Below are 57,671 nucleotides of genomic sequence, written 5' to 3' on the forward strand. Positions count from 1 at the left end.
AGCTCGATGGCGGCATCGTGGTCACCCTGCACGGTGACGGCGGCTTTGCCCGCATCGACTGGGCTGTCACCGCTGCCGTCCCCCTCCTTCTTGCCGCTGACGTTCCCCTCGGTCTTGCCGCTGCCATCCACCTCGGTCTTGCCGCTGCCGTCCCCCTCCTTCTTGCCGCTGATGTCGATCTTCAGGTCGTCGAAGGTGACGTCCACGTTGCCCTTGGAGGTGTCGATGGTGACGGTGTTCTTATCCGACTCGCCGGTGATGACGGTGTTGGTGTCGTCCTTGTCGATGGTCTCGCCCTGTGAGACCTTGTTCTTTCCTTCGGCGTCGCCCGCTTTCACGGTGATGTCGCCGTTGGCGATGTCCCACCGGGCCGCATAGGCCGGGATGCCGGAACTCACCACGATGCCCGCGATGACGGCGGCGGCCACGCCCCGCCGGAGTGCGCTCTTCAGTCTCATAGTCCGTCCTCCTTTGGTCTGTTCGTCTTTTGAAGAATCAGCCTCATCTGATACAAGCTTACCAAAAAAATCCGGAGAATGTAAACAAAAACTGCGCGAATCGTGGTGTTTTCGGCGTGAGTGGCGCAAAAAAGCCCTCCCGAGCGGGGAGGGCCATAGCCTGTCTTATTCAGAGTAGTGCGCCAAAAACTGCTTGGTGCGCTCCTCCTGGGGGTGGTCGATGAGCTGGCGGGCCGGGCCTTCCTCCACCACGACGCCGCCGTCCATGAATAGGATGCGGTCGGCCACGTCGCGGGCGAAGTGCATCTCATGGGTGACGATGATCATGGTGGTCTTTCGGTCAGCGAGGTCCCGCAGGACGCGGAGGACTTCGCCTGTCAGCTCCGGGTCAAGGGCGCTGGTGGGCTCATCGAAGCAGAGGATGTCCGGGTGGAGCGCCAGTGCGCGGGCGATGGCCACCCGCTGCTGCTGACCGCCGGAGAGCTGGTGGGGGTAGTGGCCTGCCCGCTCCGACAGGCCCATCTGGGCCAGCAGGTCACGGGCCTGTGCTTCCAGCTGGGCGTGGATGGCCTTTTTGTTGGCCTTGTAGTCGGGCTGCTCCTTTGCCAGAAGCTCCCCCGCCAGCATCACGTTTTCCAGCGCGGTGTACTGGGGGAAGAGGTTGAAGTTCTGGAACACGAGGCCGAAGTGGAGGCGCTTTTTCCGCACCTCGCTCTCCCGCTGGGTGGCAGGGTCGGCGGCGTCCCACATGGTCTCGCCGTTCACCCTGATGACGCCGGTGTCGGGACGCTCAAGGAAATTCAGGCAGCGCAGCAGCGTCGTCTTGCCCGAGCCGGACGAGCCGATGATCGCCAGCGCCTCGCCCTGTTCCAGTGTGAGCGAGATGTCCTTGAGAACTTTCGTCTCGCCGAAATTCTTCCCGATGCCGGAGGCTTCGAGTAATGCCATAATTCAGTATCCTCCTTAACAGCGGAAATAGTCCATCTTTTTCTCGGCCCAGTCCAGCAGCAGGGTAAGTGCGCCGACAAAGACGAGGAAGAAAATCGCGGTGGAGAACAGCGGCCAGATAAGGCCCTTGGCGCTGTACTCCTTCGCCATCATGATGATCTCCTTGTTGGCGATGACGTTCGCCAGCGAGGTATCCTTTACCAGCGTGATGACCTCGTTGCCCATCGGGGGCAGGATGCGCTTGACGACCTGCAGGAGCGTGACCTTGAAAAAGATCTGGCTCTTGGTCATGCCCAGCACCTGACCGGCCTCGGTCTGGCCTTTCGGCACAGCCTCGATGCCGCCGCGGTAGATCTCAGAGAAGTAGCAGGCGTAGTTGATGGCGAAAGCCACCACCGCCGCCACCAGACGGCCCGAAGAGCCGGAGGGCCAGGGGTTGGTCATACCCAGCAGGCCGGGGCCGAGGTAGATGACGATGATCTGGAGCATCAGCGGCGTGCCGCGGATGACCCACACGAAGGTCTTGACGACGCCCCGCAGCGGTGCGCACCGGCTCATGGAGCCAAAGGCCACCACAAGGCCCAGCGGCAGCGAAAACAGCAAGGTCAGAAAGAACAGCTCACAGTTGAGCGCGAATGCGCCGGTCAGACGCTCCAAAATCACAGTCACAGAATCACTACACCTATCCGTTTATAATGTAAGTTACTCAGCCAGAGTCAGGCCGTACTTGTCGGCCAGAGTCTGCATGGTGCCGTCAGCCTTCAGCTCGTCGAAAGCGTTGTCCACAGCCTCGGCCATGTCGCTGCCCTTGCGGAAGGCCACGCCGTACTCCTCGACGTTCAGCTCATCCACCATCTTGAGGTTTGCGTAGTCGGTACCCTCGCCGATCATGGCAGAAGCCAGAGTCAGGTCGAGGATGGCGGCGTCAGCAGTGCCAGCGGCAACTTCCATCAGGCAGTCGGTCTGAACAGCCTTGGAGATGAAATCAGCCTGAGACAGGTCGGCGTTCTCGGTGATGGTGGTCTCACCGGCAGAGCCGGCCTCGGCCACCACGGTCTTGCCGATGAGGTCGGCGGTGGAGGTATAATCGGTGCCGTCCTTCACCACGACGACCTGGGCGTTCTTGACGTAGGGCTTGGTGCAGGCCATGTTCTCCTCGCGGTCATCGGTCAGGGTCAGGCCGTTCCAGATGCAGTCGATGCTCTTTGCAGCCAGCTCGGTTTCCTTGGTGTCCCAGTTGATCTCCACGAACTCCGGCTCGACACCCAGCTTCTCACAGACAGCGGTGGCCAGCTCGGTATCGAAACCGGTGAAGTTGCCGTCGGCGTCGGTGTAGTTCATCGGCTCATACACGGTGTAGCCGATGACCATCTTGCCGTTGGACTGGATGTAAGCCAGGTCGCTGTCAGCGGCCACGGAGCTTGCCGGGGCGGCAGAGGCGGCGGCAGAAGAAGCAGCCGTAGAAGTGGATGCAGAACCGCCGCAGGCGGCAAGGCTCAGTGCCATCGCACCGGCCAGAAAAGCAGATATCAGACGTTTCATGTTGTAATTTCCTCCCTCAGATTCAGCAGATGCGGCGCTTCGTTTTACCGCTTTACCATGCTAAATTGTTAAACTGTGACTATAGAATAGCGCGTTTTGCCCCGTTTTGCAAGAGGAAAACCGATTTTTTCGCGTTTTGCCCGCAGACCGCCCCTTTCCGATCGGGTTTTCGGTGTATTTGTACAAAGGACAAAAAGAAAACCGCCACCTCACGGTGACGGTCAGACTTTCCGTTCAATTTATAATGACGCATTCTCAAACGCATCCCCTGCGGCCTTTTGCAGGGCGTCGATGGAGATGGTGCAGAGGGCCGCGAGGTCGGCGTCCGAGCCGTCGGCAGGGATGTCCGCCACCTCTTTCTCAGTCTTGCCCTTGAGGTAGCTGCAATAGCCCTCGCTGTGCTCGTACCACTCTTTGCCGAGGCTGGATGCGTTCCGCATCCCGTAGCTGTCGCCCAGCTCAAGCTTGGAGCGGACGGTGTCCGGGGCGGTGACGCCGCCGTCTGCCGCGATGGTCAGCGCAGGCTCTGCCATGTCGCCGATGGCGCTGGTCACACGGCCATCGGCATCCAAAGTCAGGGCCACGACGGTAAGGTCAACTTCTGCGTTCACATCCTTGTCGTCGGTGGCGGTGATGTCCGAAGAGGCATTCTCCGCCTCCACGCCGAGGCTCACCCGGTCGCCCTTCGCCGCGCCGAGGGCGGACGCATTCGTGCAGGCTTTCGCCACGGCGTCGCGGTACTGATCCACCCGGATAGTGCAGCCGGACAGCAGGTCGGCGTCCACAGCCTTGCCGTCCTTATCCGTTTCCAGCATGGATGCCTGCTCGGGCGTCATGCCGGTGAGGTAGTCGGCGAAGTCATCGGCCTGCTCGGCCCAGCCCTTTTTCAGCGAAGATGCCGCTGCCAGCGGGTAGTCGTCCCCTTTCTGGCGCTTGGTGCGGTAGTCGGTAGGCATGGTGACGACGCCTTTGCCGTCGGCGGTAACTTCCACTTCCAGCTCATCCAGCATCACGTCGGCCAGCTTGCCGTCTCCGTCCAGCAGGACGGCGGCAGCGATGGTATGGATGGTGCCGGTACGGGCCTCATCGGAGGCCTCGGTCAGGATGCCGAGGCCGGTCTTCCAGCCGCCGGTCTGGGTGGTGCTGGCGCTGCCGGACGAGCCGGACATGGCGTTCGAACTGCTCATGCTGCCGGAATTGCTGCTGCCTTTGCGGCAGCCGGACAGCAGCAGTGCCGCCGCCACGGCACAGCTCAGAAGAGCTTTTTGTCTCTGTGTCATAAGCGTTACGCTCCCTTTCATCTCTTTGGGAGTAGTATAGCCCGACAGGAGTCTATTTATTTATGTATCTTTTTGTTGGAAACTGTGTTATACTTGTCCTGCGGCCTACCCCGCCCAGTTTTATGGGAAGGGAGGTGTTGTCCAATGGCGTATATTTCCACATTTATCCTGTCCGTCGGAGCAAATGTAGCTTCTCACTATATCTGCAAGTGGCTTGACGGATGGCTGACGGGCCGTAAGCACTAAAAAGGACCCCCTTTCGGAGATTGCCGCTCCGGGAGGGGGTCTTTTCCTTTTGGGTGTGCCAATGACATATTGGCTTCCACATTTACCATCTTTATTATATGCGATTCCCCGCAAAAGTCAAGCACCGCACAGAAAATTTACAACTGTGCTCTGAGACCGACGTGTTATCTGGCGAAGTGAGAAATTATAAACGAAACATCGTCGAGAATGTCACTCCGCCACCGTGGCGAAATGAGCACAGCTGGCGAAGTGACCAGTTCGCCAAGTCAAAGCACTTCGCCAAGTTGGCGAAGTGATAAAATATAACGTAGATATATCATTAAGTTGTCACTTCGCCACTTATTCCACCACAGTATCGCTCACATCAGCGGACTCAGCAGGCGGAGCACACTGTCCAGCAGCGTCCCGGCCAGCGAGGTGCGGCAGTCGGCCAGCTGCACTTCCCGGCACTCTGGCAGGGTGCGAAGCACATCGTCCCGCAGAGCAATGACCTGACTGTTATAGAGCAGCAGCGCCCCGCACTCAAAGTGGAGGAAGAGGCTGCGGTAATCCATGTTGATGCTGCCCACCACGGCGGCGCGGTCATCGCTGACGTAGCACTTGGCGTGGAGGAAGCCGGGCGTGAACTCGTAGATGCGCACCCCCGCCCGGAGCAGCGGCACATAATAGGAGCGGGTCAGCCGGAAGATGAGCTTCTTGTCCGGGATGCCCGGCAGCACCAGCCGGACGTCCACGCCCCGCTTTGCCGCCGCCTTGAGGGCTTCCAGCATGGTCTCGCCCACCGCGAAGTAGGGCGTATAGATATAGACATACCGCTGGGCCTGATTGATGATATTCAGGTAGACCGTCTCGGCCAGAGCCTCTTCGTCCAGCGGGCTGTCCCCGTAGGGCTGTATCACTCCGTCCGACTGGGCAGACAGGGACTCAGCCTGAGGCATAAAGGGCGCATAATCCTCCTCGCTGGGGCGGAAGGCGTTCCAGTGGTCGAGGAACATCACCGTGAAGTTCCAGACCGCCGCGCCCTCGGTGCGGAGGGCTGCGTCCTTCCAGTAGCCGAACCTCTCTTCTTCATTGATATACTCGTCGGCCAGATTGATGCCGCCCGTATAGGCTGTATTTCCGTCCACGACCACGATCTTCCGGTGGTCGCGGTGATTCATGACCAGCGACACCAGCGGCACCACCGGGTTGAACGGGATGCAGCGGATATGCGCCCGCTCCATCTGCACCACGAAATCGGACGGCAGGCCCAGCAGACTGCCGAAATCGTCGTAGATGAGCCGGACGTCCACCCCCTGCGCCGCCTTGCGGACAAGGATGTCCTCTACCCCCTTCCACATCTTGCCGGTGCGGACGATGAAGAACTCGAGGAAGATGAACCGCTCTGCCTTTTCGAGGTCGGCCAGCAGGTCAGGGTACATGGCCTCACCGCAGGGGTAATATTTTGCGGTGGAGTTTTTCCATGCGGGGTATGGCCCGTACTCCGAAACATACCGGCTCAGTCCCCTGCTGGCGGGGTCGAGGGCGTCGGTCTGGCCCGGCTGCTGGGCGAGGTCGGCGGTGTGCTGGCGCTCCACCGCCTGCATCCGCTGGCGCATCCGCTTGGCAGGGGCCTTGTTGCCGAATGCCAGATAGAGCGCACCGCCCAGCAGTGGCATCATGCCGATGAGGACGAGCCAGATGATCTTATAGTCGCTGTTCTCGTCCTTCCGCACGAGGTAGAGGGTGATGAAGAGGCTGAGGACGTTCAGCCCCGCATTCACCCACACCTTTCCGGCGGTGAGGGAGAAGAAGGCCCAGAGCAGCCAGCCGATCTGCAGCAAAACAAGGGCCACTGTAACCGTGGCCCTGTTGATGACACGATTGAAGAACCGTACGACCGGCAGCCGAAAGAACATCTGCGCCTCCCCCGCTGCCTTTCGGCAGCATTTTTATGGGAATAGTATAGCGCAGAGATGCGGAGATTTCAAGCTCAGGCGTCCGCGTCCTCGAAGCCCACCATGAGGCCGCCCAGCTCGGCGTAGTAGCTGCACAGGCCGCCGCACTCGGTCACCCGCACCTGTGCGCCCTCGAAGACAGCTTTCACCATGTGCATCAGGCGCTCGGCGGCGGCGGGGTTGCCGCAGTGGGCAATGATGACCTTGCCGTTCGTGTAGCCGTGGCTTTTGAGCTCCAGCACGATGCGCTCGAGAGCGCCGTGCTCGCCGCGGGTCTTGCAGAGGACATCCAGTTCGCCCACATCGCTGGCCTTGCCGATGACCCGGATGTTGAGCATCCGCGCCACAGCAGCCACAGCGGGCTTCACCCGGCCATTCCGGGCCAGATTCGCCAGCGATTCCAGCGAGAACAGCAGATGGGTGTGGTGACGGTAGCGCAGCATCTCTTCGCACACCTCGTCAAACTCCCTGCCCTCTTCGATGAGCGCACGGATATGCTCTGCCAGCAGCACCAGTTCCGGGCCGGCAGACAGGCTGTCCAGCACAAAGACCTGAGCACCCGGGTGCTCTGCCTGATACTCTTCTGCGGCCAGCTGGGCGGCGTTGCAGCTGCCCGACAGGGTGCCGGTGATGGTGATGGCATAAATTTCATCTGCGCCCTCATAAGCTTCCAGCCAGTCGCCGATGTTGGGGCAGGAGGTGCTGGTCTTGCCCTTATAGGTGCGCAGGGTAGTCGCCATTTCCACGGCGTTCAGCGTGCCGTCGTCGAGGTATTCCCTCTCGTCGGTCACGATCTTCAGAGGCACAGCAGCAAAATCCACGCCGTCCAGCTTGTACAGGCTGGCGGAAGAGTCCACAACGATTCGTTTCATCTCATCTATCTCCATTCCGGCGGGTGTCCGCCGCATTTTTTACGTTCGGTGAGTCCACTATATCAGTTTTTCAAAAACCTGTCAAGTGATTTGTAAAATTCTTAATATTGTTTTCATAAACGGTTGACCCCGACTCAAAAATGCGCTATACTACCACCATGAATCAGGAAATGAAACGCCGTGTCACGGCCTGCGCCGCCGGGTTTTCCCTGCCGCGCTACCGGGAGCTGCCCTCCGTGGGGCTGTATCTCGACCAGACCGTGCAGCTCGTCAACAGCTGCTTCCGGGGCTTCCCCGGGGTGGAGCTCACCCCCTCCATGGTGAGCAACTACGTCAAGAAAGGAGTCATCTCCCACCCCGTCAAAAAGAAGTATTCCCGCGAACAGCTGGCTTCTCTCATCTATATCGTATTGTCTAAAAATGTCCTCTCGCTGGAAAACATCGACACCCTCTTTCAGATGCAGAGGGCTCACTGCACCGCCGCCGAAGCCTACGACTACTTCTGCGACGAGGTAGAGAACTGCCTGCCCTACATCTTCGGTGCCGGCAGCACCATCCGCGACCTCGACCCGGATGCCGACGACGAAAAGCGTCTGCTGCGCGGTACCATCGTCGCTGCCGTAAACAAGATGTACCTCGACTGCTGCTTTGTCGCCATGCGGCAGGAGGAAGCGCTCTGGCCGGGGATACTCGGCGACCTCGAATAAAAAGAAAAACGTCTGTACCTCCAAACGAAGTACAGACGTTTTTATTATGCTCTGATTTTAGGTATCCTGCAGCTCACCACGGCTTGCGGCCTTGAGGTAAGCGAAGATGAAGCCGTCGAGGTCGCCGTCCATGACAGCGTCCACGTTGCCGGTCTCGTAGTTGGTGCGGTGGTCCTTGACCATCGTGTAGGGCATAAAGACGTAGGAGCGGATCTGGTGGCCCCATGCGATCTCGTTCTGGACGCCCTTGATGTCGTCGATCTTATCCATGTGCTGCTGCTTGGCGATCTGGTACAGCTTTGCCTTCAGCATTTCCATCGCGTAGTCGCGGTTCTGGAACTGGCTGCGCTGGGTCTGGCAGCTGACCACGATGCCGGTGGGCTTATGGATGAGTCGGACAGCGGAAGAAGTCTTGTTGATGTGCTGGCCGCCGGCACCGGAGGAGCGGTAGACCTGCATCTCGATGTCCTCGGGGCGGATGTCCACCTGGATGGTGTTGTCCAGCTCGGGCATGACTTCCAGCGAAGCAAAGCTGGTCTGACGGCGGGCGTTGGCGTCAAAGGGAGAGACGCGCACCAGACGGTGGACGCCGTTCTCGCTCTTGAGCAGGCCGTAGGCGTTGGCACCCTTGACCATCATGGAAGCGCTCTTCATGCCGGCCTCGTCGCCGTCCTGATAATCCAGGACCTCGACGGTCATGCCGTGAGCCTGCGCCCACTTGTTGTACATACGGTAGAGCATCTCGGCCCAGTCCTGTGCCTCGGTGCCGCCGGTGCCTGCGTGGAAGGTCAGGATGGCGTTGCTGTGGTCGTACTCACCGTTCAGCATGGTCATCAGCTGCAGCTCGTCCACAGCCTTGCCCACGGCGTTGACGGCCTCTTCGGCCTCCGGCACCATCTCGGGGTCGTACTCCTCGTCCAGCATGACCAGCATGGTCTCTGCGTCATCGTACAGGCCCTGCAGCTTCTCGAAGCGGGTCAGCTTGCCCTTCAGGTCGCCCACCTCGTCGAAGACCTTCTTGCTCAGCTCAGCGTCGTCGTAGAAGCCGGGGCGGGACATGGTGTGCTCCAGCTCCTGCACGCGCTTGCGGGAAGCGTCGATGGCCAGCGCCTCCTCCAAGTCCTTTACAGCGGTGTGGTATTCAGCCAGCTGTACTTTCAGTTCATCAGTGGTGATCATCGTTTTATTCCTCTCGTCTCAAAGAACAGGAGCAGCCTCTTCATCATCAGCCACGCACACGGGCAGGCCCGTCTTAGTACAACCTCTCAGTCTCGCTGACGCTCGACAGCTCCCCTAGTAGGGGAGCCTCTGGCGAAACCGTTCACTTTGCGGAGACTGCCAAAGCCTCCCCTACCAGGGGAGGTGGCACGCCGTAGGCGTGACGGAGAGGTTGTACGAAGGAAAGCCTGCCCGAGGACTCGGCCAATGATGGAGAGATTTACTCCTAAAAGATACAGTTTATACACAGATACTTCATTAGTATACCCAGAATCCATGATAAAGTAAAGAGGAAAAAATACCATTGTGCTGGAAATTTGAAGATTTTCGCCTTTTCTTTTCCGCATTTTAAGTGTATAATACTGATAAACTACCCTATTCATTGGAGGATGTTATGCCAAAATACTATGGCTGTCCGTGTGAGGGCTGCGGCAAGCCCCTCACACTTCAGGATGATATCGTGGTCTGCCCCGACTGCGGCGCGCCTTATCACCGCGTCTGCTACGAGAAGCTGGGCCAGTGCATCCACCGCCCCGCCCACGCCGCCGGCTACGAGTGGAAGTTCCCCTACGAGGAGAGCCAGCTCCGCACCTGTCCGTCCTGCGGCGAGCGCACCCTGCGGGACGAGGAAACGTGCCGCTGCTGCGGTGCTGTGCTGCCCCCCGAGGGGCAGGAGCCTCCTTCTTCCCGCGGCAGCGGTGAAGAGACTTTCGACTACTCCCAGATGTACCGTCAGTTCGGCACTTCCGCTGACCCGGAGAAGGAGTTTTTTGAGGACGCCTTCGGCAAAGAGGCCAAGATGGACGGCATCGACCGTCAGGACTGGCTGGACTATATCGGCCCTGCCGCTCCCGCTTACCTCGCCGCTTACAGCCGGATGCAGCTCCAGAAGAGCAAAATATCCATGAGCTTTTCGGCTCTGCTGTTCGGTCCCTTCTACTTCTTCTACCGCAAGGCGTGGAAGCCGGCCTTCGGCTTTCTGGCCGCTGAACTTCTGCTGGCAGCGCCCACCTTTATCGAGATGCTGCAGCTCTCCGGCAGCGCCCTCGCCCCGGCCATGAGCGCTTCAGCTCTGACGGTATTTGCCCGCGTCTGCTCTGTCCTCAGCTTCGTGCTGATGCTGGTGCGCGGTATGTACGGCAAGTGGCTCTACCGCAAGAGCGCCGCCGACCACATCCGCCGCATCCAGTCTGAGTTCCCCGATGCCCAGCAGCGTCAGGCCGTGCTCCGCGCCCAGGGCGGCGTCAGCTTCGGCGCGGTCTTTCTCTGTGTCCTGCTCCTGAGTGTCTGCGGCAGTGCGTTCACCCTGCTGCTCGGCCCGGATCTGCAGGCCATCCTCAACGCTTTCTATGGCTGATACACCCAGCCGTGAATCTATCGCAAGTCAAGAAATTAGTGCAACATCCAAACAGCATAGTTGCGATATGCAATTCAACGCTGTTGCATTAAAAAGTCGAATTGCTATAAATGTGAAGGAGTTTGAACCATGAAAAAAGTCACCAAGGCAGTCATCCCCGCCGCTGGTCTTGGCACCCGCGTGCTGCCCGCCACCAAGGCGATGCCCAAAGGAATGCTCCCCCTCGTGGACAAACCCGCCATCCAGTATCTGGTGGAGGAGGCTGTCCGTTCCGGCATCACCGACATCCTTATCATCGTGAGCCGCAATCAGGACATCATCCAGGACCACTTTGACCGCAGCCCCGAGCTGGAAGCAAAACTTGCTGCTCCCGGCAAGGAGAAGATGCTGGAAGAGTGCCTCGGCATCTCCAATCTGGCCAACATCTTCTTCGTCCGCCAGCAGCAGACCCTCGGCCTCGGCCACGCTGTCAGCATGGCTAAGCCCTTCACCGGCGACGACCCCTTTGTGGTCATCTATGGTGACGACGTCATCTGGGGCGAAGACCCGGTCTGCGCTCAGCTCATCCGTGCCTACGAAGAGTTTGGCCGCCCGGCTGCCGGTGTGTCCGCCGTGCCTTGGGCCGACGTGAGCCGTTATTGCAGCCTCAAGACTACCCCCATCCACGACAACTACTTCTTTGTGGACGACATGATCGAGAAGCCCAAGAAGGGTCAGGAGTTCAGCAACTACTCCATTCTGGGCCGTGTGCTGCTGACCCCGGAGATCTATGACATCCTCGCCAGGACCAAGCCCGGTGCCGGCGGCGAGATCCAGCTGACCGACGCCATGGCCGAGTATGCCCGCAACTACGGCGGCATGACGGCTGTGGAGTTCACCGGCAAGCACTACGACATGGGCAACAAGCTCAAAGTCGCTGAGGCACAGGTGGAGCTGGCCCTGCAGCACCCCGAGATCGGCGAGGCGTTCCGCGCCTACCTGAAAGAGTTCTGCAAGACGCTGTAACCTATCAAGCACAAAAGAGCTTCGGGATCTCTCGAAGCTCTTTTGTTTATGCCCCTGAATGACAACCAAAAAGCGCCCTCACCTTGTCATCGGTGAGGGCACTTTGCTGATTGCTGATTATTTTGATTGGGTTGATTATCTCAGATTAGTCGCTGACGTAGGGCATCAGAGCAACGTGACGAGCACGCTTGATAGCCACGGTCAGTGCGCGCTGATGGAAAGCGCAGGTGCCGGTGACACGGCGGGGAATGATCTTTGCACGCTCAGAGACGTACTTACGCAGACGGGGAACGTCCTTGTAATCGATGGTGTCGATGCGATCGACACAGAAGCTGCAAACCTTCTTGCGGCCGCGACGCATGGGGCGTGCGGGGCGAGAGCCTTCGGTTCTTTCAAAAGCCATTGCTTATTACCTCCTGTTGGATTTTTACGGTTAAAACACCGGTTCGGGAATCAGAACGGCAGGTCGTCGCTGTCGTCGATGACGGCGAAGTCATCTGCATTGCCGGCGGAATAGCTGGGAGCTGCCTCCACAGCAGCCGGACGGGCAGGGGCTGCGTTCTGGTAGGACGGAGCAGCATTCTGATAGCTGCCGCCGCCCTGATTGCTGCCATTCGATTTGGAGCCAGCAAAGTTGACGTTGTTTGCCACGACCTCCACAGCGGTGCGGTTGTTTCCGTTCTTGTCCTGATACTGGCGGGTCTGGAGACTGCCTTCGATGGCGATCAGACTGCCCTTCTGGAAATACTTGGAGACGAACTCTGCCTGCTGGCGCCATGCGACGATGTCGATGAAATCGGCCTGACGCTGCTCGCCCTGACGAGCAAAGTTGCGGTCACACGCAATGCGGAAGCTGCACACATTGGTGCCGCTCTGGGTGGTGCGAAGCTCGGGATCCGCCACGAGACGGCCCATGATCGCTACAACATTCAACATAATACGGACTCCTTTTTCGTCACGAAAAGATTACTCCTCGTGGGCAACGATCAGGCTGCGCATAACGCCCTCAGTGATCTTGTACACACGGTCGAGCTCAGCGGGGAAGCTGGGGTCAGCAGTGAAGTTGATCACGGTGTAGACGCCTTCCTCCTCATCGTTGATGGGGTAGGCCAGACGGCGCTTGCCCCACTCATCGATGGAATCGATGGTACCGTTAGCCTCGATCAGGGACTTAAACTTACCGATGAGAGCGGAAGAAGCCTCCTCGTCGAGAGCAGCGCTGGTAATCAGCATGGTTTCGTACTTTGCCATTTTGTAGCACCTCCTTTTGGACTTAAGGGCCTCAAGAATATGAGGCCAAGGGTACACAGCCGACGCGGCGTCGCGCGGACTGTGCGGCGTGTCTGTTCAGACAGCAATTTATTATAGCAAGCCCCGCAAAAATTGTCAAGCCCTCCCGCAGGATTTTTTTCGTATTTTTGAGCGCATGACAGCAAAATTCTCCCTCGTCATTCTTTTTATGCTTTTCCAGTATATCCGTCATATCTCTTTTATATGGCATCTTTAGTCATTTCCAAGCCGATTTTCCTTTGCATTCCAGCGAAAAGAGGATTATAATAAAAGATGTTCTTCTCCCCTTCTGTCTTTGTGCGCGGCGCATGGCAGGGCTTACGGGGGAGCGGGACGATTGCTAACGTCAAAGGAAGGATCGCCTATGTATTCCATCTTTCGGAATCTCGCCCTCATCCTCATCAGCGCCAAGTTCTTCGCGCTGCTCGCCCGCAAATGCCGGGCGCCGCAGGTGGTGGGCGAGATCATCGCAGGTCTTGTCATCGGTCCCTGTCTGCTGAATTTCGTGCAGCCCAGCGACTCCATCGCCATTTTTGCTGAGATAGGCGTCGTGCTGCTGATGTTCACCACCGGCCTCGGCACCAACCTTCAGGAGCTGATGCGGGCCGGTCCCATCGCTACCCTCATCGCCTGCGTGGGCGTAGCCGTGCCTCTGGCAGGCGGCACCCTGCTCTACAGCCTGTTCTACGGCTTCTCGGCGCTGGGCAGCCCGGAGTTTTATCGGGCGCTCTTCATCGGCACCATCATGACGGCCACCAGCGTCTCCATCACCGTCGCCACCCTGCAGGAGCTGGGCAAGCTCAAGAGCTTCCTCGGCACCACCATCGTCAGCGCAGCCGTCATTGATGACGTCATCGGCATCGTGGTGCTCACCTGTGTGCTGGGTGCCAGCGGCGGCACAGACACCAGCCTCGTCGATGTGCTGATGGACACCGTCCTCTTCTTCATCGCAGCCATCGTCATCGGCCTCATCATCCACAAGGCCATGCTCTGGCTGGACCATCGCAACCCTCACACCCAGCGCATCACCATCGTCAGCCTCGCCTTCTGCTTTGCCATGGCCTACATCGCGGAGCAGTATTTCGGCATCGCCGACATCACGGGCGCTTACATCGCGGGCATCGTGCTCTGTTCCCTCGAAGATGCGCCCTACATCGAGCGCCGTGTGGACATCAGCGGCTATATGCTGTTTTCCCCCGTCTTCTTCGTCAGTATCGGCCTGAAGACCGACATCAGCGGCCTGACGCCCACCATCCTGCTGTTCAGCGCCTGCTTCGTGATCGTCGCCCTGCTCACCAAGATCATCGGCTGCGGTCTGGCTGCGAAGCTCTGCCGGTTCAGCTGGGGCGACTCTCTCAAAGTGGGCGTCGGCATGATGACCCGCGGCGAAGTGGCCCTCATCGTGGCCCAGAAGGGCCTCGGGGCCGGTGTGGTGGACCCCGTCTACTTCACCGCCGTCATCCTGCTCATCGTCGTGTCCTCTATCGTGACGCCGCTGGCACTGAAGGGGCTGTTCGCGAAAGCATAAGTTATCAGAAAGCCCCCTCTTCCGAATGGAAGAGGGGGCTTTCTGTTTATCTTACTGATTTTCTTCTAAAACTCAGACGACCTGAATGCGGCCTGCGCCATACGGATTCTCGTAGTTCAGCAGGTAGCCCGGATAGCTTGCCAGCGGGCTGTTGGCGCTGCTCAGGACAGGCACATCGTTCACAGCGTCGAAGATCATGGCGTAAGTGGACATGACGAGGTAGTCCTCAGAGACATAGTCCTTGATGAGCTCTGCGCCGTCGAACATGGCGAAGCCATCGCCCAGATTGCGCAGGGTGTAGTTCATGCCGGCCAGCGCATAGGTGCGGTTCAGGTCCAGCGGCTCGTAAGCGCCGGTCTTCTTGTTGTAGATGCGCACGTTCTGGACACGGGGCGTGCCGGTGGCGCTGCCCATCCAGACATTCTTGTCGTCGGTGAGGACGGTGTTGGGGATGTCGGTGTGGATCTCGTAGGTCGCACCGGCAACATGCAGGAAGCCGCCGTTCTCCTTGCCCTCCGGGCCGACGAAGCGGGCGCCGAACTCCAGAGCATCCTGGATCTGCTTGCCGGTAACAGACATCAGGCAGGCCACGTTGCCGAAGGGGCTGACCTGCTTGCAGGTCTTGAAGGTCCACTTGCCGGCGTCCACATCGGTGCGGATGCCGCCGCCGTTCATCATAGCGATGTCGCAGTCCAGCTGCTCGACCTCATTGAAGTAAGTATAGATGCCGTCGGCCACGAAGTCGCCGAGGTTGGTCTCGCCCATACGGATGCGGCGCTTGCCGGTAGCGGGGTCGTTGATGTAGAATTTGATGTCCGTGGTGGCGATCTGCTCGCCCAGCATAGCGTCCACATCGTTGATCCAGGCTTCTGCGGTAGCGGCCACAGCGGCGTCGGAGACATCAGCGGTGGAGACGAGCTCGGTGGTGATCGCGCCGTCCTCGGCGATGGTCATCTTACCGACGTTTGCCAGATAAGAGCCGGTCTGAGTCAGGGTGACAGCCTTGCCGGCTGCATCGTAGACCTGCTTGTTCTCCATGACGGTGTGAGAGTGGCCGTCGATGAAGGCGTCAAAGCCGGTGGTGTTGGCAATGACTTCCTCACTGGTCCAGGGAGAAGAGGACGGGTCAACGCCCAGATGGCCCAGACCGATGATGATGTCTGCGCCCAGGGTCTTGGCCTTGTCGATGGCCTTCTGCACGGCGTCGTACAGTTTCCTTCCGTCGTCACCGCCCAGGATGTCGTAGATGTACTTGGTCTGCTTGGCGTTCATGAAGTAAGCAGGAGTGGACTTTGTGAAGGACTCGGGGGTCGTGATGCCCACGAATGCGATCCACTTACCGCCTGCGGGGAACAGCTTGACAGCGGGCAGGACGCGCAGGCCGGTGCGCAGGTCCACCCAGTTGCAGGAGACATAGGGGAAGTCCGCTTCCTTGATGATGGCCTTTGCGCGGGCCATGCCGTAGTCGAACTCGTGGTTGCCCAGAGTAGCGATGTCGTAACCAGCCTCGTTCATCAGCTCGATGATAGTAGCGCCGTCGTCCATGGAGCCGTAGGCAGTACCCTGAATGTGGTCGCCTGCGTCCACCAGCAGGACGGGCTTGCCCTCATCCACATAGCCCTGCTTCATGGCAGCGACAGCGGCATAGGTCAGTTTGGGAGACTTGTTGTCGATGTAGGTGTGGACATCGTTGGTGTACAGGATGGTGACAGCGGCATCCTTGCCCGTCAGGAAACCGGCCGAAGCCTGAGGAACGGCAGCAGCCATGGCGGAGGCAGCGGCGGTGACACCTGCAGCCTTCAGGAAATTGCGGCGAGAAATAAAGTGTTTCACAAAAAGGACCTCCTTTATGTTCCAGACCAATTTTTACGGCACAGTCTCTCTTCCGCTGTGCCGCATTCTTTGTTTTAAGCTTACCACAGAACCGCCGAAAGAGCAAGCATAAAGATGGTCATTCTGCATAATAGTTTTCTTTATGAGTACGACTTTTTATGAAATCTCGCGCAAATCAGCACAAAAGGCCGGGTGCTGTTTCCTGCCTCAGGCATACAGCACCCGGCCTTTTGTTTTGGGCGGTATTGTTCCGTCGTGAATATCGTCTTATCAGATAGCGTTATACTGGCGCAGGAACTTCTCGAGGTCGGTGCCTTCGATCTTCTTCAGCGCCTCCTTCAGGGCGATGCGGCCCATAAGGGGCAGCTCCATGTCCGTGAGCTTCCGGCCGTCCCGCAGCTTCACCGAGGCATCCACCAGCGCCCGGACGTCATAGGTGCTGCCCCAGACCTCCGGCACACCGCGGTCAATGTTCAGCAGCCGGTACACGGCCTCCATGCCGGTGCGCATGGAGTATTCGGTGGTGAAGATGGTGTCCCGGCCGGTCTCGGCGAACTGACCGAGGAAGGCAAAGTTCACCGCATCCTTCGGCACGATGTCGGGGCGGTCGCCCTTCGCGCGGGGCATGAAGAAGGCATCGATATAGGGCATCATGACCGGCACGGTGTTGGCGCTGTGCTCGGCAAGCTCTGCGATGTCCTCCACCGGCACGCCCAGATGGTAGAGCCACTCCATGCAGATCTCCCGGCCGGTGCAGTCCCGCATGGGCTTTTTGACGTAATCGCCGGGCTTATCGCTGAACAGGCCGTACACCCAGACGCAGAGCTGGTCTTTGGGCTGTGAGCGGAACTGCTGCTGCCGGTTCAGGGTCCAGCTCATGAGCCACTTAGAGTCCTTCACTGTGACGATGCCGCCGGTGACGGTGCGGCCGCTGAAGGGGTCACGCTTGCAGATCTTCTGGATATACTGGGGGATCTTCTCATCCAGCGTCGTGATGGTGGCGCTTTCCCAGTTGGTCAGCTCCGGCTGGCTGCAGAACTTTTCCGGGTGGCCGAAGGAGTCGTCCAGCGCGGCAATGCGCTTCCAGAGGTCCCAGCCGTTGCCCGGCTTGATGGTGGGGTCGAAGCCCGTGGCCTTGTTCTGTGCGCCGACGGTGCAGCTCTCCACGCAGCCGCCGTTGGTGATAAAGAGCAGGTCGTCCTCGGTCAAATCAATGGTCTCCACCGCGCCCTTGTGGTCTACCGTGATGCCCGCCGCCTGCTTTTTGCCCGGCTCGAGGCTGAACTGGACGTCCACGACCTTTGTGTCGTAGTAGAACTGGACGCCGTGGTCTTTCAGGTAGGTGACCATGGGCAGGATGATGGACTCGTACTGGTTATACCGGGTGAAGCGGAGGGCCGTGAAGTCGGGCAGACCGCCGATGTGGTGGATATACCGCTTGAGGTAGAGCTTCATCTCGAGGGCGCTGTGCCAGTTCTCGAAAGCGAACATTGTCCGCCAGTAGAGCCAGAAGTTGGAGTTGAGCACCTCATCGTCAAAAAAGTCGGTGATCTTTTTGTCCTCAAGCTGCTCGTCGGGGGTGAAGAAGAGCTTCATGATCTCCATCGCGCCCTTATCCGACAGGCCGAACTTGCCGTCGGTGTGGGCGTCCTCGCCCCGGTTCACGGTAGCGCGGCAGAGGGAATAGTTGGGGTCGGCCTTGTTCAGCCAGTAATACTCATCCAGCACACTGGCTCCCTCCGTTTCCAGCGAAGGGATGGAGCGGAGCAGATCCCACATGACCTCGAAGTGGTTGTCCATCTCACGGCCGCCCCGCATCACATAGCCGACGTCGTACTTGTAGCCGTCGCAGGCACCGCCGGGCAGGGGGTCTTTTTCAAAAACGTGTACCCTCTCCCCCTTCATCTGGCCATCCCGCACCAGATAGCAGGCTGCCGTCAGGGCCGCCAGGCCGCTGCCGATGATATAAGCCGATTTGCGATCCACGCCTTCAGGCTTGCGGGGCCTCGCAAAGGCTTCGTAATTGCCACTGGAATAATACATAGACGTGACCTCCATTTTGTTCTGTACCGGCAGCACGTTCGGCTCCGGTTTGTTTGATTCTGGCATCAGTATACCCCGCCGCTTCCCGCCCTACAACAAACAAAACCGCCCAACTGCCGCAATTTTTGTCATACAGACAGGTTTGCATAGAAAAAATCCGCCCCCGGCGTACCGGAGACGGATAAAAAGTTTTATGATGACTCAGAATGTCAGCCGCATCTGATGCCAGACGACATCGCCGTGGGTGGAGACGGAAACGCCCTCATCCACGAAGCCGAACTGCGCATAAAAGCCGATGAGCCGTTCCTTGCAGGTGAGCACGATGCCCTTGCGCCCGGCGGCTTTCGCGGCGGCGCAGACCTGACGCAGAACACGGGAAGCACAGCCTTCGTGCCGATGGGCCGGGGCGGTGACGACGCTGAATATCATCTGCCACGCACCCTTCGGCGTGTGAAGATGGGGGTCATCGTACATCTCATCGGTGAGGTCGGGCATATCGGTGACGAAGCCATTGACAAAAGCTTTCACCTCGCCGCCCTCGTCCAGCAGCCAGAAACAGTCCGGGTAGACGGCCACACGCCCGGCGATGCTCTGCCGGGATGCCCCCTCAGCGGACGGATAGGACGCAGCTTCGATTTCGGCCAGTGTGTCCACATCCGAAGGCAGTGCATGACGGATGCTCATACTCTCCCCTCCTCAGGCTTTGGCGGCGGGAGCCACTTCAAAGTCGATCTTGCCCAGATTGACGTCGGCGCGGACGATGGTGATCATCATCTTGTCGCCGAGGCTCCAGGTCTTGCCGGAAGCGGGGTCGGTCAGGCGGACGCCCTCGGTCAGGCTGGTGCCGGAGGGAGTCAGGCTGGAGGCAGGCACAAAGCCCTCCACGCCGTTGTCCAGCTCGATGAAGAGGCCGCGCTGGGTCACGCCGGAGATCGTACCCTCGTAGCACTCGCCCAGATGGCGGCGGGCATACTCGGCCTTATAGCAGTCCTCGGCCTTCCGCTCGATCTGCATGGCGATGACCTCACGCTCGCTGGACTGCTTGGAGGCACGCTCTGCGAAATCGGTGTAGCGGAGGATCATGGTCTCCTTCTCGGTACCCTTGAGCATATCGGTCATGATGCGATGGATGGCCAGGTCGGGGTAACGGCGGATGGGGCTGGTGAAGTGGGCGTAATCCTTCAGCACCAGACCGTAGTGGCCCTTGGGCTTCTCTTCGTAGAGAGCCTTGGACATACAGCGGAGCATACCGGTGTTGATGATCTGCTCATAGGGGGTGCCGCGCACACCCTCGAGGATGGCGCTCAGCTCCTTGGGAGTGGGGACGTCCTTGGCGAAGTGGTCATTGATGCCGCAGGCCTGCAGCAGAGCGTGCAGACGCTCCAGCTTTTCGGCGTTGGGCTCTTCATGGACGCGGTAGACGAAGGGGATCTGCTTGACGCGGGCAAAGTGGGCAGCGCACTGGTTGGCCAGCAGCATGAACTCCTCGATCATGCTCTCGCTCTCGCCGGAAGTGCGCTTCTTGACATCGATACAACGGCCATTCTCGTCGAGGATGAGCTTGACTTCGCCGCTCTCGATGTCCATGCAGCCGCGCTCCTTGCGCAGGCGGGCGCGGTGGCCGTACAGCTCCTTCATAGCGGGCAGCTGGTCGATGACGTCGGCATACTTTGCCTTGATCTCGGCGTCGGCAGTACCGGCCAGCAGGGCGTTGATCTCGGAGTAGACACCCTTGACGCGGCTGCGGATGATGGACTTGACAAAGCGGTAATCCGTCAGATTACCCTCCTTGTCCAGACGCATCAGGCAGGAGAAAGCCAGACGCAGCTCGTTCTCGTTCAGGCTGCAGATGCCGTTGGACAGGGCCTTGGGCAGCATCGGAACGACCTGATCTGCATAATAGACGCTGGTTGCGCGGCTGAACGCCTCGTTGTCCAGCTCGGTGCCGGGCTTGACGTAGTTGGAGACGTCGGCGATGTGGACGCCCAGCTCAAAGCCGCCGTCAGAGGTGCGGGTCAGGCTGATGGCATCGTCGATGTCCTTGGTCTCGGCACTGTCGATGGTGAAGATGGGCAGGGCGCGCAGGTCCATGCGGCCCTCGCAGTCCTTCTCAGAGACCTCTGCGCCCTCGAACTTCTTGGCCTCATCCCGCACTTTATCCGGGAAGCGGGTGCGGATGTCCTTTGCGTAAAGCAGAGCCTTGGCGCAGCGCTTGGCCTCGTCGGAGCTGCCGAAGCGCATGGCGACGCCCACGCGGTGGTCTTCCTGACGGTTGCCGCGGTTCAGGATCTCGACGGCTACCTTGTCGCCGTCCTTTGCGCCGCCCTCGCAGTCGCGGGCCAGAGGCATGGTGATGGCCGGGCAGTCGTCCGGCACGAAGCGCAGACGGCCCTCGACCCGGCGCACAGTGCCGACCAGATCGTTTTTCTCGGTCAGGATGGCGAGGATAGCACCCTCGTCGCTGCCCTCCACACGGGGATGCTCGAATTTCTCCACCAGCACGTCGTCGCCGGGCATTGCGCCCTTGGTGAAGCGGCCGGGGATGAAGATGTCGCTGGTGCCGTCCTCCAGCATGACGAAGGCAAAGTTCTTGCCCAGCTTGACCACCTTGCACAGCAGAGCCTTGTCGGCACGGCCGGAGCGGACGGTAAAGAACACGCCCTGACGCTGGCAGACGACAGCCTCTCGCACCAGTTCGTCCAGAGCTTCCATCACCTTGCGGTCTGCGCCGCGCTCGCCGCCGAACTTCTGCTTCAGCTCTTTGACGGTGCAGGGCTGGTTCTGGATGGCATGTTCGATTTTATCGCGCATTGACATAAATTTTCTTTCTCCTTAACTACCATAGCCCGCCCTCCACCGGGGCGCGGCTTCTTCCCTCTTATCTCTTTTATAACAACATATAGACACAAAAACAGCCCCGCTTTCATCACGGGGCTGCGGGCGCATACTCAGGCCAGACGGCTTGCGAACACGCAGGCCAGGATGGCCACCACAAAGAAGATGATACCGGCGATGCGGGTCACCTTTGCCAGCATCTGGTCCGCAGGGGTCAGACGGGCGTTGTTTGCGCCGTAAGCGCTGCCGTTGATGACACCAGCCAGACCCTGACCATGGGTGTGCTGCATCAGGGTGAGGGCAAAGATGACCACCGAGACGACGAGCAGAATGACGCCGCCGACGATTTCAATGACTGCCATGGATGAAAACGCTCCTTTTATTGTTAAATTTGGATAACAAACATACAAATACAAGTATATAATAACATACCTCGGCCAAAAAAGCAAGCAAAAAAGCAAAACCATTCACTCCCCGGCGCTCAGTGCGTCGCACAGGCGGGCAAAGATGGCTGCGCTGGACACTTCCGGCTCTGTCTGGGCGTCCTGCATCACCACGATGGTCCAGCGGGGCTTTTCTGCCGGGTAAAAACCGGCGAACCAGTAGTTTTTCAGCTCTTCGCCATCCCGGAACTGGCCGGTCTGGGCGGTGCCGGTCTTTCCGGCGGCAGTCCCCTCGGAGGGGGCGGCCTGCTGGCCCGTTCCTTCTGCCACGACGCCCGCCAGCAGCTTTTGCAGCTTTTCCGCCGTCTGCTCCGCGAACACCCGCCGGGACGAGCTATGTGCCAGCGGCGTGAGCTCTTCGCCCGTCGTCTCGTCCACGGTACACTCCACGAAAAGCGGGGTGTGGTAGACGCCTCCCGCCGCAATGGTGTTCATCATCCCGGCCACCTGTAAGGGCGTCGCCAGAAGCTTCCCCTGTCCGAAGCAGAAGTTGGCAAACTGCCCCTCGTTTTCGAGTATCTCTGCTTCGGGCAGAACGCCAGAAGCTGACCGGAGGCCGTCTGCAATGTCCTGTCCCTTCCCGAAGCCCAGCGCTGCCGCCATCTTCCGGACACGCTCCGGCCCCAATTCCCGCCCCAGCTCGATAAAGTAGCCGTTGCAGCTCTTTTCCAGAGCGCCGTCCAGCCCCACGAGGCCGTGAGGTACGCTTCCGGCACAGCGGTAGACCTGACCGTTCAGGGCGTCGTAGCCGGGACACTCCCGGATGAAGTCCCCTTCTCCGGCTTCCAGCGCCGCTGCGGCCAGCACCGGTTTGAACACCGAGCCCACCGCATAGGCCGAAAAAGTACGGTTCAGAAGCGGGCTGTCCGGAGCAGTCAGACTCTCGCCCACATTGGCCGCATCAAAACCCGGCAGGCTCACGCAGGCCCGCACCTTGCCGCTGCTTACATCTATAATAAGGATGCACCCGGTGGCCATGCTCTCCGCCGCCACCCCTTCTGCGGCCCTCTGGATGCTGCGGGAGAGGGTCAGCCGCACACCCTGCGGGGCAGAGTCTGCTTTTTCTAAAATCGGCTCACTGCCCCGCTGCAGCCGTCCCTGCGCTGTGACCGCACAGTGCAGTGTATCCCGCTCGCCGGTGTAAAGAACATCGTCCAGCGCAGCCTCAAGGCCCGCTGCGCCGTGGCCCTCGCTGTCCAGGTAGCCGATGAGCTGTTCTGCCAGCGGGGCAGCGGCGTACCGCCGGGGAACGGCATAGCACCGCACGCCCAGTCCACTTACATCCTGCACCACGTCCAGCAGAAAGGGTCGGGAAGTATTCCGCTCCCGGTAAAGCCTGGCCTGCCCGTCGGCGTCCGCATAGGGGTAGAGCCGCGCGTAGCTGCCCTCACCCGGGAAGCAGAGGGCCAGCCAGCTCTGGGAAAGCCCCGTCAGCGGCAGACCGCCGCAGTCGTAAAAGTTTCCCCGCGCCGCAGGCAGGCGGAGGACCGCTTCGCTCTGCGCCGCCGCCCGCACGGCGTACTCCGTGTTCGAGCAGAGCCAGTACAACCTGCAGACCACCGCCGCAAACCCCAGCAGCAGCGCCCCGTACAGCGCAAGCACTCTCCGGCCTGACATAAAAAGCCCCCTTCCCTGCCCGGTAGTATGGGCAGAAAAGAGGGACGGTACACAAAAGAGGCAGAGCCTCCGAAGAAGCTCTGCCTCAGATACTGAAACAGTATGCGCGTTTTGGGAAAGGCTGCGGCTTAGTACATGCCGCCCTTCCAAACCACACTTTTGGAGCCGAATCACGAATATCGGAAAACGTAGACTTTTGTAGAATTATCAAGGCCACAAGCCGATTTTTCCAGATTCTCCGTTTTTGCACGATCCACGCTTTTCTACGCAAATCTACGCCACTTACCGGGTGATTGGCGTAAGTTTTGGCGTAAGTTTCGGCGTAAGCAATTCCGCTTCATGCGTCGAAGATCACAGGTTGCCGGCGATCTGTTCAAAGGCTCTTTCAACCGATTCAAAGCTGCTGTGCGTGTAGACATCCAGCGTCACACTGGCATTAGAGTGTCCCATCAGGTATTGCAGGCTTTTTACATCCAGCCCGGCCTGCTGAACATTGGTGCAGAAGGTGTGTCGCAGCACATGAGGTGTAATGCGCGGAACAGGTTTGCCGTACGCCTTCTCAAACTTTCCCTGCACGCCGCGCATATAGTTTTCCAAGTGCATTGCCACCTTCGGCATTCCGGACTTGTCCAGAAAGAGGAATCCACTGCAACCATCCACCAGCGCTTCCACTTTCGTGGACGCTCTGGCTTTTACTACACGCCGCAACGCTGCACAAACGGTATCTGTCATGGGAACATTGCGGATACCGCTTTTTGTTTTCGGCGGTGTGACAAAGTAGGGCTTTTCAGCCGTCCGGCAAAGCTGCCGCCGGACATGGATACAGTGCCGTTCAAAGTCGATATCTGCTCGTGTCAGGCCATACAACTCACTCACACGCAAGCCGGTTCCCATAAGAATGACGATATCATCATAATAGTTGCCGCCATAGTCTTGAACGAATTGCAGATATTTCTCCTGCTGTTCTCTGGTCAAGGCATTGCGCACATAAGCGTCCTTCGGCACAACGTCCGACAGCTTGAACTTAAATGGATTCTTGCGGATGATGTCATCCTCTACCGCCATCTCAAACGCCGGTCTGACAACGCTTTGCAGGATTCCTATGGTGTTTTGCTTGAAACCGCTGTCATGCAGAAACACGAACCAGCCTTTCGCATCGGACAGTTTTACCGTTTTGATAGCTTTTTGCCCGAAAGGGTCCGCATGAATCCGCTTGACCGCTGTGTTGTACGACCGCAACGAATTTGGCTTCAACCCACGTTTCAGATTCATATAGCGGTCAACCAAATCAGCCACTGTCATCTCTCCGGCAGCATAGTCGATGCCGTCTGCCAGATCGCGCCACAGTTCTTCCTCTTTTTTCCGCAGCTCTGTCAGGGATTTAGCGTAAATACAACGCCGTTTCTTGTGGATATCGGTATAACGATAGTCGTAGGTGCCGTTTGCTCTCTGGCTTTCGCCATCCTTCAAAACACGGCCCTTGCTATCTTTGCGCTTTTCAGACATTTAGAAACTCCTTTCTGTGAAAAGCGCATATAGGGGTTAATTTTAGTATACCATACCGACCATGCGATTTCCACCGATATCGAATAGAAAAGACGTTGCATCATTCTCAAATAGAATACGCCTGCTCGATAAAGCAATCAAACAGACGGCGCTTGATCAAACGCTTGTTGCCCACCCAAAGGACAAATTTGCACTTATCCTCGTTGGTGATCTCACGCAGTTTATTGATGCCAATGCCGGAATAAGCCGCAGCTTCTTCCAGCGTTAAATTGCTCTTTTCCCAAATCGGGACATCCTTCATAGGCATTTTCCTTTCCTTGTAGCTGTGCTGTGTGCCAGCAAGTTTTTCAAGCTTTCTTTCCGATTCATCCAATCAATGCTTTCAGCCGTTCCAGCTTTTCCTGTGCATTCTCTTTCCGGAAGCTGACCCCAATGCAGGAAATCGGAATGCACATTTCCAGCAGGCGGTCATAGATGCGGGCATGAGCAGTATCTTGTGGGTGCCGTATCTCGTCCAGCGTCAGGTTGGTGGTGACGATCAGCGGCTTCCGGCTGCGGTATCGGCTGTCCACGATGTTGTAGATCTGTTCCAGTGCGTATTCGGTGCCACGTTCCATGCCGAAATCGTCAATGATGAGCAGGGGGTAGCGACAGAGATTGTCCACAACATCGTTCCGCCCGGAAAAGCTGCTGTTCAACTCGTTCAGGATTCGGACGAAGTTTGTCATACGCACAAGCACTTCCTGCTCCATCAGAGCGTTTGCAATGCACCCGGCAAGGAAACTCTTGCCGGTGCCTACACCACCCCAGAGAAGAAGCCCAAGGTTCTCTGCGCGCATGGTCTGCCATTGCTCTACATAGCGGTGTGCGTGGTGCATCTGTGGGCTGCGGCCATTGTCGTTTTCAAAGGCCCAGTCCAGCATTGACGGGTCAGAAAATCCCTCTGCTTTCAGCCGCCGCACAAGGTCGTTGTGCTTTTGCTGGCTGATAAGGGTTTCTTGTTTTTCTCTTTCCGTGCGCTGGCAGATGCATTCGATTGGGTGCTTGTTCTTGCCCATCAGGGCAATGCCCTTTGCAAAGAACGCTTCTTTTGGGGTGTGACACTTTCCACAATGAAGCAGGCCGTCCTTGCCATAATAATCATTGGTGTTTTCGGGAATACTGGATAGGAACTGATCCAAAATTTTTTCTATCGTCTTTATAGGTTTTCTCCTTCCTTGAATGTGTAGTCCGGGATGCCCGGCGTCGATTTTCGTTCTGTTTTCTGCCGCTTTGCCCAGATACGCAGGGTGGCGGCGTGGTCGGTGTACTTTTTGCCAGTAGACTGGATATAAGCCGAAAGCTGTTCGATTAGATCATCCAGCCCGGAGAAATCAGCTTTGAGTCGCCTGTACTCCTTTGCTGTTAAAAAGACATTTTGATATTCTCCAAAGGTCAAATGAGCGTCTGTTGTTCTTATCAGGTGGCTATCTTTCAGGTTGCTCTTATTACGTTGGTTAGGTGTGCATTTTTGCGCAATCATACTACTCGTTTCTGCACAGTCATCCTTGGCATTTTTGTATACTGTGACAGCGCAATTTTGCGTAGTGTACGGAACCTTGAGCAGAATGCGGCTGGGCTTGGAAAAGCCGTTGCGGACGCGTTCCACGAGCTGTGCGTTTTCCAATTCGGCAAATGCGCGTGTTATGCTGGAAAGGCTGTATCTCAAATCTTTTGACAGCTTGGAAAGCGGATAGATCACATAAATGTGCCCCTGTGTATCGATCCAGTTATTCTTTTGAGAAAGCGTAGCCCGATCAAGCAGCAGGGTATAGAGCAGTTTTGCCGTGTGGCTCAGGTCTGTATCCAGCAGAAAGCGGGCATAGGGCAGATATTGCGGCAGTGGCATATTGGGTTTCAAGTAATCCGAAATGGAATTCACCTCCATTTTTACATCCGAATTAGTGCTAAACCGTTTGAGAGTTTTGGTTTCCATCGTTGTTCAGACGATCTTTTACCGTCTGAAGATACCGACTGGCTCGGTCGATAAAAATCAGCAGTTTCTCATTGTTCTTCGGTTCAGTAAGAATATCCGGGTATTCACGAAAGCACATTTCCCACCGCCGGACAAAATCCTCCTGCGCTCCCTGAATCTCGCACATCATGGCTTCGCCATCTGCCAAGCGGCGAGGTGAATAGATGCTCTTGACGGCATCCTTGAGATTCTGCTTTTCTTCCTTGTTGAGTCCTTTTTTATGCCCCTGAATGTCTTGCTTGAAGGTCGTTATAAACTCATTGCCCTTTGAAGGCGAAGAATACGAATCCGTGATACTGGAATCCCGTTCACCTTTAGGCTTACGAAGCTCTGCCACAACTTCGGGACGCTTTTCCTTTGGAACCTTTGCAATCGAGGAAATTTCACGGTCGGTTGCCCGGATCTTTCCACTCAGGATTTCTTTCTGCGCTCCGGGTACTGCCTCCTCCGCAGCTTCCACACCTTTTGCAAATTGCTCTGCACGGTAAACATAACTTTCGGATGTTCCATGTTCCGCAGCGACCTTCGATCGTGAACCGTGCTTTGTGCGGTCTGGTTCATTTTGAACCAGACCACTTTCAGATGCCAAAGTATACTGATTGCCGTGAAACGATTTGATTTGCTTTTCCGCTTCTGCCTGCTTTCCGATCAGGAACTTTTTCTGTTCTGGGGTCAGGTTTCGCCGCCCAAGCTGATTTTTACAGATCCATACGAGTGCTTCATAACGGCTGGAAAATTCTTTTTCGATGACTTCAAATGGAATAAATGGATATTTCCGAAGAATTTGATAGCGTGTATGTCCATCCACAATATAGCCGTTCCACGTGATGATCGGATTCAGTACACGTTCTTCTTTTAGGATGTTCATTTCCAGTTGGTGGGTTTCCTCAAACGACGGAGGGTTGATTTGGTTCTGGAACTCCGAATCGATTTTAAGCTGGCTCAGTTTTGTCATAGGCAAACCATCCTTTCTGAAATGAAATAGAATATCATTGTTCTTACGCCGTTCTCTCTGCATGGATTTCCTGCCCCCTTCCGGCGGCGTTTTCCTGCTCACTCTTGCGAGGTCATCACTGGGTATCCCATGCAGACGGTCATGCGGTTTTCAAGGTTCAATGAAGGCTCTGAAATTAGATTAACACATTCATACAAGATTTTTTAGGAGGTCGTACCTCCGGTTTTTGGTTATAAAAAAGCGGAAGTAGCACTTCCGCTTTTCTGCTGCAAACCATTGAAAAAATTGTATCACATCGTAAATTTTATTTTTAGGAACTGGTAGTTCCGGTTTTTAAAAAATACGAAGTAAATTTCAAGGTGAAATCGGAACTACTGGTTCCGGTTTTGCGTATCATCGTAATTTCAAATTTGGAATGCCGCTCTCTCTGCATGGACTTCCTGCCCCCTTCCGGCGGCGTTTTTCGGCTCTCCCACTTGGGGGTCATCGCCGGGTATCCCATGCAGACGGTCATTTGGTTCTCAAGGTTCGATGAAAGCTTGTAGAAAGCATATCACCATGAAGCAGAAATTTTTAGGATGCATTCCTTCCGCTTCTTGGAAAATGCTCTGGATAGAGCATACCATAAAGTCACTCGATTTTTTAGTACCTATTAGTTCCGCTTTTTACCTTCAAAACCGGAAGTAATAGGTCCGGTTTGATGTAATATTTGATGAATCAGCGCTGATTTTTCTGAAACGAATTTTTCTCAAAAAATTTGCTTATTTAGCGACCGTTAAGGTGAGGAACTAGCGCATTCTTGTGCTAATACCTGCTTGCTGCGGATGCAAACTCGAAAATTTTTGTGCAGAAAAATAACCGTCCGCTTCAAGTTGACCTTGAAAACGGACGGTCTGATTTGCAAAATGATTTTCAAATTTGTGAAGCACGTTGAGAGGTTTCATAGCACCCGCAAGCAATGCAGACGTATATACATCTGCTTATTTTGCGTTGCAAAATACTTGTTGGGGACACCCAAACCCTTGAACTGCATCCGGTGGATGCAGGCTGTGCGATTGCATCGCTGATTCGTTCAAACTCATCGCAGCCCTATATTATCGCTCACACTCCCGATCAGGATGTCAAATGCAGAAGCGGCCATCTGCATCTACGCAAACAGCCGCTTCATGATTCATTTTGTACTGGTCACTGCAGTACCTTATTCACCAGCTCTTGATAGCTGTCTACATGGTCGTATGTCACAAGACCATCTGACAATTTTGCGAAGAGCTTCTTGGCGCAGTCGATCTTGGACTTCTCGATTGGGCGCAAGTTCAGGCTTTCCATCGTGCCTTTGGTTTCTGCTACAAAATAGATGTGTTTCACCTTGCCCTCATGGAACACGATTGCCCAGTCCGGGGAGTAGTGTCCAACCGGGGTCGGAATATAGAAGCCTTTCGGCAGTTTTGCATAGATAAAGACTTCCTCTGCACCGTCCAGATTTTCCGCAAACTTCCGTTCCACGCTCTTTTCCGCTGTGCCATCGGTGAAAACGTAATCCTGAATCGCCTTTTGTGCCTTGTAAGCCTTATCCATCGTCAAAGCGTGTTTCTCTGCCGTAAAGATGCTGCTGTCGTAGCTGCCCTCGATGGTATCATAGGTGATATGCTCCACGATCATGGTAGCTTTCTGCTCCTTGACCAGCCGGATCACCTTTGCGATAAATTCTTCCGGGTTGTTCTGGTACATCGCAAAGGTTGTCGGCTTGATGCCCTGCAAAATCCGTGCAACGGTATGCCGGGTCAGCGTTGTGCCCTCTGCAATTTTGCCGATCAGGTCATACGCAACCTGACCTGCGTAGTCATGTTCTAATTTTTTTGTTCTGCTCTTGGCATCGCTGAAGCTGCTGCCTTCTCGCACCATATCGGCACTCAGGACATCTTTCTGCCCGGCATAGGTAACGGTATATTGCAGGCGACTGACGTACAGTTCCCTGTCGATGTATTCGATTGCTTTCCGGATCAGTTCCTCAGAATCAAAATCCACCGTATAGGCGTATTTGTGGTTGATCGTCTGCCAGAGCTTCTGGAACTCTGCCTTTTCAAACCGGTCGTTCAGCGGATTTTCCAGCACTTTCGGCTTGTTGCCATCCTCAAACATAGACTTGAGCATACTGTCATCATAAATTGCCTGCACAAGCGTGTGCACGCCCTCTTCAATGGGCTTCAGCGTTTCCGGCACCGGTGCAAGTGTTCCGGTCTGCACATCGTCCCGGTAGTCCTGCGTGACGTTATCCTGCTCATCCACATAGTTGTTGCGGACAAGGTATTGATAAATCGCCCGTGCCTGATGGTCATCCACCTTGACAGTTTTGCCATCCAGCCTGATGGTCTTGCCGGTAAAATATGCAATGTCTGCCTTGCGTGGGCGGTCATACAGCACTGCTTCGGTCTGCTTTTGCAGTCCGTCTACAAATCCTGCATAGCTCTCGCTGGCAATAACAGTCAGGACGTTGATATCCTGCACCTTATCTCCCAGCACTTCCGCATCCATGCGGTTTCCGTCCTTATTCACGCACAGACGCAGACCACGGCCTACTTCCTGCCGCTTCTGCGTGGTGCTGTCGCTGTGCTTCAGGGTGCAGATTTGGAACACATTCGGGTTATCCCAGCCTTCCCGCAGGGCAGAGTGGGAGAAGATGAACCGGGTCGGCTCTTCAAAGGACAGCAGACGTTCCTTATTTTTCAGGATCAGGTCATAGGCAGAAATGTCATCCGACATATCTGAGCCACGCTTGACCGAACTGTTGACGCTGTGACCTTTCTTGTCGATGCTGAAATAGCCCTTGTGGACATCATGCACATCGGTTGAATCCAGATAGGCTGTATAAGCAGGGTCGAACAGGGTGCGATGCTCATTCAGAACCGAAAGATACTCCTGCTCAAAAATCTTGCCGTACTCGCCCAGCAGCTCGTTTCCGTCTTCATCGTACTGGCGGTATTTTGCCACTTCGTCGATGAAGAACAGCGAAAGTGTCTTGATACCCAGTTTGAAAAGTTCCTGCTCTTTTTCAAAGTGCGAAAGGATCGTTTCATGGATCTGCACCCGGCGCATATCATTTTCGGAAACGTCACCGGTAACATCACCTTTGCGGATGGTATCGCCGTTCGTAAAAGTCACAACACCCGTGATCGGGTCGATTTCCGACACTACGAAGCCCTTGTACTGCTCCATTTCCCCGGATTTATAATAGAGATTATCGCCCACATCCAGCATATGGAACTCTCGCTTCGTGCCGTTCTGGTGGCTGACCTCCATCTCCACTTTTGCCCGTGGCGGATTCTTCGGGGAGATGATGATACTTTCCAGATACAGATACTTGTCCGTACCACGCAGATTTTTGACCTCAAAGCCTTTGACTTCGATTTTCTTGACCAGTCGCTTATTGTAAGCGTCCAGCGCATCCAGAACGTAAATCAGATTATGCTGCTTGGCGTGGGTAGCAGAGTAATTCAGTGTGAAAAGTGGATTGAACTTTTTCAGGGCTTTCTGGGTGGCGGAGTCCTCTTTGCCCATCTTCTGCGGCTCATCCAGAATCAGGATCGGACGGTTGGCGGCAATCACATCAATCGGGCGGCGGGAGCCGAACTCATCCCGCTTGGTGTAGATAATTCTCGCAGCGGCATCACCCTTGCGACCTTCCACGTTCTTGTCCTCGTTCATGGATGCCGCAAACGCCTGCGTGTTGATAATCATGACATTGATGCCGGAATTGCTGGAAAAGGAATCCAACTGATTCAGGTTGCTGCTGTTGTAGATAAAGAACCGTGCCTTTTTGCCGTAGCACTCCATAAAGTGATCGGCAGTGATCTCAAAGGATTTTTTCACGCCTTCACGGATGGCGATACTCGGCACAACAACGATAAATTTGCTCCATCCATACCGTTTGTTCAGCTCAAACATGGTCTTGATGTAAACATAGGTCTTGCCTGTGCCGGTTTCCATCTCAATATCCAGAGAACACCTGCCCAGCGGTGCCACCAACTTGTCCGACTGATGGATGTTTGCTTCTGCTTGCAACGCGCGGATGTTCTGAAGCAGCTCCTGGTCGGTCAGTTGGAGTGCTTCGTTCTTAAAACCGGAATCGTTGATCAAATCCAGCAACTCCACCTGTGTTGCATCGTCCCCATTGGAAACAAGGCTCAACTGCTGCGGCTGTGCAGACAGGTTTCCCATATCCCGCAGGTACGACACGCCTGCATTGTAGGGCTGACCCTGAAAGACCCGTGCCACCGCATCCACAGCATCGGTCTGGTACTGCTGAATCTTAAAACTAAACTTCATCTTTGTGGTTTACCTCCTGCTCCAGCATCAGGAACCGGTCAAAATCGCTCTCATACAGGCGATCCTGAATGACATGATACTTTTCGTATTCGGTTTCTGCATGGAGTTTGGCCTGTTCTGCGCTGATTTTACCGGGACCTGTCAGCAGCTCGTTGCCGTTGAACTCCAGAAAACCATCCAGCCGCTTTGCCCAGTCCTCCATGCTCATGGGGATCTTGCGCTCGGCCTGCAGCTCGGCATAATCCAGATAGAGCGACACGATTCGCTCCAGATAGTTCATTTCCTCTTTGCTCAGGTAGTTTTTGGCTACTGTCACATCCGCTTTCAGGATTTTCCCATCCGGCGCATTTTCCCATGTGGTAAGCCCCATGTGCTCCTTGTTGGCATCGGCACGCTCCACAATCAGTTCTGCCGCCGTGTGGCGATGCACAGCATAGTGCATCTTATTCTGAACCGTCTGGAAGAACAGGCGGGTCGTCTTGGCGTCCTTGTCGTAATCAAACGCTGTTGCGTATAAATCCGTCACTTTCTGATAGAACTTGCGCTCCGACAGGCGAATTTCCCGAATCTGCTGCAACTGCCGCTCGAAATATTCATCCGTAAACATGTGACCTTTTTTCAGGCGGTCAACATCCATTGTCCAGCCCTGAATCGTATGGTCTTTCACGATCTGACCCGCCCATTTGCGGAACTGCACAGCACGCTGATTATTCACCTTAAAGCCGACTGCAATAATCATTTGAAGATTGTAATGATCCTGCTTGCGGCTGATCTGCCGGTCACCTTCGGTTTGAACTGTCAAGTATTTCTTGACAGTTGCCTCCGGAGCGAGTTCCCCATCCGCATAAATGCGCTTGATGTGCTGTGAGATCGTCTGTTTGGACACATCATATAAGGTTGCCATCATCTTCTGCGTCAGCCAGATGTTTTCATCCTCATAGCGCATTTCATAGCTTGCATCGCTCTCACCCGTAGAAGCCACAAAGGTCAAATATTCTGCCGCTGAACTGCGAATAGCAAGTTCTTTTTTCTTCTTCTCGTCCATATCACTGTGCTTTCCTTTTAATATTATGCGCTCGATTATCCGTTCTCATTTAATGAATTTTCACGCAACACGCTTGTCACCAATCGCAAGACTGCGATGCATCTATGAAACAAGTAATCATAATGCTCTATACAACAGATGTCTTTCTTATTAGTTTCATGGTGTCGAATTCTGAAGTCATTTCCGAGTTTTGTAAGCGAAGTAAATTCTTCTTCCACCATTTCTCTATACTCAGCATTATTTTTGCTCACGATATCAATCAGCTTTGTAATTGAGCCTTTTTTATCATATTGCTTATAAAATGTCTTAATGCGTTCAAATGCATCCCAAATTTTTTCCGTTGCCGTGTCTATCCTCGCTTCTTTATAGTACTGAAACGCCTGTTCAACGAGTTTATTAAACTCATGATCATCTATTTGAAAATCCACCAAATCGTATGATAGCGAAGCTTGTTCTGACAGAGCGACTTCTAGTAAATCAACAACTATTTGCGCATTTCTTCGTATAGTACCATTAAAGTGTTGCACTTCTTCTACACAATCGTGTATCGCCGGCACATCCTTACCAAACAATTTTTCCGCACGACTTATATCGTCAAATAACTTGGTCTCAGTGTAATCGTTTTCCAAATCATATTGTAACTCTGCAATAGTTTTCATCACATACCGCTTATTCATTACAACCCCTTCTTAAAAGCCTAACTCTATTACATTTTTGATCCAAGTTTCAATTAGGACATACCTTCTTCGTATGTATCCCACAAAAAAGTAACAAAGGTAATGCTACATCCAACTGCCAACTTTGCATGACGTGTTTCTAATCCCGCAAACGAAGCACTTTTTCCATGACCACTACCATACGGATTACGTATTTCTGCAAGCTTTGTGGAAATCCCTCTTAAATTCCCAAGAACAGCCTTAATGTTTTCTGATACAGGATCGTTTTTCGAAATTGATTCAGGTGTAAGATTCAGAAGGTTCAGGGTTTCACCTGTCAGCTTGCCCATATTCCAGTTCTTATCCCATGCTACGCCTTTATTATCCAGAATCGTTTTACAACAACTTTCAATTAGTTCTTTGGCTTTGCCGATTGCATCTGTCGGATTTTCACTTTGCATTTTTAACATTAACTCAATCTGCTTAGAAAGATATTGGCTTGAGAACTTCTCCTGTAATTCCGTTGCATTTACAGCCAGTGGGGTTGTGTTGTTCAAAACGCGATTCATATATGCACGACATTTCTTGTATAAACGGGCATATTCCGCATTATACTGGCAATAGCTATACTCATCATCGGTTAAGTTCTCAGTATACTCTTGTTCGTAGTTTTCTTCATAATAGCTCAGCAAATCATTCAATAATTTTTCAATGTCACTTGTCGAAGCACTATTCACATATGCAGCCAGAGATTTTCCCTTTGACATATGATATTCGTTACATAATGCAATACCAATACTTTCCATCGTGAATACATCAAAGTCATTCGTAGTGAAATCGAGAACATAGCCACCACGATTGAATAGTTTTAAGAATGTTCCTATCTCAATATTTGTTAGTTTATCCATATCACAGTACCTTCCTTACCGTTTCCGGGCTATACGTTTCAAAAATCTGGTCAAAGTTTGTCGCAACACTGTCGTTTGCCATGGAGCTGTCACGGAAAACAGCATAGTACGGCTTCATCTTAGCAATGGCCTTGACAGTCTCCTCCGTCACATCATGGTCAAAGCAGGCCAGCAAAAAGCCCTCTGCCACGTTGAACACCTTTTTGCCCGCAATCTCTTTCACCTCAATGGGACTGGACAACAGCACACCCAGATCCAGCATCACCTGGAACAGCAAATCTTCCGGGGTACGGTCGGGTTTGACGTTATCTACCAGAGAGAACATATCCTGCTGCTGGGTCTCCTCCGGCGTGTAGTAAACCGGCTTCATGTTGCTTTCATCCAGGCGCAGACAGCGGAAACCAATATCCAAATCAGCCGGGGCAGTCAACCCGGCATCTTCCTTGATTTTTCGGCCAGCCCGACGGATGCGCTCCTTGCCGATTTCGCAGATGTTCTTATAGCCAGCCTTGTACGCTTCGCTCTTCTCGTCCGTCTTTTCCGGCAACTGCACCATAATAAATTTACGGTGTCCCCCGTCCTCGGCGTTCAGTTTCATTACAGCATGGGCAGTAGTAGCGGAACCAGAGAAAAAATCAAGAACCACATCCGACATAGATGTAGCATAGCTAGTAATTGTCTTCAAGAGTTCTACTGGCTTGGAATAGTCAAATACAGCAGCATCAAAAACCTGAGTTATATTTTTCTTTGAATTATCGTTAGAATACTCATTTTCAATAAACTCTAGTGTGGAAATCGCCTTTGTTCTCTCCATATATTCGAGTTGAAAGCCATTTCCTTTTTTGACAATTTTGCAATTCTGGTACGTCTTTGTATAAATTCTAGAATGGCTCTCATAATCTTTGATTACGATAAAACCATTTTTTAGCCCAAACTCAAATAATTCTTTACTCCATCTCCATGCCCAATCTGCACGTGCATGATTTCCCTTTTGGCGTTCAAGATACTTTTCATACGATTGACCAGGGTAAAAAGTTTTTCCTTTAACCGTAATCGGATAATCTAAACTAGCACTATATTGTAGACTATCATAATCCAATGTTTGGTTAAGTTTATATTTTCCACGGGTATCTATAAATTCATCACTAAACTTAAATCCATCATCCGTGTGTGAAGGCAAATAAAGCTTTACTGCGCTACTTTTTGCGTATGATAAAAGATAGTCATGATTTCTTGCTATTGCTTCAGTCGTTTTCCCTGCCTTTTTGGTAACGCGCGGAAAGCAGGCAAGATAATTTTCTTTTCCAAAAACTTCACTACAGACTTTTAATGAATTTTCAATTTCATTATCGTCAATACTAATAAAAATGACACCATCTTCTGCCAGCAAATCTTTTGCCAATTTCAACCGCGGATAAATCATATTGAGCCAATCCGTATGAAAGCGGCCATTGCTTTCGGTGTTGGTCACCATGCGGTTGCCTTCTTCATCATACTGACCGCTATTATCCATATAGTCCGCCGCACTCTGGGCAAAATCGTCCTCATAGACAAAATCATTGCCGGTGTTGTACGGCGGATCAATGTAGATCATCTTGACCTTGCCCAGATATGTTTCCTGCAAGAGCTTCAGCACTTCCAGATTATCGCCCTCGATATAAAGGTTCTCACTGTCAAAGCCGCCGGGTGTGCCATCTTTGCCAAAGCTGTCTGCCACAACCGGGCGCAGCGTTGCCGTAATGGGCGCATTGGCCGCCAACATCGCCTTTTTCTTGTCCGGCCATGTAAACTGGTAGCGCTCTTCCCGACCCTCCACAATGGAATCGGAAAGCTCCTGCCGCAGAACGTCAAAATCAATGGCGTGTTCTACTTTGCCGTCACGTTTTACCTCGGTAATGGCGTTGGGAAACAGCTTGCCGATTAAATCTATGTTGCGCTGTACACCGTCAAGGCTGTGCATTTTAAGGTTGTCCATAACTATAAACTCCTTATTTAGGATAACGATTTCGGATTTCAATTGCTTCTTCTATCAGTTTTTCAATATTATCTTTAATATCTTGATAAACAACCTTACTCGTTACATATGGCGGATCATATGCTTTACATACTGCGCTCATCAGAACGTCATTATCATCAAGTGGAGTACTTCTGTGAGATATATAATTTATTTGTCTATCAATGTAAAAATCATCAAAAGGATTGTGTCCTTTTGATGCCTGCCGTCCCCAATAATCTTCCAGTCCGTGAATGTAAATTCCAACGACTCCTTTTCCAAGTCTCCACGCTTGCTCAATTTCATATTGAACCCACCTGCGTGAAGCTGTATCAGTTCCAATGAGAACAACTATGCAAGAACGCATTCTCATCTCACTGTCAATCCATGCTTTAATCGCCGTATCGCTCTTCAAGCGAACTTTTTCCCAACCATTATCAAAAAATATTTCCTGCCCATCTACAGCCCCTATGTTTCTGACCTGTCCAACACGCCAAATATCTTTGTCAAAATGAAAACTAAAAAAGACTTGTCTCTTTGCCATCTTAAATCACTCCTGCAAATTTCAACGACACAATTATGACTCCAATAATAATAATTGGAACATAAAACATCCAGATGCTTGGGGATTGTAAACATTTAAGCCACGTTGCGTTTGCATCATAAAGTTCCGTATTTGAACATCTTGAATCTAAAGAAAAATCTGGAACGATTTTTTCATTCCGTATCTTTTCGTACAGAATCCGATACTGCTTTTCTAATTTGAGATAGTATGTATCCATCACCAGAAAGCAGATTACTGGAAGGAACGCAATCAATAATATCCATGCGCTCACCTCTGTAAAGGAAATCGCTGCTATCCCTGTCACAATAGTTGCTGCAAATCCTTTGTAAATTGCTGCTGATGTTGACATACGATCAATGACGCCCTGTATCATCTGAAGATGTACGACCTTGTCTTCATGCCTTGTTTTTTCATTTACTTCCAGCTCAGTTTCAGTATCCATTATTTCGTTCCTCAATGATTATTCAGCCAGTCTCTAAGAGGATTTATTGTACGATTTCCTTTTTCGTCTTCAGTCACAACATAATAGCCCCTTTGTACTGGGGTTCTATCTCTATAAAATTCCGTTCCATCATAATAAGCGATATATGGATATATCTGCATATACTCATTTCCTTTATAGGAAGCATCATCATACCCTTTTCGTTTTAACGGTAATATGGCGATATCTTTACTATTAAACTTCTGCGCATCTCCATATCCAAGTTCCCAATTACACCACTTCGATTCAACTGCCAAATCCGTTGCAAGAAGGATGAATTTGTCGCACTGACGAATACGCTCTTTAATTTTTGATGCCGTCACACCAGAAGTCACACTCGGCATAGAAGAATCTTTGCTGTCAATGTAAGCCTTGACATTATAGTTTTTCTCCAAGAAACCAATAAGACCGCTTAAATCCTCAAGGTCTTCATGTTTATGAGAAATAAAAACTGTCGTCATTCCATAAGATTGATAAATACTGGAAACCTCTCTGGATGCCGAATCCAGTCTTATCCCATCTTTATAATTCGAGAATTGACCACTTTCTAAAATTCGCTTCATTTTTATTTTCCTCTTTCCCGTATGTCTTTCATAGCACTCAGTTTTTGTACCAATTCAAACTTCTTCTTCGGTTGCTTTTCCTTCCGGATTTTAGCTTCCAATGTAGCAGTCTGCTTTTCAATTTGTTCCCGTTGCTTTTGCTGTTCAACGCTTTCTTTCAGAGTAGTACCATTTTTGTCAGCCAGAACCTCGCCTGCAATCTGACGGACAAAATTCTCATACACGGCATCCAGCGAAAGCCCATCCAGATGCACCGGCAGGTCGTCTTCGTCCAGCCAATCCGTAGAATAATAGCGGTCAACCTTAAAGGCCGTCTTGCCTGTCGCAGCCTCCTTGTAGCCGATGACAGCACGATACTTGCCCTCGTATTCCAGCAAAAAGAGGATGTGATACGGAATTTCCCGGTCGATCTGGCGCAGCACACTTTCGTCCAGCTCCGGGGCAGACAGCCGCATCTCAAACACCTCGATCTCCGTCACCTGCTCCCCAGCCGCCAGATTCAGGGTGGTGGCAGCAATCTTATTGCGCCAGTAGATGATTTTGATCTGCTCGACAAAGGCCTTCTTCATAGCCGGAGTGACAGCGATGTTCTCATAGAACTTCTGCTTCGGGATGCGTTTATTGAACTCGGTAGATACAGGTAAGCCCAGCACGTTTTTCACCCCTGTGCGTTCATTTTACAACAAGAAAGCAAATCAATTCAAAATCATCCAGTCCGGACACCTGACTGAGCAATGCCGTTGTTCCGCCCGCAGAGAACAGGCTGTCGATGTCGCTTTCTTCTTTGACATCAATGATTGAGTCAATGGCTTCACTCAGCAATTCGGACATTTCTGCCATGTCCTTTCCATCGTCTGTTTCCCTATTGAAGCGTTCATACACCTCTTTGATTGGCTCAGTCTTTCCACGGCACAGCAGCCGGATATCATCCAACATCTTTTTCGGATTCAGATAGTCGCAGATGATCTGTCCGTCCACTCCGATATAAACCATGTAGAACGGATGGATCCGGTTGCGGTTATCCGCATTGACGCTATTATTGATGTTTTTCAGCACGAAGATCACGCCCTCCGGCAGTTCATCCGTAGCTGGAACCACCGCATGAAGTCCACGGGGCTTCTTGTCCAGATCGCCGTTGTGCTTGATGTAATCCAGCAGGTCGAGCCGGAACTCGTTCAGTCCCAGATCCATGATGGAGATGCCGTCCGACATATCCTCGATGTCAACGACCTCTTCCTGCAAGCGTTTCAGCTGTGCCTTGCGGTACTCCAAATCACCCTTTTCTTCGGGGTTGATAAGGTCATCATCTCCGGTAGAGGTCATAACTGTGATTTTCATGCGGGTCTCCACACGGGATTTCAGGTTGATGTAATCGTCCAGCGTCAGATCAGGCCAGAAGTTCACAAGCTGGATGTACTGGTTTCTGCTGCCGATACGGTCGATTCGTCCAAAACGCTGGATAATGCGTACCGGGTTCCAGTGAATGTCATAGTTGATCAGATAATCGCAGTCCTGCAAGTTCTGACCTTCAGAAATGCAGTCTGTCGCAATCAGCACATCAATTTCCGTGGCACTACCGGGCATCAGAACATCCCGGTCTTTGGAAATGGGAGAGAAGCAGGTCAGCACGTTGTTGAGTGTTGCCTTGAAGCCTTTGATCGTGGTACGTCCGTCAATCGAGCCAGTAATTACAGCGGTATTCAGCCCATATTTCTGCTTTACAAACGCACTCACATTGTCAAAGAGGTACTCTGCCGTATCCGAAAATGCAGAGAAAATCAGCACTTTTCTGTTGTCGGCATTGATCGGGTGCTCAATTTTTTCAGACAGCAGCTTGAACAGTTCTTGCAGCTTTGTGTCATGCTGCGGCGTGATATCTGCCACCATAAAGGTCAACAGCTCCAGAATTTCTGCATCTTTCCGAAGCTCCGTACGCCAGCTCTTCCAGTCCATATCCGCAAGGTCGATTTTGACTTTTTTGCCGACGGTGAAAAAGTCAGTGTTTTCATCGTCCATGTCAAAATCGTCTCCGGCCATGTCGTATATATCCAGATCAGCGTGGCCGGAGCGTTCAAACTGGTCAATGGACTGAATCGTACCATCAATCAGTTTCTTGATGCGCATCAGGGTCAGCTGGAACGAATGTACAGAGCTTTCCAGCCGTTTCAGCAGATTGATACTCATCAACCGACAAATACCCTGCTCACGGCCTCTCTGGGTCAGATTTTCTCCCTTATTGTGCGTCAGCTCCTGATATTTCTGGATCTTACTTGCGAAGATGTAGTTGGAGGGCATATAGACGCACAAGCTCAGCTGAATCAGCTGCTCATAAATTTCGTTGTAGTTGATGGCATTATTCAGGTCTGTCAGACATGGCCGAACGGAAATCGGCTTCAACCGCTCTGGGAACTTTCCGATAGCGTTGGTGTTGTAGTACTTCTCGATATGCTTCCGAGAACGTGCGATGGTAACACTGTCCAGCAGCTCGAAGAAGTCGAAATCCAATGTCCGCAGCAGCGCATCCGTGGTTCTCTCTTCTGGTTTCAGTTTGCTCCATGCGTTAAAGGCTTTTTGCGCCTGCTTAAAGATGTCTTCAATGCTCTTTGAGGTGTTCAGCCTTTCATCCAGATATTCGGAGTTTCCCTCATAGGCAAGGGCCAGCTGATTTTTCAAATCCACAAAGCGGTTGTTGACCGGCGTTGCCGAAAGCATCAGCACCTTGGTCTTAACTCCGGCACGGATCACCTTGTCCATCAGCCGCTGGTAACGGTTGTCCTGCGTCTTGCTGTGCGTACCGATGCCGTTGCGGAAGTTGTGCGATTCATCAATGACTACCAGATCGTAGTTGCCCCAGTTCAGGCGATCCAGATCGAGGCCATTCGATTTTCCGCTGCTTCTGGACAGGTCTGTGTGGAACAGGACGTCATAGTTCAGCCGATCCGATGCAATTGGGTTGTTCACATAGTTGTCCTTGTAGGTATTCCAGTTCTCTGCCAGCTTTTTGGGGCACAGCACAAGAACCGACTTGTTTCGATTCTCATAATACTTTACGACAGCCAGTGCGGTAAATGTCTTGCCAAGACCAACACTGTCCGCAAGGATGCAGCCGTTGTACTTTTCCAGCTTATTGATGATGGCAAGCACCGCATCCTTCTGGAAGTCGTACAGCAGGCTCCAGATTTTGCTCTGCTTAAAGCCGGTTGACTCATTCGGCAGTTCGTCTTCTGAGATGTCGTCCAAAAACTCGCTGAACACATGATACAGCGTCATAAAGTAGATGAACTCCGGGGAATTTTCTGCATAAGCCGTGCTGATATTCTCCAGTACTACATCTGTGACATCCTGCATTTTGTCCCGGTCGTTCCACAGGGTATCGAACAACTTCATGTACTGCTGTGCGAACGGAGCCTCCATGCAGTTGACCATGTTGTAGCTGTTATTTCCGCGCTCACAGCCAATATCAACTGTCGTAAATCCACCAATCGGCATATAGGCGGTCTGTGCTGCGCCGGAATCCACAGTCATAAAGCCAGCCATATTTTCACCGGTGGTGTTCGATTTGAACGTAGCCTTTCTTCTGATCCAGTCTGCGCATTCCTTTGCGATGGCTCTCTGGGTCATCTCATTGCGCAGTTTGATTTCAAACTCTGTACCGTAAAGGCTCGTTTCACGAGAAATGCGGGGAATGTAGAACTCCCGCTTCTGCTTTTCAGCCTTTTCTTTCACAAACGTGGGGGATGTAAAGATAAATTCAAACTCGTCTATGGTTTCCAGCTGCTTCTTTAGCTCTTTGTAGGCATACATCGAAAAGCAGGCTGCCGCAATAGACACCCTGCTGCCTTTTTTGATCTCGACCCGTAAATCATCTCGAACGGTATTGGTGATGTTATCCAGAATTTTCATATCATCCACCGGCTTTATGCTTATCCGTATTTTTTATATCCTTGACTATGAAAGCGCTCTTACAAAACTCTATTTCTATTATACCACCCACTTTTTCCCCTGTAAACGAAAAAGCTGACGGTGTGTAGCGTGCAGCATCCATCAGCTTTTCGTGACACAAAAATCGGCACCCGCTTTTCAGCGAGTGCCGATTTTGTTACCCTATAGTGCGCTTTGATTTTTGGCGTAAGTGGCGTAAGTTTGGCGTAAATCCGCTTTTGCGCGCTCCAAAAATCAAGGATTCATGCGGTTTTTAGGCAGTTATTAGTACATGCCGCCCATACCGCCCATGTCACCGCCAGCGGCAGCAGGAGCAGCCGGGGGTTCGGGCAGGTCGGCCACGAGGCTCTCGGTGGTCAGCACCATCTCAGCGACGGATGCTGCGTTCTCCAGAGCGGAGCGGGTGACCTTGGTCGGGTCAACGATGCCGGCGGCGATCATATCCTCGACGTAGACTTCATTCTGAGCGTCGAAGCCGTAGTTGGGCTTGTTGGCAGAGATGATCTTGTCGATGATGACGCTGCCCTCGAGGCCGGCGTTCTTGGCGATCTGGCGCAGAGGAGCTTCCAGAGCCTTCAGGACGATCTTAGCACCGGTGCGCTCGTCGCCTTCCAGCGTATCGCACAGCTCACGGACAGCAGGGATGGCGTTGATGGGAGCAGTGCCGCCGCCAGCAACGACGCCTTCCTGAACAGCAGCCTTGGTTGCGTTCAGAGCATCCTCGATGCGGAGCTTCTTGTCCTTCATCTCGACCTCAGTAGCAGCGCCGACCTTGATGACAGCCACGCCGCCAGCCAGCTTTGCCAGACGCTCCTGCAGCTTCTCGCGGTCGAAGTCGCTGGTAGCGGCCTCGATCTGGTTGCGGATCTGACCGATGCGGGATGCGATAGCGTCCTTGTCGCCAGCGCCGCCCACGATGGTGGTGTTCTCCTTGGTGACCTTGACCTGACGGGCATGACCCAGCATGTCAACGGTAGCGTCCTTCAGCTCATAGCCGAGGTCTGCAGAGACAACCGTGCCGCCGGTCAGGGTAGCAATATCCTGCAGCATCTCCTTGCGGCGGTCGCCAAAGCCGGGAGCCTTGACAGCCACGACGTTCAGGGTGCCGCGCAGGCGGTTGACGATGAGGGTGGACAGAGCCTCGCCCTCGATGTCCTCGGCCACGATGAGCAGCTTCATGCCGTTCTGCATGACCTGCTCCAGCAGAGGAACGAGGTCCTGAATGACGCTGATCTTCTTATCGGTGATGAGGATGGCGGCATTGTCCAGAACAGCCTCCATCTTGTCGGTATCGGTGACCATATAGGGGGTCAGGTAGCCGCGGTCGAACTGCATACCTTCGACGATCTCGTTGTAGGTCTCGGCAGTGGTCTTGTTCTCCTCGATGGTGATGACGCCGTCGGAAGTGACCTTCTCCATCGCCTCGGCGATAAGACGGCCGATCTCGGGGTCGCCTGCAGAGATGGTGCCGACGCGGGCGATGTCGTTGGAGTCCTTGACCTTCTGGCTGTGTGCCTTGATGGTCTCGACGGCCTTAGCGACAGCCTTGGTCATGCCGCGGCGGATGTCCATCGGGTTTGCACCGGCGGTGACATTCTTCATGCCCTCGGTGACCATAGCCTGTGCCAGAACGGTCGCGGTGGTGGTGCCGTCGCCTGCGGCGTCGTTGGTCTTGGTAGCGACCTCACGCACCAGCTGTGCGCCCATGTTCTCGAACTCGTCCTTCAGCTCGATTTCCTTTGCGATGGTCACACCGTCGTTGGTGATGACGGGGGCGCCGAACTTCTTGCTCAGCACCACGTTGCGGCCCTTGGGGCCGAGGGTGATCTTAACAGTATCTGCCAGAGTGTCGATACCGGCACACAGTGCCTTGCGGGCTTCCTCGCCCTGCTTGATCTGCTTAGCCATATTTTATCGCTCCTTCGTAAAAGCTTGATTATCCCAGTGTGAGGGAAAGACGCTTACTCCACGATGGCCAGAATGTCGGCCTGACGCACGATGGTGCATTCTTCGCCGTCCACCTTGACCTCGGTGCCGGAGTACTTGCTGGTGAGCACCTTGTCGCCCACCTTGACAGTCATCTTGACTTCCTTGCCGTCCACGACACCGCCGGGGCCAACGGCCACGACCTGTGCCACCTGGGGCTTCTCTTTAGCGCTGCCGGTCAGGATGAGGCCGCCCTTGGTGGTCTCCTCAACCTCAACAGTCTTGATAACAACACGGTCTGCAAGAGGAATGATCTTCATCGTTCTTGCCCTCCTATTATAAATATAAAAGATAAACTGTTTTATGTCCCGGGGGCTTTGCCCTTCCGGTTGTTTAGCACTCTTTTTCCTTGAGTGCTAAATGTATTGTACTCATCTTGGAGTCAAAAATCAAGGGGTTTTGCAAATTTCTTTGTTAAGTTTTTATGTCCTTTCCATGAGCCATGTTCTTTTTGCCCTCGCCATGTACGAACAATGTACGATCCATCTACCTTTCAGATAACAAAAAACGCACCCGTCATAAGACCAGTGCGTTAAACTATAGGGGGATCATCTCTCTATTTGGGCAATTCCGGTTCACCTTCATATTTTCGCTCCGAAACACAGTGCAGTCAAAACACTTGACTTTGTCAAGTAACAGTGCTATAATGCTTTCCATTCAAAAGCAGAAGGAGTTGACGAAATGGAGCCCTCCACGGTATCTTCCTGCATTCTGACCCTGCACAGAGAGTTTGCCGCTTACACAACCCAGCGGTTACAGGAACTGGGTCTGAGCTTCGGGCTGATATATTTTGTCATTTATGTAGGAAAGCATCCGGATTGTACGCCTTCGGAACTGACCAAAGATCTTCATCTGGATTGGGGCCACTCCCAGCGCAGCCTGAACAAGCTGGCCGAAGACGGCTTTCTGACGAAAGAAAAGAATGGGCGCAGCTACCACCTGAAGCTGACCCAGAGGGGTGAAAACGCCTTTGTGGTCTGTCATCAGGTCTTTATCGACTGGGATGCGCAGAGTCTGGGCGGACTGACAGCGCAGGAGCGGCAGCAGCTGCTGACATTACTGCAAAAAGCAGTGCAAAAGAAAGTGTGCAAATGATGTACGAAACGATCTTGAGTCCGATCCATTATGGTGGGATGCAGCTGAAAAACCGCATCATTTTTGCGCCGACAACATTCGGGCTGTCGGATGAAGAATACCTTGCAAAGATCCGTGCCATTGCACAGGGCGGCTGTGCCATGATCATCGTGGGCGATGTCCCGGTGGGCAAAAGCAAATTTGAAAAATCTCTATTTGACCCCAAAGGCTTTGCATTCTACCAGCAGGTCGTGAAAATCGCCCATGCTGCGGATTGCAAAGTCTGTGCCCAGCTGCACCAGAGCGATTCCAACCTGCTGGCCCTGTTCAAGTACATTCCCGGCGTCCTGCTGAAGAAGATCACTCCGGATCAGCTGCGGGAAAAACTGAACGCCGAAGTCGCTCCTTACATTACAAAGATGTCCAAACGGAAGATCCGGACCATCATCAGCGGGTTTGGAAAAGCGGCGGTGCTGGCAAAACAGGCCGGTTTTGATATGATGCAGGTGCATGGCGACCGGATGTGCGGCAGTTTCAGTTCGGCCATCTTCAACCACCGCACCGACGAATACGGCGGCAGCGCAGAAAACCGCGCCCGTTTTGCGGCGGAAGCGGTCTCGGCTGTCCATGCGGCGGTTCCGGGGATGCCCATTGATTACAAGCTGGCCGTCCGGCAGGAAAACCCGCACTTTGGCAATGCCGGTGTGGTGGAAGAAGAACTGCCGGTGTTCGTTCCGCTGCTGGAGCAGGCGGGTGTGACCAGCTTCCATGTAACGCTTGCAAACCATTCCGCATTGGAAAACACCATCCCGCCCGCCGATCATCCCTATTTCAGCCAGCCGGGATGCTTCCTCAAATTCTGCGATGAGGTGCGGCAGTACACCGAGCTGCCCATCTGTGGTGTCGGTGGTCTGAACGACCCGGATCTTGTGGAGCAGCAGCTCGCCAGCGGACGCATCCAGTGCGCCGCCATGAGCCGCCAGCTTCTGGCAGACCCAGATTGGGTGAACAAGCTGAAAAACGGGCAGGCAAAACAGATCCACCGCTGTCTCCGCTGCAACAAGAAGTGTCTGGGCGGGCTGACGGCACATCAGGGAACTCACTGTGTTTATGATGCTTTGCGAGAAAAAGAAGCCAAAAACGCATAAACCTACCCGACAAAAAATCACGATATACTCAACAAAAAGACATTCACAAAGGAGAAGTTATGAGTTACGCGATCGTATACAGCAGCAAAACAGGCAACACAAAATTATTGGCAGATACGCTGCACGACTGCCTGCCGCAGGAAGGCTGCATTTATTTCGGCATCCCGGATCCTGCCGCCATGGAAGCGGACACCCTTTATGTGGGCTTCTGGACGGACAAGGGAAATGCCGATGAAAGCACTTTGGACTTTTTGAAGCAGCTGCACGGCAAAAACATCTTTCTCTTTGGCACTGCCGGCTTCGGCGGCAGTAAAGAATACTTTGATAAGATCTTGAAAAAGACGGAGCATTCGCTGGACAAGAGCAACACTGTTTTCGGCTGCTATATGTGTCAGGGCAAAATGCCGATGTCCGTACGCCAGCGGTACGAAGAGATGAAAAAGCAGCCGATCCATCTGCCCAATCTGGATGCCATGATCGAGAATTTTGACAAGGCTCTTTCTCACCCGAATGCGGATGATCTGGAGCAGCTGAAACAGGCTGTAAGATAACGGAAAAGGCGGCGGCTTCCCTTGACAAGGAAAGCCGCCGCCTTTGTTGATCATCCGATGAGCCCCTAAAGAAACGTGCAGGGCGCTTCTCATACTTTCATTTTACACGTTGGCACGCTGGGCCATGAACCGCTCATAGGCCGGTTTGGGCAGCAGGACGCGCCCGGCCAGCGGCTTGAGCTGCGCGGTGATGGCGTCGCAGGGAGCGCACTCGCCGTCGGCGGTCGCCACGATAGGGCCGCGTCCGTCTGCCGGGCGCAGGGAGACGCACTTTGCCCGGCGGTAGATGAAGTAGGGCTTTGCCTGTTCCGTCAGCTCACCGTTCCGGAAGTGCCTGCCGCTCTTATACATTCCCAGCAGGCGGGCGATCGTCAGGCGGCTCACCCTGCGGATGATGAAAACGTCCAGCCAGCCGTCGTCGGGCTGAGCCTCGGGGGCTGCATAAAAGCCGCCTCCATAGGTGCGGCCATTGCAGACGGCACACATCAGGCAGTCCACCGTCAGCTCCTCGCCGTCGATGGTAAAGGTCACGTTCCGTCCGATGTGGCCGCAGAGCTGCTTGACGATGGAGAGTGCATAGGCCATCTCGCCGCCGCAGAACGGGATGCGCCGGAACTGCGGGATACCGTAAGCCACCTGTGCATCGAGCCCGGCGGCGCAGATGGTCGCCGAAAGGCCGAGGTCGGTCTGCATCAGATCAATGTCCACCTCGCCGCCCGCCAGCTGGGCGTCGAGGTCATTGAACTCTTCCCGCGTGCCGTAGGTGCGCAGAAAATCGTTGCCGCTGCCAAAGGGCAGACACCCCACCGCCGCGAGGCTGCACCCCTGCGCCCCTGTCAGCGCCTCGTTGAAGGTGCCGTCGCCGCCCGCTGTCCAGATGCGCACCGGCTCACCGTCGGCCTGCGCGGTGTGCGCCGCCTCAGCAGCCAGCTCCCGGGCATGGCCCGCGTACTGGGTCACAACGACCTTCCGTTTTTCCGGCGGGATGCCCGCCCGCTGGGCTGCTGCCTGGATGGCCGGGGCCAGCTCGGCAGTGCAGTCCCGCTTACCGGCGGTGGGATTGAGCAAAAACAGATAGCGCATTCGGCTTCCTCCTCTGGTAGTTCCTGCCCTCTATCATAGCGGAAAACCAGAGCAGATGCAAGAGTTTTTCAGCCGACACCCGCCGTCTGCGTCTCCTGCACCACGATCGTGCCGTCCTCGGCACAGTCTGCCGTCCAGTGCTGTCCGAGGCTCACACTGCCGGAGGCGATCTGGTCGGCGAAGGCCTGCTCCACGGCCCGGTCTACCTGTCGGCGCAGCTCTCGCGCGCCATAGGGCGAATGTGCTTTTGCCGCCAGCGCTGGGCCGACCCGGGCCGTGTGGGTCAGCTGGTAGCCGCTGCGGGCAGCACGCTCTTCCAGCTGGCCCAGCAGCTTTTCGGCGATGGAGCAGAGGCTCTGCTCCTCCAGCGGGCGGAAGACGATGAGCTCATCCAGACGGCCCACCAGCTCCGGTCGGAACCACTTTTTCGCCTCGGCAACAGCGGCCTCCGACTGCTTTTCAAAGGCGGCTTCGCTTCCCGCCCCGAAACCCAGCGGTGCGCTCTGCCCGGCGAGGAATCGTGCGCCGAGGTTGGAGGTCAGCAGGACGATGGTATTGCGGAAATCCGCCTTGCGGCCCATGGAGTCGGTCAGCTGGCCGTCCTCGAGCATCTGCAGGAGCACATTCTGAATATCCGGGTGCGCCTTTTCGATTTCGTCAAAGAGCACCACGCTGTAGGGGCGGCGGCGGACAGCCTCAGTGAGCTGACCGCCCTCGTCGTGGCCCAGATAGCCCGGAGGCGCACCCAGCAGACGCGCCACGGTGTGCTGCTCCTGATACTCCGACATATCGAACTTGAGCAGAGCCTTCTCGCTGCCGAACCAGCTCTCCGCCAGCGCCTTTGCCAGCGCGGTCTTGCCGACACCGGTAGGCCCGAGGAAGAGCATCGCGCCGATCGGCCGGCCCGGCTCCCCCAGCCCGGTGCGGCTGCGCCGGATGGCCCCGGCCACGGCGGCGACAGCCCGGCTCTGGCCCACGACTTCGGCGTTCAGGCGCTCTTCGAGGCGGGCCAGACGTTCCCGCTCCTTTTCGCCCACCCGTTCTGCCGGGACGCCGCTGGCCTGCGCCACCACCCGGGCAATTTCCTTCCGGCTGAGGACGGGGTCTTTCTCCCCTTCCCGTTCGGCCCGGATGCGCACCGCCGCGCAGGCTTCGTCCACGAGGTCGATGGCCTTATCCGGCAGACAGCGCCCCGGTAGATACCGCACTGAAAGCTCCACGGCCTCCCTCAGGGCTTCGTTGGGCAGACGGACGCCGTGATACCGCTCGTAGCGGGGTGCCAGACCTTCCAGTATATCCACAGCCTGCTTCGGCGTAGGCTCTTCGATTTGGACGCGGCCAAATCGGCGCTCGAGGGCGGCGTCCTTCTGGATGTGGGTGCGGAATTCCTGATTCGTCGTCGCGCCGATGAGCTGCAGTTCACCCCGGGCCAGTACCGGCTTTAAGATGCTGGCTGCGTCGATAGCCCCCTCTGCCGCACCTGCGCCGACGATGGTGTGGAACTCATCCACGAAGAGGATGGCGCTGCCGTCCCGGACGAGTTCTTCCAGCAGGTTTTTGAACCGCTCTTCAAAATCGCCGCGGTACTTCGTACCAGCCACGAGGCTGGCCATGTCCAGCGCCAGCAGACGCCGCCCCTGGAGCATCCGGGGCACCTGCTTGTCGGCGATGCGCTGGGCAAGCCCTTCGGCCAGCGCGGTCTTGCCCACGCCCGGTTCGCCCACAAGGCAGGGGTTGTTCTTCTGGCGGCGGCATAAGATCTCTACCATCCGGTCCAGCTCTTTTTCCCGGCAGAACACCGGGTCCAGCTCGCCGTCCGCCGCCCGGCGGGTCAAATCGCGGCAGTATTTGTCGCTGGCCCGGCTGCCCCGCGGCAGCGACGACGCCGAGCGCGGCTGGATCGGCAGGATGAACTGCCCTGAAAGCTGGCGGCACTCCCGCACCGCCTCGGTGAGCTGGACACCCATGGATGCCAGCATGACCCCGGCGGCGCAGTCGGTGTCTTCCAGCATGGCGCAGAGCAGATGCTCCGGCTCGGCCCGGCTCAAGTGGGCGTTCTGCGCCCCGATGATGGCGTAGTCCATCGCCCGGCGCAGGTCCGCCGCCATATCGCCCCGGGCAAGCCTGGTGACCGAACCATCCCGCCCGGCGGACAGCTGACGCCGCACTTCCAGCTCCGAGATGTTCTTCCCGGCCAGAAAGCGGGCCGCCGGGCCGCCGTCCGCTTGCAGCATCGCCCACAGCAGGTGGCCGGTGTCTGCCTTTTTGCAGCCCAGCCCTCCGGCCAGCTCCACCGCCTTATCCAGCAGCTGCCCCGCCTCCCGGGAGAAGCCCTTATACCGTCCTTTGCCGAATGCGTCCCAAATGCTCATTTGCCTGCTCCTATCTTTCAGAAGCTGTTTTCGTAAGCAGGGTGCACCGGATGACGAGAGTTTTTGCTCCGCAGACAAGGCGATTTTCCGCAGCAATCCTGACGGATTGCAAGGGAAAGCAACGCAGTATGCGGACAAAAAGGCCGCGCAGACAGTGTGCAATGCTTATGAAAACGGCTTCTTATATTGCTGTTGCATCAAGAAACAGTATAGCCCCGGCAGGCGAGAAAAAATCAGAGCTTTGTGTCGCACCGGCCCAAAAACGCGCCGAGAGATAAAACAAAAAAGCCATCTGAACGAATCAGATGGCTTTCTGGTTGGGGATGAGAGAATCGAACTCCCACAAGTAGAGTCAGAGTCTACCGCACTACCACTATGCAAATCCCCAATATTCTGTTGTGTTTCGCGGCATTGAGCCGGTCAACGTGTGCTATTATAGCCGCCTTCGAGCGTTTTGTCAAGCAGATTTTTGAAAAAAGTTGTACTTTTTTCTTGCAGACTGCGATTCAGACGTACTTTCGAACAATTCAGAGAAGCCGACGCCTGACCGGGCAGAAGCAATTTCTTCTGTACTCTCTTGTGGCATTTTCTGCACGTTCCGCACCATACAATAAGGTGTACCTGATTTTCTACTTATAAAGGAGGACGCCTTATGCTGCAAACCCCATCCAAGACCACCCAGACTCTGCTTTCGCCCCGCATCCCCCGCGACAACGAGCACGAGCGCTACCACCCCGAGCTGGAAGAAGAGCTGAAAGAGTGCCTGTTCTGCCTGAAGCGGAACGCGATGATGTTCGACCTCGAGGTGGACTCCGACCTCATCGAGCAGCGCATCTACGAGCGGCAGGCGCTTTTGTGCCGCTACCGCTACCTGCTGGCCCGCGCCCGGGAGCTGGGGCTGCATACCATCCTGAAAAAGTATCAGCCGCTGGGATAAAAACCTACCCTCAAAATCTTGACAGAATCCGCACATCGTGTTATCATACATAAAGATAACACTGTATACAGAGAGCTGTATGCGAAACTTTGGAGCTTAGAGAGGTTTTCAACTATGGAACGTATTAAGACTATCGCTACTCGTGACCTGACCAAGAGCGTCGTGACCGGCGGCTGCGGCGAGTGCCAGACTTCTTGCCAGTCTGCCTGCAAGACCTCCTGCGGCGTCGCAAACCAGAAGTGCGAGAACAGCAATAAGTAATCATTGCAGACCCTATGCCGCCTTTGCAGGGCGGCATTTTTTTATGGCAATTATAGATTGGAGAATGAAATGGTACATCAGTATCAACTGAACGGATATAACATCGTGCTGGACAGCTGCAGCGGCTCGGTCCATGTCGTGGACGACGTGGCTTACGACGTCATTGCGATGTACAAAGAGCACTCTGCCGACGAGATCGTGGCCGCCATGCTGGCAAAGTATGCCGACCGCCCCGACGTCACCGAGGCCGACCTGCGCCAGTGCCTCGAGGACGTGGCCTCTCTGGAAGCCGCCGGCAAGCTTTGGGCTCCCGACGTCTACAAAGACATGGCTTTCGACTTCAAGAACCGCCAGACGGTGGTCAAGGCGCTCTGCCTCCACGTCGCCCACACCTGCAACCTCAACTGCTCCTACTGCTTCGCCTCGCAGGGCCGCTATCAGGGCGACCGCGCCCTGATGAGCTTCGAGGTGGGCAAGCGGGCTATGGACTTCCTCATCGAGAACTCCGGCACCCGCCGCAACCTCGAGGTCGATTTCTTCGGCGGCGAGCCTCTGATGAACTTCGACATGGTCAAAAAGCTCGTCGCCTACTGCCGCGAGCAGGAGAAGATCCACAACAAGAACTTCCGCTTCACCATGACCACCAACGGTATGCTCATCGACGACGATGTCATCGACTTCTGCAACAAGGAGTGCCACAATGTCGTGCTGAGCCTCGATGGCCGCAAGGAAGTCCATGACCGCTTCCGCAAGGACTACGCAGGCCACGGCAGCTATGACGCCATCGTGCCGAAGTTCCAGGAGTTCGTGAAAAAGCGCGGCGACAAGAACTATTACATGCGCGGCACCTACACCCACTACAACACCGACTTCACCAACGACATCTTCCACATGGCCGACCTCGGCTTCACGGAGCTGAGCATGGAACCGGTCGTCACCAAGCCCACCGACCCCAGCGCCCTCACCGCCGAGGACCTGCCCATCCTGAAGGAGCAGTACGAGATCCTTGCTAAGGAGATGATAAAGCGCGACCGCGAGGGCCGCGGCTTTACCTTCTACCATTACATGATCGACCTCACCGGCGGCCCCTGCATCTACAAGCGCATCTCCGGCTGCGGCTCCGGCACCGAGTACATGGCCGTCACCCCCTGGGGCGACCTCTACCCCTGCCACCAGTTCGTCGGTGACCCCAAGTACCTGATGGGCGACATCTGGAAGGGCGTCACCAACACCGCCGTGCGGGATGAGTTCAAGCACTGCAACGCCTACGCCCGCCCCGAGTGCAAGGACTGCTGGGCCAAGCTCTACTGCTCTGGCGGCTGTGCAGCCAACGCCTACCACGCCACCGGCAGCATCACCGGCGTCTACGAGTACGGCTGTGAGCTGTTCAAGAAGCGTGTCGAGTGCGCCATCATGATAAAAGTTGCTGAGAACCAGGAGCTGGCAGCTCAGGGCATCGAAGTTCCCATCGAGCTGGGCGGCACCTGCAACGCCTGCGCAGACGGCGAAGCCTGCGAATAAAGCCATGAACACTCCTATCGTCGATTTTGTCCGTCGCTACGCCCAGCAGCGCACCACCCGGATGCATATGCCGGGCCACAAGGGCCGCGGCCCGCTGGGCTGTGAAGAGCTGGACATCACCGAAATTGCGGGCGCAGACGAGCTGTACGAAGCCGAGGGCATCATCGCTCAGAGCGAGGCCAACGCGACGCAGCTCTTCAGCACCGCCCGCACCTATTACAGCACCGAGGGCAGCAGCCAGTGCATCCGGGCCATGCTCCACCTTGCGCTCCAAATGCGGCCCGCAAAGGCAGATCGGCCTGTCCTGCTGGCGGCGCGGAACGCCCACAAGGCCCTGCTCTACGCGGCGGCTCTGCTGGACTTCGACATCCAGTGGCTCTGGCCCGCGCCGGACGCCGCCGGGGCGCTCTGCACCTGCCCTGTGGAGCCGGAAGCTCTTGCCTCTGCGCTGGACGAGCTGTCCGCCGAGGGCCGCACGCCCTTCGGCGTCTACCTCACCAGCCCGGACTATCTGGGCTTTGTGCAGGATGTCGCGGGGCTGTCAGCAGTCTGCCACGCCCACGGCCTGCCCCTTCTGGTGGACAACGCCCACGGCGCCTATCTCCACTTTTTGAAAGAGGGCAGCCGCCACCCCATCCAGCTGGGCGCGGACCTTTGCTGTGACTCGGCTCACAAGACCCTGCCCGTCCTCACGGGCGGTGCCTATCTGCACCTTGGCTCGTCCGTGCAGGCCGACGAGGCCGCGGTGCGCAATGCGCTGGCTCTCTTCGGCTCCACCAGCCCCTCTTATCTCATTTTGCAGTCGCTGGACGCCGCCAACGCGGTTCTGGCCGACAGCTTCCGGGAGAAGCTGGACATCTGCCGCTGGCGGCTGGGGATGCTCTGCCGGGAGCTGGATGCCCTCCGGCCCGGGCTGGCGCTCCCCCTCACCGGGGCGCACCGCGAGCCCCTCAAGCTGACGCTGGACGCCGCCGCGCTGGGGCTTTCCGGCCAGCAGCTGGCGCAGGCTCTGCGGGAGCGGGGTGTGGAGTGCGAGTATGCCGACCCCCGTTACGTCGTGCTGATGCCTTCCGCCGAGAGTTCTGCGGCAGAGTTTGCCTGCCTGCAAACGGCCCTGCACGCCATCTGCGATGAGGCCTCTGCTGCCGATGTCTCCGTTACGGCTGACGATCCTGCCGCTTTCGCGGCATTGGCCGGGGCGCTCGAGGCACAGCCCCGCCGCTTCACCATCCGGGAAGCTGTCCTTGCACCGCAGGAGATGATCCCTGCCGCCGAGGCCGTGGGCCGCATCTGCGCCGCACCGGCGGTCTCCTGCCCGCCTGCCATCCCCATCGTGGTCAGCGGTGAGACGGCCCCGCCGGAGGCCCTCCCCCTCTTTTCCCGCTATGGCATTGAGAAGGTTGCCGTTGTAAAAGAATAAAGTGCAAAAATCATTTTCGTACTCTTCAGCCTCTTTTTTCACTCTATATTCAGAGTCCCCCCTAAGATTCAGCTAAAAGTCCCGCACATTTCTTGACAGACTTCGCATATTCTGGTTTAATAGAATTGGATAAAAGGGAGTAAAGGGCGCTCCACCTTATGGGAGCGCTGCATGGCAGCGTCAACACGGCAGAAATGCCCGATGTCATGTGTTCGCTTGAGACTTTTGTCACAGTAATTGGTGCTGTGGCGGAAGTCTCTTTTTTCGTCATTGCACCGCAGATTTCAAAGGAGGCAATGACATGGATTTCTGGAACGCATTCGCCAGTCTCTTTTCCAATTTCGGGAACCTGACCTGGCAGATGGTGGTGATGTGGGGCATCGGCGCCCTGCTCATCTACCTTGCCATCGCAAAAAAGATGGAGCCGAGCCTGCTTCTCCCCATGGGCTTCGGAGCCATCCTCGTCAACCTGCCCTTATCGGGCGCTATCACGCAGGGCGACACCGTCGGCCCCATCTCGGCTCTGTTTGAGGCCGGAATGTCCAACGAGCTGTTCCCCCTGCTGCTCTTCATCGGCATCGGTGCGATGATAGACTTCGGTCCGCTGCTCGAGAAGCCGTGGCTGATGCTCTTCGGCGCAGCGGCGCAGTTCGGCATCTTCTTCACCCTCTTCCTCGCGGGCTTCTTCTTCGATTTGAAGGACGCCGCTTCCATCGCCGTCATCGGCGCGGCAGACGGCCCCACGGCCATCTTCGTGGCCAACGTCCTGCACTCCCAGTATCTTGGTGCCATCATGGTGGCGGCCTACAGCTACATGGCGCTGGTCCCCATCGTGCAGCCGCCGGTCATCAAACTGCTGACCACCCAGAAGGAACGCCGCATCCGGATGCCCTACCAGAAGGGCAGTGTCAGCCAACTGACCAAGATCTTGTTCCCCATCGTCGTGACCATCATCGCCGGATTCGTGGCTCCGGCCAGTGTAGCACTGGTGGGCTTTCTGATGTTCGGTAACCTGCTGCGGGAGTGCGGTGTGCTGAACACCCTGAGTGAAACGGCGCAGAACATCCTCGCAAACCTCATCACCATCGTGCTGGGCCTGACCGTGGCCGGCCAGATGACCGCTGACAAGTTCGTGCGGCCCGACACTCTGCTCATCCTTGCACTGGGCCTCGTGGCCTTTGTGTTTGACACCGCCGGCGGTGTGCTGTTCGCAAAGCTGGTGAATCTCTTCCTCCCGGAGGGCAAAAAGCTCAACCCCATGATCGGCGCAGCCGGCATCTCTGCCTTCCCCATGAGCGGACGCGTCGTCAACAAGCTGGGCCTCGAGGAGGACAACCAGAATTTCCTGCTGATGTACTCCATCAGTGTCAACGTCTCGGGCCAGATAGCCTCTGTCATCGCCGGCGGACTGCTGCTGACCCTGCTGAGCTAAAGGAGGGACTGATATGCTGCATCTTACTTCGTGGATGACGACTCTGCCCATCATGGTCATCGGGATGGTGAGCATCGTGCTGGTCATCGGCGTCATCGTGCTGGCTGTGATGCTTTTGAACAAGCTGACGAGCCGGAAATAACTGCAAAGGGCTGCTGTACCGTGTTGTACAGCAGCCCTTGTTTTATTGATCAGCCCACGCCTTTCCGATAGCCGCTCTTGGCGTTCTGCCCGGTGTCATCCGGCTCGTCGCAGCCGTCGTAAGGCGCATTCGGGTCGTGAGCCTTTTTCTTTTTGAAGGAAACATTCGATTTTGATGCCGTCGATGTCCAAGATCTGGCCACCCTTCAGGAGGACTTTTTTTGTTGTTGATCCTCAACCGTTGGGGTTGATGATTTTTTCTACCGTCAGCTTTCCGTCTGCATAAGTCATCTCGAGGATGCCGCAGTTGCCGATAAAGCCGGTGATCTCGCCCGCCTTTTCCGGGAATTTAGTCAAAAAGCGCCGGATAGCCATGCCGTGGGAGACGATAAGGATGCACTCCCCTGCCGCGTGTTCGGCAATGCCCTTCACTGCCCCGTATACCCGCTCGGTGAAGGCATCCAGGTCTTCGCCGCCGTACTTCACGAAGTAGTCGCCGTAGGGGTACGTCGGGTTTTCACGGATGGGCGAAGCTTCCTTTATGCCGAGGAAAATTTCCTTGAGGTCTTTGCGGCGGGTATAGGACATCCCGCCTGAGACGAACTCCGCTGTGTCGCAGGCCCGCTCTGACGTGGAGCTGTAGACCGCATCAAAATGGACGTTGTGGGCATCGAACCACGCTTTTGCCGCCTTTGCCTGCCGGATGCCGTTTTCTGTCAGAGGCGAATCACACTGGCCCTGATTGACGTCCATGGTGTTGAAAAGCGTTTCACCGTGACGCATGAGGTAGATTTTTTTCATGAAAGAGTCTCCTCCCCGCTTTTTTACCAGTATAGCACACCGCCTGCATAGACTGCAACAGCCCGCACAAAGCTTCTGTGCGGGCTGTGTTTCGTTACGTTTCCTGTGTATCTGCTTGCCGGTCAGGTGCTCGATGGTGATTTCATAAAACCGGACGGCCTTTGCAATTTCAGCCTCAATCTCCTCTGCACTGGGATAATATTTCGCCGGCGGGGCCGTTTTCTTGTTTTATCTGTTCCAGCAGGTCTTTTTGTCCTCATCGGTGATGGCACGGATGACATGGCAGGGATTGCCGACAGCCACCGAGTTATCGGGGATGTCCTTCACCACGACGCTGCCGCCGCCGATGACCACATTGCTGCCGATGGTCACGCCCGGCATCACCTGCACGCCTGCGCCGATCCAGACATTGTCCCCCACCGTGATAGGGTAGGCATACTCAAACCCGGCGTTGCGGCGCTCGAAGTCGATGGGGTGACCAGCGGTGTGGAAACCGCAGTCCGGCGCAACAAAGACGTTATCGCCAAATTTCACCTTAGCACAATCAAGGATGACCAGGTTGTGGTTGGCGTAGAAATTTTCGCCCAGTTCGATGTTGTAGCCATAATCGCACCAGAACGGCGCAGTGATGTAGAAATTCTCCCCCGTCTTGCCGAGAAGTTTCTTCAAGACCGCTCTCTGGCCCTCTTCGTTCGACGGGCGGAGCTGATTATACTCCCAGCACAACTCCTTGGCTGCGATGCGCTCATCGTGCAGCTCCTTGTTGTAGTTTGCGTCGTACATCTGATGGGCCAGCATCTTTTCTTTTTCGGTCATTTCTTTATCTCCTTCAAA

51 protein-coding genes, 1 tRNA gene and 1 pseudogene are annotated in these 57,671 nt (G+C 55.0%); 13 read left to right on the forward strand and 40 right to left on the reverse strand.

Annotated features, from left to right (window positions below; genetic code table 11):
• The 7 genes and pseudogenes from AAAU26_RS12345 to AAAU26_RS12375 form a co-directional block, all read right to left on the reverse strand.
• A pseudogene (locus AAAU26_RS12345) lies at positions 1–458 on the reverse strand (hypothetical protein); the annotation flags it as partial.
• Between the two features lie 165 nt (positions 459–623).
• Complete coding sequence (locus tag AAAU26_RS12350) at positions 624–1,406, reverse strand: amino acid ABC transporter ATP-binding protein (RefSeq protein ID WP_158394661.1); 783 nt, start codon at positions 1,404–1,406, stop codon at positions 624–626.
• Between the two features lie 15 nt (positions 1,407–1,421).
• Complete coding sequence (locus AAAU26_RS12355) at positions 1,422–2,069, reverse strand: amino acid ABC transporter permease (protein WP_158397221.1); 648 nt, start codon at positions 2,067–2,069, stop codon at positions 1,422–1,424.
• Between the two features lie 39 nt (positions 2,070–2,108).
• Entirely contained in the window at positions 2,109–2,948 is an 840-nt protein-coding gene (locus tag AAAU26_RS12360; RefSeq protein ID WP_227618301.1) for an amino acid ABC transporter substrate-binding protein, read from the reverse strand.
• Between the two features lie 239 nt (positions 2,949–3,187).
• Positions 3,188–4,228: a hypothetical protein gene (locus tag AAAU26_RS12365; protein WP_227618302.1), complete on the reverse strand. Its 1,041-nt coding sequence runs from the start codon at positions 4,226–4,228 to the stop codon at positions 3,188–3,190.
• A gap of 605 nt (positions 4,229–4,833) precedes the next feature.
• Positions 4,834–6,372: a cardiolipin synthase gene (cls, locus tag AAAU26_RS12370; RefSeq protein ID WP_217210119.1), complete on the reverse strand. Its 1,539-nt coding sequence runs from the start codon at positions 6,370–6,372 to the stop codon at positions 4,834–4,836.
• A 74-nt stretch (positions 6,373–6,446) separates the two neighbouring features.
• Positions 6,447–7,283 carry a DegV family protein gene (locus AAAU26_RS12375; protein WP_227618303.1) on the reverse strand — a complete coding sequence of 279 codons (837 nt, stop codon included), beginning with the start codon at positions 7,281–7,283 and terminating at the stop codon, positions 6,447–6,449.
• 170 nt (positions 7,284–7,453) lie between these two features.
• Between AAAU26_RS12375 and AAAU26_RS12380 the strand changes: the two genes are divergently transcribed.
• Positions 7,454–7,990, forward strand: a complete 537-nt coding sequence (locus tag AAAU26_RS12380; RefSeq protein ID WP_227618304.1) for a DUF1836 domain-containing protein — start codon at positions 7,454–7,456, stop codon at positions 7,988–7,990.
• A 57-nt stretch (positions 7,991–8,047) separates the two neighbouring features.
• On the opposite strand, the gene prfB is transcribed toward AAAU26_RS12380, so the two are convergent.
• Positions 8,048–9,169 (reverse strand): peptide chain release factor 2, encoded by a 1,122-nt coding sequence (gene prfB, locus AAAU26_RS12385; protein WP_149793714.1) that lies wholly within the window; start codon positions 9,167–9,169, stop codon positions 8,048–8,050.
• Between the two features lie 433 nt (positions 9,170–9,602).
• Here prfB and AAAU26_RS12390 point away from each other — a divergent pair, with 433 nt between their 5' ends.
• Complete coding sequence (locus tag AAAU26_RS12390) at positions 9,603–10,565, forward strand: RING finger protein (protein ID WP_227618305.1); 963 nt, start codon at positions 9,603–9,605, stop codon at positions 10,563–10,565.
• A 129-nt stretch (positions 10,566–10,694) separates the two neighbouring features.
• Complete coding sequence (locus AAAU26_RS12395) at positions 10,695–11,570, forward strand: UTP--glucose-1-phosphate uridylyltransferase (RefSeq protein WP_158394669.1); 876 nt, start codon at positions 10,695–10,697, stop codon at positions 11,568–11,570.
• A 145-nt stretch (positions 11,571–11,715) separates the two neighbouring features.
• Here the strand turns inward: AAAU26_RS12395 and rpsR are convergent, their stop codons facing one another.
• The 3 genes from rpsR to rpsF are packed head-to-tail and all read right to left on the reverse strand — an operon-like array spanning position 11,716 to position 12,821.
• The gene (rpsR, locus tag AAAU26_RS12400; RefSeq protein ID WP_015563885.1) at positions 11,716–11,973 is read right to left on the reverse strand and encodes a 30S ribosomal protein S18; all 258 of its coding nucleotides are present in this window, start codon (positions 11,971–11,973) and stop codon (positions 11,716–11,718) included.
• Between the two features lie 50 nt (positions 11,974–12,023).
• Positions 12,024–12,506: a single-stranded DNA-binding protein gene (locus AAAU26_RS12405; protein ID WP_015563884.1), complete on the reverse strand. Its 483-nt coding sequence runs from the start codon at positions 12,504–12,506 to the stop codon at positions 12,024–12,026.
• Positions 12,507–12,536: 30 nt separating this feature from the next.
• On the reverse strand, positions 12,537–12,821 hold the full coding sequence (rpsF, locus tag AAAU26_RS12410) for a 30S ribosomal protein S6 (protein WP_015563883.1): 285 nt from the start codon (positions 12,819–12,821) through the stop codon (positions 12,537–12,539).
• A 403-nt stretch (positions 12,822–13,224) separates the two neighbouring features.
• Between rpsF and AAAU26_RS12415 the strand changes: the two genes are divergently transcribed.
• On the forward strand, positions 13,225–14,388 hold the full coding sequence (locus AAAU26_RS12415) for a cation:proton antiporter (protein WP_227618306.1): 1,164 nt from the start codon (positions 13,225–13,227) through the stop codon (positions 14,386–14,388).
• Positions 14,389–14,460: 72 nt separating this feature from the next.
• Here the strand turns inward: AAAU26_RS12415 and AAAU26_RS12420 are convergent, their stop codons facing one another.
• The 23 genes from AAAU26_RS12420 to AAAU26_RS12530 all read right to left on the reverse strand — a co-directional run bounded on the left by AAAU26_RS12420 (position 14,461) and on the right by AAAU26_RS12530 (position 44,356).
• Complete coding sequence (locus AAAU26_RS12420; RefSeq protein WP_227618307.1) at positions 14,461–16,221, reverse strand: bifunctional metallophosphatase/5'-nucleotidase; 1,761 nt, start codon at positions 16,219–16,221, stop codon at positions 14,461–14,463.
• A gap of 270 nt (positions 16,222–16,491) precedes the next feature.
• Entirely contained in the window at positions 16,492–18,264 is a 1,773-nt protein-coding gene (locus AAAU26_RS12425) for an oleate hydratase (RefSeq protein WP_227618308.1), read from the reverse strand.
• Between the two features lie 201 nt (positions 18,265–18,465).
• Positions 18,466–18,948 (reverse strand): GNAT family N-acetyltransferase, encoded by a 483-nt coding sequence (locus AAAU26_RS12430; protein ID WP_227618309.1) that lies wholly within the window; start codon positions 18,946–18,948, stop codon positions 18,466–18,468.
• A 12-nt stretch (positions 18,949–18,960) separates the two neighbouring features.
• The gene (gene rnr, locus AAAU26_RS12435; RefSeq protein WP_149793722.1) at positions 18,961–21,081 is read right to left on the reverse strand and encodes a ribonuclease R; all 2,121 of its coding nucleotides are present in this window, start codon (positions 21,079–21,081) and stop codon (positions 18,961–18,963) included.
• A gap of 131 nt (positions 21,082–21,212) precedes the next feature.
• Positions 21,213–21,461, reverse strand: coding sequence for a preprotein translocase subunit SecG (gene secG, locus AAAU26_RS12440; protein ID WP_149793723.1), 249 nt, complete (start codon positions 21,459–21,461; stop codon positions 21,213–21,215).
• 105 nt (positions 21,462–21,566) lie between these two features.
• Complete coding sequence (locus AAAU26_RS12445) at positions 21,567–23,159, reverse strand: peptidoglycan D,D-transpeptidase FtsI family protein (RefSeq protein WP_227618310.1); 1,593 nt, start codon at positions 23,157–23,159, stop codon at positions 21,567–21,569.
• 351 nt (positions 23,160–23,510) lie between these two features.
• Positions 23,511–24,665 (reverse strand): site-specific integrase, encoded by a 1,155-nt coding sequence (locus AAAU26_RS12450; protein WP_207698196.1) that lies wholly within the window; start codon positions 24,663–24,665, stop codon positions 23,511–23,513.
• Between the two features lie 106 nt (positions 24,666–24,771).
• Positions 24,772–25,038: an excisionase gene (locus AAAU26_RS12455; protein ID WP_431834300.1), complete on the reverse strand. Its 267-nt coding sequence runs from the start codon at positions 25,036–25,038 to the stop codon at positions 24,772–24,774.
• Positions 25,031–25,846, reverse strand: coding sequence for an ATP-binding protein (locus AAAU26_RS12460; RefSeq protein ID WP_227618311.1), 816 nt, complete (start codon positions 25,844–25,846; stop codon positions 25,031–25,033). The genes AAAU26_RS12455 and AAAU26_RS12460 overlap by 8 nt, the downstream gene beginning before the upstream one ends.
• Positions 25,847–25,863: 17 nt before the next feature.
• On the reverse strand, positions 25,864–26,640 hold the full coding sequence (locus AAAU26_RS12465) for a replication initiator protein A (RefSeq protein ID WP_227618312.1): 777 nt from the start codon (positions 26,638–26,640) through the stop codon (positions 25,864–25,866).
• Positions 26,612–27,634 (reverse strand): ParB N-terminal domain-containing protein, encoded by a 1,023-nt coding sequence (locus AAAU26_RS12470; protein ID WP_217210133.1) that lies wholly within the window; start codon positions 27,632–27,634, stop codon positions 26,612–26,614. Before AAAU26_RS12470 ends, AAAU26_RS12465 begins: the two co-directional genes overlap by 29 nt.
• A gap of 1,185 nt (positions 27,635–28,819) precedes the next feature.
• Entirely contained in the window at positions 28,820–31,957 is a 3,138-nt protein-coding gene (locus tag AAAU26_RS12475) for a type III restriction-modification system endonuclease (protein WP_227618313.1), read from the reverse strand.
• Positions 31,947–33,002, reverse strand: a complete 1,056-nt coding sequence (locus AAAU26_RS12480) for a virulence RhuM family protein (RefSeq protein WP_217210134.1) — start codon at positions 33,000–33,002, stop codon at positions 31,947–31,949. The genes AAAU26_RS12475 and AAAU26_RS12480 overlap by 11 nt, the downstream gene beginning before the upstream one ends.
• A 35-nt stretch (positions 33,003–33,037) precedes the next feature.
• Entirely contained in the window at positions 33,038–33,679 is a 642-nt protein-coding gene (locus tag AAAU26_RS12485; RefSeq protein ID WP_217210135.1) for a hypothetical protein, read from the reverse strand.
• 53 nt (positions 33,680–33,732) lie between these two features.
• Positions 33,733–34,566, reverse strand: a complete 834-nt coding sequence (locus AAAU26_RS12490; RefSeq protein ID WP_217210136.1) for an abortive infection family protein — start codon at positions 34,564–34,566, stop codon at positions 33,733–33,735.
• Position 34,567: 1 nt separating this feature from the next.
• Positions 34,568–36,541, reverse strand: a complete 1,974-nt coding sequence (locus AAAU26_RS12495) for a site-specific DNA-methyltransferase (RefSeq protein WP_227618314.1) — start codon at positions 36,539–36,541, stop codon at positions 34,568–34,570.
• A gap of 13 nt (positions 36,542–36,554) precedes the next feature.
• On the reverse strand, positions 36,555–37,103 hold the full coding sequence (locus tag AAAU26_RS12500; protein ID WP_227618315.1) for a TIR domain-containing protein: 549 nt from the start codon (positions 37,101–37,103) through the stop codon (positions 36,555–36,557).
• A 1-nt stretch (position 37,104) separates the two neighbouring features.
• The gene (locus AAAU26_RS12505; protein WP_217210140.1) at positions 37,105–37,566 is read right to left on the reverse strand and encodes a hypothetical protein; all 462 of its coding nucleotides are present in this window, start codon (positions 37,564–37,566) and stop codon (positions 37,105–37,107) included.
• A gap of 11 nt (positions 37,567–37,577) precedes the next feature.
• Complete coding sequence (locus AAAU26_RS12510) at positions 37,578–38,168, reverse strand: toll/interleukin-1 receptor domain-containing protein (protein ID WP_227618316.1); 591 nt, start codon at positions 38,166–38,168, stop codon at positions 37,578–37,580.
• Positions 38,169–38,170: 2 nt separating this feature from the next.
• Positions 38,171–38,821, reverse strand: coding sequence for a DUF4391 domain-containing protein (locus tag AAAU26_RS12515; protein WP_217210142.1), 651 nt, complete (start codon positions 38,819–38,821; stop codon positions 38,171–38,173).
• A gap of 19 nt (positions 38,822–38,840) precedes the next feature.
• Positions 38,841–42,071 (reverse strand): helicase-related protein, encoded by a 3,231-nt coding sequence (locus AAAU26_RS12520; protein ID WP_227618317.1) that lies wholly within the window; start codon positions 42,069–42,071, stop codon positions 38,841–38,843.
• A 303-nt stretch (positions 42,072–42,374) separates the two neighbouring features.
• Entirely contained in the window at positions 42,375–44,018 is a 1,644-nt protein-coding gene (gene groL / locus AAAU26_RS12525; protein ID WP_149793725.1) for a chaperonin GroEL, read from the reverse strand.
• Between the two features lie 53 nt (positions 44,019–44,071).
• Positions 44,072–44,356 (reverse strand): co-chaperone GroES, encoded by a 285-nt coding sequence (locus AAAU26_RS12530; protein ID WP_015563875.1) that lies wholly within the window; start codon positions 44,354–44,356, stop codon positions 44,072–44,074.
• Between the two features lie 421 nt (positions 44,357–44,777).
• Here AAAU26_RS12530 and bilQ point away from each other — a divergent pair, with 421 nt between their 5' ends.
• Genes bilQ through bilS form a run of 3 tightly spaced genes read left to right on the forward strand, consistent with a single transcriptional unit; the run spans position 44,778 to position 46,869 of the window.
• Positions 44,778–45,191: a bilirubin utilization transcriptional regulator BilQ gene (bilQ, locus tag AAAU26_RS12535; protein WP_158401551.1), complete on the forward strand. Its 414-nt coding sequence runs from the start codon at positions 44,778–44,780 to the stop codon at positions 45,189–45,191.
• Entirely contained in the window at positions 45,191–46,318 is a 1,128-nt protein-coding gene (bilR, locus tag AAAU26_RS12540) for a bilirubin reductase (RefSeq protein WP_227618421.1), read from the forward strand. The genes bilQ and bilR overlap by 1 nt, the downstream gene beginning before the upstream one ends.
• 59 nt (positions 46,319–46,377) lie before the next feature.
• Positions 46,378–46,869 (forward strand): flavodoxin family protein BilS, encoded by a 492-nt coding sequence (gene bilS / locus AAAU26_RS12545; protein WP_227618318.1) that lies wholly within the window; start codon positions 46,378–46,380, stop codon positions 46,867–46,869.
• A gap of 102 nt (positions 46,870–46,971) precedes the next feature.
• Here the strand turns inward: bilS and AAAU26_RS12550 are convergent, their stop codons facing one another.
• The 3 genes from AAAU26_RS12550 to AAAU26_RS12560 all read right to left on the reverse strand — a co-directional run bounded on the left by AAAU26_RS12550 (position 46,972) and on the right by AAAU26_RS12560 (position 50,712).
• Positions 46,972–47,952, reverse strand: a complete 981-nt coding sequence (locus AAAU26_RS12550) for a diacylglycerol/lipid kinase family protein (RefSeq protein ID WP_227618319.1) — start codon at positions 47,950–47,952, stop codon at positions 46,972–46,974.
• 68 nt (positions 47,953–48,020) lie between these two features.
• Entirely contained in the window at positions 48,021–50,324 is a 2,304-nt protein-coding gene (locus AAAU26_RS12555) for an ATP-dependent Clp protease ATP-binding subunit (RefSeq protein WP_015563871.1), read from the reverse strand.
• A gap of 314 nt (positions 50,325–50,638) precedes the next feature.
• Positions 50,639–50,712, reverse strand: a tRNA-Gln gene (locus tag AAAU26_RS12560).
• 264 nt (positions 50,713–50,976) lie between these two features.
• Between AAAU26_RS12560 and AAAU26_RS12565 the strand changes: the two genes are divergently transcribed.
• The 6 genes from AAAU26_RS12565 (at position 50,977) to AAAU26_RS12590 (ending at position 56,037) form a co-directional block, all read left to right on the forward strand.
• On the forward strand, positions 50,977–51,261 hold the full coding sequence (locus tag AAAU26_RS12565) for a DUF2508 domain-containing protein (RefSeq protein ID WP_227618320.1): 285 nt from the start codon (positions 50,977–50,979) through the stop codon (positions 51,259–51,261).
• 114 nt (positions 51,262–51,375) lie between these two features.
• Positions 51,376–51,522 carry a six-cysteine ranthipeptide SCIFF gene (gene scfA / locus AAAU26_RS12570; protein WP_015563834.1) on the forward strand — a complete coding sequence of 49 codons (147 nt, stop codon included), beginning with the start codon at positions 51,376–51,378 and terminating at the stop codon, positions 51,520–51,522.
• A 69-nt stretch (positions 51,523–51,591) separates the two neighbouring features.
• Positions 51,592–53,043 (forward strand): thioether cross-link-forming SCIFF peptide maturase, encoded by a 1,452-nt coding sequence (gene scfB, locus AAAU26_RS12575; protein ID WP_149793733.1) that lies wholly within the window; start codon positions 51,592–51,594, stop codon positions 53,041–53,043.
• Between the two features lie 4 nt (positions 53,044–53,047).
• On the forward strand, positions 53,048–54,463 hold the full coding sequence (locus AAAU26_RS12580) for an aminotransferase class I/II-fold pyridoxal phosphate-dependent enzyme (RefSeq protein WP_227618321.1): 1,416 nt from the start codon (positions 53,048–53,050) through the stop codon (positions 54,461–54,463).
• A 301-nt stretch (positions 54,464–54,764) separates the two neighbouring features.
• Positions 54,765–55,895: a sodium ion-translocating decarboxylase subunit beta gene (locus AAAU26_RS12585; RefSeq protein WP_217210157.1), complete on the forward strand. Its 1,131-nt coding sequence runs from the start codon at positions 54,765–54,767 to the stop codon at positions 55,893–55,895.
• Between the two features lie 13 nt (positions 55,896–55,908).
• On the forward strand, positions 55,909–56,037 hold the full coding sequence (locus AAAU26_RS12590) for an oxaloacetate decarboxylase (RefSeq protein WP_158394692.1): 129 nt from the start codon (positions 55,909–55,911) through the stop codon (positions 56,035–56,037).
• 49 nt (positions 56,038–56,086) lie between these two features.
• On the opposite strand, the gene AAAU26_RS12595 is transcribed toward AAAU26_RS12590, so the two are convergent.
• The 3 genes from AAAU26_RS12595 to AAAU26_RS12605 all read right to left on the reverse strand — a co-directional run bounded on the left by AAAU26_RS12595 (position 56,087) and on the right by AAAU26_RS12605 (position 57,653).
• Positions 56,087–56,239 (reverse strand): hypothetical protein, encoded by a 153-nt coding sequence (locus tag AAAU26_RS12595; RefSeq protein ID WP_227618322.1) that lies wholly within the window; start codon positions 56,237–56,239, stop codon positions 56,087–56,089.
• Positions 56,240–56,270: 31 nt separating this feature from the next.
• Entirely contained in the window at positions 56,271–56,837 is a 567-nt protein-coding gene (locus tag AAAU26_RS12600) for a histidine phosphatase family protein (protein ID WP_158394693.1), read from the reverse strand.
• Positions 56,838–57,065: 228 nt separating this feature from the next.
• The gene (locus AAAU26_RS12605) at positions 57,066–57,653 is read right to left on the reverse strand and encodes a sugar O-acetyltransferase (protein ID WP_227618323.1); all 588 of its coding nucleotides are present in this window, start codon (positions 57,651–57,653) and stop codon (positions 57,066–57,068) included.
• Positions 57,654–57,671 lie beyond the last annotated feature (18 nt).

Origin of the sequence: Faecalibacterium longum (genome assembly GCF_040094125.1) — a bacterium.
Lineage (GTDB): Bacteria > Bacillota > Clostridia > Oscillospirales > Ruminococcaceae > Faecalibacterium > Faecalibacterium longum.

What these genes read in the sequence shown, in the direction of transcription:
- scfB (WP_149793733.1), top strand. Translation starts at nt 51,592, where the DNA reads ATGGTACATCAGTATCAACTGAACGGATATAACATCGTGCTGGACAGC.
- groL (WP_149793725.1), bottom strand. Translation starts at nt 44,018, where the DNA reads ATGGCTAAGCAGATCAAGCAGGGCGAGGAAGCCCGCAAGGCACTGTGT.
- secG (WP_149793723.1), bottom strand. Translation starts at nt 21,461, where the DNA reads ATGGCAGTCATTGAAATCGTCGGCGGCGTCATTCTGCTCGTCGTCTCG.
- AAAU26_RS12425 (WP_227618308.1), bottom strand. Translation starts at nt 18,264, where the DNA reads ATGTATTATTCCAGTGGCAATTACGAAGCCTTTGCGAGGCCCCGCAAG.
- AAAU26_RS12580 (WP_227618321.1), top strand. Translation starts at nt 53,048, where the DNA reads ATGAACACTCCTATCGTCGATTTTGTCCGTCGCTACGCCCAGCAGCGC.
- AAAU26_RS12470 (WP_217210133.1), bottom strand. Translation starts at nt 27,634, where the DNA reads ATGACAAAACTGAGCCAGCTTAAAATCGATTCGGAGTTCCAGAACCAA.
- AAAU26_RS12565 (WP_227618320.1), top strand. Translation starts at nt 50,977, where the DNA reads ATGCTGCAAACCCCATCCAAGACCACCCAGACTCTGCTTTCGCCCCGC.
- bilR (WP_227618421.1), top strand. Translation starts at nt 45,191, where the DNA reads ATGTACGAAACGATCTTGAGTCCGATCCATTATGGTGGGATGCAGCTG.
- bilS (WP_227618318.1), top strand. Translation starts at nt 46,378, where the DNA reads ATGAGTTACGCGATCGTATACAGCAGCAAAACAGGCAACACAAAATTA.
- AAAU26_RS12585 (WP_217210157.1), top strand. Translation starts at nt 54,765, where the DNA reads ATGGATTTCTGGAACGCATTCGCCAGTCTCTTTTCCAATTTCGGGAAC.
- AAAU26_RS12500 (WP_227618315.1), bottom strand. Translation starts at nt 37,103, where the DNA reads ATGGCAAAGAGACAAGTCTTTTTTAGTTTTCATTTTGACAAAGATATT.
- AAAU26_RS12450 (WP_207698196.1), bottom strand. Translation starts at nt 24,665, where the DNA reads ATGTCTGAAAAGCGCAAAGATAGCAAGGGCCGTGTTTTGAAGGATGGC.
- AAAU26_RS12485 (WP_217210135.1), bottom strand. Translation starts at nt 33,679, where the DNA reads ATGAATAAGCGGTATGTGATGAAAACTATTGCAGAGTTACAATATGAT.
- AAAU26_RS12530 (WP_015563875.1), bottom strand. Translation starts at nt 44,356, where the DNA reads ATGAAGATCATTCCTCTTGCAGACCGTGTTGTTATCAAGACTGTTGAG.
- rpsF (WP_015563883.1), bottom strand. Translation starts at nt 12,821, where the DNA reads ATGGCAAAGTACGAAACCATGCTGATTACCAGCGCTGCTCTCGACGAG.
- cls (WP_217210119.1), bottom strand. Translation starts at nt 6,372, where the DNA reads ATGTTCTTTCGGCTGCCGGTCGTACGGTTCTTCAATCGTGTCATCAAC.
- AAAU26_RS12395 (WP_158394669.1), top strand. Translation starts at nt 10,695, where the DNA reads ATGAAAAAAGTCACCAAGGCAGTCATCCCCGCCGCTGGTCTTGGCACC.
- AAAU26_RS12390 (WP_227618305.1), top strand. Translation starts at nt 9,603, where the DNA reads ATGCCAAAATACTATGGCTGTCCGTGTGAGGGCTGCGGCAAGCCCCTC.
- AAAU26_RS12360 (WP_227618301.1), bottom strand. Translation starts at nt 2,948, where the DNA reads ATGAAACGTCTGATATCTGCTTTTCTGGCCGGTGCGATGGCACTGAGC.
- prfB (WP_149793714.1), bottom strand. Translation starts at nt 9,169, where the DNA reads ATGATCACCACTGATGAACTGAAAGTACAGCTGGCTGAATACCACACC.
- AAAU26_RS12605 (WP_227618323.1), bottom strand. Translation starts at nt 57,653, where the DNA reads ATGACCGAAAAAGAAAAGATGCTGGCCCATCAGATGTACGACGCAAAC.
- AAAU26_RS12520 (WP_227618317.1), bottom strand. Translation starts at nt 42,071, where the DNA reads ATGAAAATTCTGGATAACATCACCAATACCGTTCGAGATGATTTACGG.
- AAAU26_RS12555 (WP_015563871.1), bottom strand. Translation starts at nt 50,324, where the DNA reads ATGAGCATTTGGGACGCATTCGGCAAAGGACGGTATAAGGGCTTCTCC.
- AAAU26_RS12375 (WP_227618303.1), bottom strand. Translation starts at nt 7,283, where the DNA reads ATGAAACGAATCGTTGTGGACTCTTCCGCCAGCCTGTACAAGCTGGAC.
- AAAU26_RS12415 (WP_227618306.1), top strand. Translation starts at nt 13,225, where the DNA reads ATGTATTCCATCTTTCGGAATCTCGCCCTCATCCTCATCAGCGCCAAG.
- AAAU26_RS12495 (WP_227618314.1), bottom strand. Translation starts at nt 36,541, where the DNA reads ATGGACAACCTTAAAATGCACAGCCTTGACGGTGTACAGCGCAACATA.
- AAAU26_RS12590 (WP_158394692.1), top strand. Translation starts at nt 55,909, where the DNA reads ATGCTGCATCTTACTTCGTGGATGACGACTCTGCCCATCATGGTCATC.
- AAAU26_RS12550 (WP_227618319.1), bottom strand. Translation starts at nt 47,952, where the DNA reads ATGCGCTATCTGTTTTTGCTCAATCCCACCGCCGGTAAGCGGGACTGC.
- AAAU26_RS12510 (WP_227618316.1), bottom strand. Translation starts at nt 38,168, where the DNA reads ATGAAGCGAATTTTAGAAAGTGGTCAATTCTCGAATTATAAAGATGGG.
- AAAU26_RS12430 (WP_227618309.1), bottom strand. Translation starts at nt 18,948, where the DNA reads ATGAGCATCCGTCATGCACTGCCTTCGGATGTGGACACACTGGCCGAA.
- AAAU26_RS12465 (WP_227618312.1), bottom strand. Translation starts at nt 26,640, where the DNA reads ATGGAAACCAAAACTCTCAAACGGTTTAGCACTAATTCGGATGTAAAA.
- AAAU26_RS12365 (WP_227618302.1), bottom strand. Translation starts at nt 4,228, where the DNA reads ATGACACAGAGACAAAAAGCTCTTCTGAGCTGTGCCGTGGCGGCGGCA.
- rnr (WP_149793722.1), bottom strand. Translation starts at nt 21,081, where the DNA reads ATGTCAATGCGCGATAAAATCGAACATGCCATCCAGAACCAGCCCTGC.
- AAAU26_RS12475 (WP_227618313.1), bottom strand. Translation starts at nt 31,957, where the DNA reads ATGAAGTTTAGTTTTAAGATTCAGCAGTACCAGACCGATGCTGTGGAT.
- rpsR (WP_015563885.1), bottom strand. Translation starts at nt 11,973, where the DNA reads ATGGCTTTTGAAAGAACCGAAGGCTCTCGCCCCGCACGCCCCATGCGT.
- AAAU26_RS12380 (WP_227618304.1), top strand. Translation starts at nt 7,454, where the DNA reads ATGAAACGCCGTGTCACGGCCTGCGCCGCCGGGTTTTCCCTGCCGCGC.
- AAAU26_RS12600 (WP_158394693.1), bottom strand. Translation starts at nt 56,837, where the DNA reads ATGAAAAAAATCTACCTCATGCGTCACGGTGAAACGCTTTTCAACACC.
- AAAU26_RS12350 (WP_158394661.1), bottom strand. Translation starts at nt 1,406, where the DNA reads ATGGCATTACTCGAAGCCTCCGGCATCGGGAAGAATTTCGGCGAGACG.
- AAAU26_RS12405 (WP_015563884.1), bottom strand. Translation starts at nt 12,506, where the DNA reads ATGTTGAATGTTGTAGCGATCATGGGCCGTCTCGTGGCGGATCCCGAG.
- AAAU26_RS12445 (WP_227618310.1), bottom strand. Translation starts at nt 23,159, where the DNA reads ATGTCAGGCCGGAGAGTGCTTGCGCTGTACGGGGCGCTGCTGCTGGGG.
- AAAU26_RS12480 (WP_217210134.1), bottom strand. Translation starts at nt 33,002, where the DNA reads ATGGACGAGAAGAAGAAAAAAGAACTTGCTATTCGCAGTTCAGCGGCA.
- scfA (WP_015563834.1), top strand. Translation starts at nt 51,376, where the DNA reads ATGGAACGTATTAAGACTATCGCTACTCGTGACCTGACCAAGAGCGTC.
- AAAU26_RS12505 (WP_217210140.1), bottom strand. Translation starts at nt 37,566, where the DNA reads ATGGATACTGAAACTGAGCTGGAAGTAAATGAAAAAACAAGGCATGAA.
- bilQ (WP_158401551.1), top strand. Translation starts at nt 44,778, where the DNA reads ATGGAGCCCTCCACGGTATCTTCCTGCATTCTGACCCTGCACAGAGAG.
- AAAU26_RS12490 (WP_217210136.1), bottom strand. Translation starts at nt 34,566, where the DNA reads ATGGATAAACTAACAAATATTGAGATAGGAACATTCTTAAAACTATTC.